The sequence below is a fragment of the Streptomyces sp. NPDC001851 genome (assembly GCF_040297165.1).
Lineage (GTDB): Bacteria > Actinomycetota > Actinomycetes > Streptomycetales > Streptomycetaceae > Streptomyces.
The window spans coordinates 57,672-113,712 of sequence record NZ_JBEOYR010000020.1; the positions used below are offsets into that span (position 1 = coordinate 57,672).

Consider the following 56,041-nt stretch of genomic DNA (forward strand, 5'->3'; position numbering starts at 1 on the left):
TACCTGCTGAGGTGGGACGGCCAGGGCATCCTGTTCGACCCCGGCGAGGGCACGCAGCGGCAGATGCTGCGCGCCGGGGTCGCCGCCCACGACCTGAACCGGATCTGCGTCACCCACTTCCACGGCGACCACTCCCTCGGCCTCGCCGGCGTCATCCAGCGGATCAACCTGGACCAGGTCCCGCACGAGGTCACCGCGCATTATCCGCGCTCCGGGCAGCGCTTCTTCGACCGCCTGCGCTACGCGACGGCCTACCGGGAGACGGTCCGCCTCACCGAGCAGCCGGTCGCCGCCGACGGCATCCTCGCGGTGACCGGGTCGTACACCCTGGAAGCCCGCAGGCTGTCGCATCCCGTCGAGTCCTACGGCTACCGGCTGATCGAACCCGACGGCCGCCGCGTGCTGCCCGACCGGCTCGCCGCGCACGGGATCAAGGGCCCGGACGTCGGGCGGCTGCAGCGCGAGGGCCGGCTCGGGGACGTGGCGCTGGAGGACGTCAGCGAGGTGCGGCGCGGGCAGCGTTTCGCGTTCGTCATGGACACCCGGCTCTGCGACGGCGTCCACGCGCTCGCGGAGGACTGCGACCTGCTCGTCATCGAGTCGACCTTCCTCGACGAGGACACCCCCCTCGCCGTCGAGCACGGTCATCTGACGGCCGGCCAGGCGGCGGCGGTCGCCCGGGACGCGGGCGTACGGCACCTCGTCCTCACCCACTTCAGCCAGCGCTACACCGAACCGGAGGAGTTCGAGCGGCAGGCGCGGGCGGCCGGTTTCGAGGGGGAGCTGACCGTGGCGCACGATCTGCAGCGGGTGCCGGTTCCGAAACGGCGATAAAACACCCGTACGATGCTTTGATGCCCCTCCCGAAAGCAGAACTGCACCTCCACATCGAAGGCACTCTGGAGCCGGAGCTGGCGTTCGAGCTGGCCGCCCGCAACGGCGTCGAGCTGCCGTACGCCGACACGGCCGCGCTGCGCGAGGCCTACCGGTTCGACGACCTCCAGTCCTTTCTGAACCTGTACTACGAGCTGATGGCCGTCCTGCGGACCGAGCAGGACTTCGCCGACCTGGCCCACGCCTACCTGGCCCGTGCCGCCGCGCAGGGCGTGCGGCACGCGGAGATCTTCTTCGACCCGCAGGCCCATCTCGCCCGGGGCGTGTCCATGGGCACGGTCGTGGAGGGGCTGTGGCGGGCGCTCGGCAGCAGCGAGCGGAACCACGGCGTCTCCACCAGGCTCATCCTGTGCTTCCTGCGCGACGAGTCCGCCGAGTCGGCGCTGGACACCCTGCGCGCCGCCGAGCCGTACCTGGACCGGATCACCGGCGTCGGCCTGGACTCCGCCGAGGTCGGGCACCCGCCGGTGAAGTTCCGCGAGGTGTACGAGACCGCCGCCGGGCTCGGGCTGCGCCGCGTCGCGCACGCCGGTGAGGAGGGGCCGCCGGAGTACATCAGTGAGGCCCTGGACGTGCTCGGCGTGGAGCGCGTCGACCACGGGCTGCGCTGCATGGAGGACCCGGAGCTGGTCGAGCGGCTGGTGCGGGAGCGGATCCCGCTCACCCTGTGCCCGCTGTCCAACGTCCGCCTGCGAACCGTCGACACCCTCGCCGACCATCCGCTCCCCGCCATGCTCGACGCCGGGCTGCTGTGCACGGTCAACTCCGACGACCCGGCGTACTTCGGCGGGTACGCGGGCGACAACTTCGCGGCCGTGCACCGCACCCTGGGCCTGTCCGAGGACCGGCTGCGCGAGCTGGCCCGCAACTCCTTCCTCGCCTCCTTCCTGGAGGACGACGAGGAGCGCCGGGCCCGCTACCTCGCCGAGGTGGAGGCGTACGAGTTCTGAGGCGGGTGGGGTTTGCCCAGTGCCGCCCGGGGTAAGAAAGCCCCACTGTGTTCTCATGTGTGGACGGCATTCACAAAGGGGGATGGCCGGATGGGCGGCGGTCGTAGGAGTCTCGCTGTGACCCGTGACCTGGCCGTCGCCGAGGTGCGGCTGACGCCGGTCCTGGTCGCCGACCCGCCGTTGCTGAACACCCAGGGCGTGCACCAGCCGTACACCCCGCGGCTGATCGTGGAGATCGTCACCGCCGACGGGATCACCGGGCTCGGCGAGACCTACGGCGACACCAGGTACCTGGAACTGGCCCGCCCGCTGGCCGAACGGCTCACCGGACGGTCGGTCATGGACGTGAACGGTCTGTTCGGGATCGACCTCGGCGTGGACGAGTCACGGACCGACGGACAGGTCGACGCCGGCGGGCTGCGCGGGGTGCAGACCGCCGACAAGCTGCGGCTGTCGGTGCTGTCCGCCTTCGAGGTCGCCTGCCTGGACGCCCAGGGCAAGGCGCTCGGGCTGCCCGTGCACGCGCTGCTCGGCGGCAAGGTGCGCGACGCCGTGGAGTACAGCGCCTATCTGTTCTACAAGTGGGCCGGCCATCCGGCGGGCGTGGCCTGCGAACCGGACGACTGGGGAGCCGCCCTCGACCCGGCCGGGGTGGTGGCGCAGGCGCGGCTGTTCAAGGAGCGGTACGGGTTCACGTCGTTCAAGCTCAAGGGCGGTGTCTTCGCGCCCGACGAGGAGATCGCGGCCGTACGGGCCCTCGCCGAGGCCTTCCCCGGGCACCCGCTGCGCCTCGACCCCAACGGCGCCTGGTCGGTGGCGACCTCGCTGAAGGTGGCGGCCGGACTCGGGGACGTCCTGGAGTACCTGGAGGACCCGACGCTCGGTACGGCCGCGATGGCCGAGGTGTCGGCGGGTACGGAGGTCCCGCTCGCCACGAACATGTGCGTGACCACCTTCGGGGAGATCAAGGAGGCCTTCACGCGCGACGCCGTGCAGGTCGTGCTCTCCGACCACCACTACTGGGGCGGGCTGCGCAACACCCGGCAACTCGCCGCGATCTGCGCCGCCTTCGGGGTCGGGGTGTCGATGCACTCCAACACCCACCTGGGGATCAGCCTCGCCGCGATGACCCAGGTCGCGGCCACGGTCCCCGGTCTCCACCACGCGTGCGACTCCCACTACCCCTGGCAGTCCGAGGACGTCCTCACCGAGCGGCTCGCGTTCCGCGGCGGGAAGGTCACGGTCTCCGACGCCCCCGGTCTTGGCGTCGAGCTGGACCGGGACGAGCTGGCCCGGCTGCACCGGCGGTGGGCCGAGGACGACGGCTCGCTGCGGGACCGCGACGACGCGGCGGCGATGCGGGCGGCCGAACCGGGCTGGCGGCAACCGGCGATGCCCCGCTGGTAACCGCCGGTGCGGCCGGGCACTGGTGCACACTGGCCAGATCCGCACCACGCCAGGGAGCGCACCGTGACCCCGTCGCACACTCTCACCGGAGAGGAACCGGAACACCTCACCCAGGCCGCGCGCTGTCGGTCCCAGATCGACCCGCTCGCCGCGCTGCGCGCGCCCGGTGACCCGCCCTGGGACGTGTACCTGACGGGCACGGTCTTCCTCGACATCATCTTCACCGGCCTGGACTCGGCGCCCGTGCGCGGCACCGAGTCCTGGGCCCGGGGCATGGGTTCCAGCCCCGGCGGGGTCGCCAACATGGCCACGGCCCTGGCCCGGCTCGGACTGCGGACCTCCCTGGCCGCGGCCTTCGGGGACGACCACTACGGCGAGTACTGCTGGGACGCGCTCGAACAGGGTGAGGGCATCGATCTGACGGCATCCCGGACCGTGCCCGGCTGGCACTCGCCGGTGACGGTGTCCATGGCGTACGAGGGTGAGCGGACGATGGTGTCCCACGGACACGAGCCGCCGCCCGAGGCCGTGTTCGGCGCGGAGGGGGCCCCGGCGCGCCCGCCCCGCGCGCGTGCGGCCGTCGCCTCGCTGACGCCCGGTACGCGGGCGCCGTGGATCGCGCAGGCCGCACGGAAGGGCACCCGGATCTTCGCCGACGTCGGCTGGGACGAGACCGGGGCGTGGGACATGGCCGGGCTCGCCGACCTGGAGCACTGCGAGGCGTTCCTGCCGAACGCGGAGGAGGCGAAGCGGTACACGGGGACCGACTGCCCGCGGCTCGCCGCGCATGCCCTGACCGCGTACGTGCCGGTGGCCGTCGTGACGCTCGGGTCGGAGGGGGCGTACGCGGTGGACCGGCGGACGGGGGAGGCGGCGGAGGTGCCGGCGATCGCCGTGGAGGCGCTGGATCCGACGGGGGCGGGGGACGTCTTCGTCGCCGGGTTCGTGACGGGGTCGCTGGCGGGGTGGCCGCTGGCGGACCGGCTGGCGTTCGCCGGGCTCACGGCGGCCTTGTCGGTGCAGGAGTTCGGCGGGTCCCTGTCCGCGCCGGGGTGGTCGGAGATCGGCGCGTGGTGGCGGCGGGTGCAGTCCCTGCCGGGTCAGGAGCCGACGGCCCTGGAGCGGTACCGGTTTCTCGACGGGCTGGTGCCGGAGGTGCTGGACCGGCCCTGGCCGCTGCGCCGTGCCGTGCCGACCATCGGGTTCCGCCGGTCCGGCTGAGCGCCCGGGGCGGCTTCCCGGCAAAAAGCCCTACGGGCTTGTCTGTGCACCGTCGTACCCTGGAAGCGCGAGGCCGCCCTCAGCGGCGCGGCCGTGACAAGGAGGAAGCGCAGGCCTTCAGCGCCGGCCCATGACACAGACACCCACAGCTCACACCACCCCCGCGCAGGAGCAGGCGAGAGCGCAGTTCACCGTCCCCGCCCAGCACCCCATGGTGACCGTGCTGGGTTCCGGCGACTCCCTCCTGCGCGTGATCGAGAGGGCCTTCCCGGCGGCCGACATACATGTCCGGGGCAATGAGATCAGCGCGGTTGGCGACCCCGTCGACGTCGCCCTCATTTCGCGCGTGTTCGACGAGATGATGCTGGTGCTCCGCACCGGGCAGCCGATGACGGAGGACGCAGTGGAACGCTCGATCGCCATGCTCAAGGCGAGCGAGAACGGGACGAGCGACGGGCCGGAGACCCCGGCGCAGGTGCTCACGCAGAACATCCTGTCCTCGCGCGGGCGCACCATCCGCCCGAAGACCCTCAACCAGAAGCGGTACGTCGACGCGATCGACAAGCACACGATCGTCTTCGGCATCGGGCCGGCCGGTACCGGCAAGACCTACCTGGCCATGGCCAAGGCCGTACAGGCCCTGCAGTCCAAGCAGGTCAACCGGATCATCCTCACCCGCCCCGCCGTGGAGGCCGGTGAGCGGCTCGGCTTCCTGCCCGGCACGCTCTACGAGAAGATCGACCCGTACCTGCGCCCGCTGTACGACGCGCTGCACGACATGCTCGACCCGGACTCCATTCCACGGCTCATGGCCGCCGGGACCATCGAGGTCGCGCCGCTCGCCTACATGCGTGGCCGCACGCTCAACGACGCCTTCATCATCCTGGACGAGGCCCAGAACACGAGCCCCGAGCAGATGAAGATGTTCCTCACCCGCCTCGGCTTCGACTCGAAGATCGTGATCACGGGTGACGTGACCCAGGTCGACCTCCCGGACGGCACCAAGAGCGGTCTGCGGCAGGTGCAGGAGATCCTGGAGGGCGTCGAGGACGTCCACTTCTCCCGGCTGTCGTCCCACGATGTCGTACGGCACAAGCTGGTGGGCCGTATCGTCGACGCGTACGAGAAGTACGACGACAAGCACGGCACCCAGAACGGCGCGCACAAGGTGCAGGGCCGGGGCAAGGCCGGACACAAGGGGAAGTAGACCAGCACGACCATGTCGATCGACGTCAACAACGAGTCCGGCACCGAGGTCGACGAGCAGGCGATCCTCGACATCGCCCGCTACGCGCTCGCGCGGATGCGCATCCACCCGCTCTCCGAGCTCTCGGTGATCGTCGTGGACGCCGACGCCATGGAGCAGCTCCACATCCAGTGGATGGATCTGCCGGGGCCGACCGATGTCATGTCGTTCCCGATGGACGAGCTGCGGCCGCCGTCCAAGGACGACGACGAGCCGCCGCAGGGGCTGCTCGGTGACATCGTGCTCTGCCCCGAGGTCGCCAAGAAGCAGGGCGAGGAAGCGCCGACCCAGCACTCCATGGACGAGGAGCTGCAGCTGCTCACCGTCCATGGCGTGCTGCACCTGCTCGGGTACGACCACGAGGAGCCCGACGAGAAGGCCGAGATGTTCGGGCTGCAGGCGGCCATCGTGGACGGCTGGCGGGCCGAGCGGGGGCTGACCGGGCCGTCCCCGGCGCCGACCGTCTCGTAAGCGGGCCGCATGTCTCCGCAGATCGTGGTCGGCGCGATCGCGCTGGTCGTCGTCGCCTGGCTCGCCGCCTGCGCGGAGGCGGGCCTCGCCCGGGTCTCCAGCTTCCGCGCCGAGGAGGCCGTCAAGTCCGGGCGGCGCGGCAGCGCCAAGCTGGCCCAGGTCGCCGCCGACCCCACCCGCTATCTGAACGTGGCCCTGCTGGTCCGCGTCGGCTGCGAGATGGCGGCCGCGGCCCTGGTGACGTACGCCTGCCTGGAGGAGTTCACCGCCACCTGGCAGGCGCTGCTGGTCGCCATCGGGGTGATGGTGCTGGTGTCGTACGTCGCCGTGGGTGTGTCGCCGCGCACCATCGGCCGCCAGCACCCGCTGAACACGGCGACGGTGTCCGCGTACGTGCTGCTGCCGCTCGCCAGGATCATGGGCCCGATCCCGTCCCTGCTGATCCTCATCGGCAACGCGCTCACACCCGGCAAGGGCTTCCGGCGCGGTCCCTTCGCCTCCGAGGCGGAGCTGCGTGCGCTGGTCGACCTCGCCGAGCAGGAGTCGCTGATCGAGGACGACGAGCGCCGGATGGTGCACTCGGTCTTCGAGCTGGGGGACACGCTCGTCCGCGAGGTCATGGTGCCGCGCACCGACCTGGTCACCATCGAGCGCTTCAAGACCATCCGGCAGGCCCTCACCCTCGCGCTGCGCTCCGGTTTCTCCCGGATCCCGGTCACCGGCGAGAGCGAGGACGACATCGTCGGGATCGTGTACCTGAAGGACCTGGTCCGCAAGACGCACATCAGCCGGGACGCGGAGAGCGACCTGGTCTCGACCGCCATGCGGCCCGCCGTGTTCGTGCCCGACACCAAGAACGCCGGTGACCTGCTGCGCGAGATGCAGAAGGAACGCAACCACGTCGCCGTCGTCATCGACGAGTACGGCGGCACCGCCGGCATCGTCACCATCGAGGACATCCTGGAGGAGATCGTCGGCGAGATCACCGACGAGTACGACCGGGAGCTCCCGCCGGTCGAGGACCTCGGCGACAACCGCTTCCGGGTCACCGCCCGCCTGGACATCACCGACCTCGGCGAGCTGTACGGTCTGGAGGAGTACGACGACGAGGACGTGGAGACCGTCGGCGGACTGCTCGCCAAGGCCCTCGGCCGGGTCCCCATCGCGGGGGCGTCCGCCGAGGTGGAACTGCCCGACGAGCGCCGGCTGAGGCTGACCGCGGAGGCCGCGGCCGGCCGCCGGAACAAGATCGTGACCGTTCTGGTCGAGCCCGCCGGGAAGGACGAGGAGGAGCCCGAGTGAGCCCCGGGGAACTGCGCGCCTTCTGCCTGTCCTTCAACGCGGCCGTGGAGGACTTCCCGTTCAACCCCGAGACGTCGGTCTTCAAGGTGCTGGGCAAGATGTTCGCCCTGGCCGAGCTGGGCGCGCGGCCCCTGACGGTCAACCTCAAGTGCGACCCGGAGGACGCGGTGCGGCTGCGCGCGGAGCACGAGGGGCTGATCGTCCCCGGCTACCACATGAACAAGCGGCACTGGAACACCGTGACGGTCGACGGCGCACTCCCCGAGCGGCTGGTGAAGGAGCTGATCGAGGACTCGTACGACCTCGTCGTCGCGGGGCTGCCGAGGGCGGAGCGGCTGCGGCTGGACCGGCCGTAATCGCGTTGCCCGCAGGCGCGGGCCTGCTGTCGAATCAGGGGCATGACCATGCGATATCCGCGCCCTCTGCGCCCCGGTGACCGAATAGGTGTGACGTCCCCGTCCAGCGGGGTGGCCGACAAGCTGCGCGCCCGCCTCGACCTGGCGGTACGGGACCTCGAGGAACGTGGCTACGAGGTGGTTGTCGGCCGGTGCATGGACGGCTCGACCCACCTCAGCGCGCCGGCCGCCGAGCGCGCGGCCGAGCTGACCGGGATGCTCACTGATCCGGAGATACGGGCCGTCGTGCCGCCGTGGGGCGGGGAGACCGCCATCGATCTGCTGCCGCTGCTCGACTTCGAGGCGATCCGGCGCGCCGAGCCGACCTGGGTCGTCGGGTACTCGGACATGTCGACGGTCATCACCCCGCTGACCCTGCTGACGGGAGTCGCCACCGTCCACGGGAACAACCTCATGGACACGCCCTACCGGACGCCGGAAGGGGTGCTGTCCTGGCTGGACATCGTGGCCGCGCCGCAGGGGCAGCCGTTCGCCCAGACGCCGCCCGGCCGGTACCGGTCCGCTCGCTACGACGACTGGGTCGGGCACCCCGGGATCCGCGACCTCACCCTCGACGCCGAGGGCACCTGGACGAGGCTCGACGGCGACGGTGACGTGGACGTCGAGGGCCGGCTGATCGGCGGCTGCGTCGAGACCGTCGCCCACCTCGCTGGCACCCCGTACCTGGACCTGACGCGGTTCGCCGGGGACGAGCCGCTGCTCGTCTACGTCGAGGCCTGCGAGGACAACGCGTTCACCATCTGCCGCCACCTGCACGGCATGCGTCTCGCTGGTTTCTTCGACCGCGCGGCCGCCGTCCTCGTCGGCCGTACCCACGCCCCCGACAGTGCCACCCTCACCCAGGACGAGGCCGTCCTCGACGCGCTGGGGCCGCTGGGCGTGCCGATCGTCGCCGACGTCGAGTGCGGGCATGTCGCGCCCTGCCTTCCCCTGGTCAACGGCGCGCGCGGCCGTGTGGTGCACACGGCCGCGCGGAGCGTGATCGTTCAGACCCTGGACTGACGCCGGCCCCGGCGCAGGCCCAGGCCGGCCAGGACGGCGGTGGCCAGGACGATCGCCGCGTCCAGGGCGAGGACCGTGTGGACGCCGCTCATCAGGTCGCCGGAGGTGGTGGCCAGCACACCCAGCAGCGGGATGCCGACCGTGATGCCGACCTGCTGCGTGGAGGTCACCAGACCGGTCGCCAGGCCCTGCTCCTCGTCCGGCACACCGGAGGTGACGGTGAGGCCGTAGGAGATGATCGCGCCCAGGTGGCACATGCTGGCCAGGGACACGGCCGCGGTGGCGAGCCAGACCGACCAGGTGTGGGCGTTCAGCAGGAGCAGGGCCGCGACCAGCGCGCCCTGGCCGGTCAGCGAGCCGACCAGGGTGCGGCGGGCGCCGAAGCGGCCGATCACCTTCGGGGCGAGCGTGCCGGCGACGGCCGACAGGACGCCCTGGACACCGAAGACCAGGCCCGTCTCGAACGCCGACAGGTGCAGGATCTCCTGCAGGTACAGGGTCAGGACGAAGATCACCGTCGACATCATCGAGAAGGTGACCAGACCGCCCACGTTGCCCCAGGCCACCGTGCGGCGGCGCAGCATGGGCAGCGAGACGAGCGGGGCGGCCGTACGGGACTCGACGACCGTGAACGCGGCCAGCAGGAGGAGGCCGGCGATCAGGGTGGTGATGACGTCCGGGCGGGCGAAGCCGTGGTCGGCGGCCGTGGAGAGGGCGTAGATCAGGGACAGCAGGCCGGTGGTGACGGTGACCGCGCCGGGTACGTCCAGACGCGGGCGGTCCGGGGTGCGCGACTCCGGCAGCAGGCTCGGCGCCAGCGGCAGCACGATCAGCGCGGACACGGTGAGCAGGGCCATCGTGGAACGCCAGCCGAGCGCGTCGGTCAGCATCCCGCCCGCGACCATGCCGACCGTGTAGCCCAGCGACATCACCGTGCCGGCGATACCGAGGGCGCGGTCGCGTGCCGGGCCCTCGGGGAAGGTGGTGGTCAGCAGGGACATGGCGGTCGGGACGATGGCCGCGGCGCCGAGGCCCTGCAGCGCGCGTCCGGCGAGGAAGGACGCCGGGTCCCAGGCCAGGGTCGCCAGCAGGGAGGCCGCGCCGAACAGGGCCAGGCCGGTCAGGAACAGCTTGCGGCGGCCGTACAGGTCGCCGATGCGGCCGAAGAGGAGCAGGAAGCCGCCGGAGGGCAGCGCGAACGCGGTGACCGCCCACTGCAGTGCCGAGCGGCTCATGTGGAGGTCGGAGCCGAGTTCCGGCAGGGCCACGTTCAGGACGGAGAAGTCCAGCGCGACCATGAACTGGGCCGCGCACAGGACGAACAGGACGAGCTTGTCACGCGTCGACAACCGGGGCGGCCGGGGAGTGTCGAGCGGTGTGCCCGTGGTGGGGGTGGGCTGGGTGGTGGTGTCGATCGCCATGGCAAAGAGCTTCGGGCGAACGGAATACGGGTGGGGAGTCGGAACTTATGGTGGTGGTGGCACCACCAGACACGACGGGCGTGGGACACGACGGGGGAGGAGCGGTACGTGCCGGCTGCGGGGGCGACGAGGAGTCATCGGCGCGACGAGCTGCGGGAGTTCCTGATGAGCCGGCGGGCCCGGGTCAGTCCCGAGGAGGCCGGACTGCCGGGCGGGGGCGGCCGGCGCCGTACGCCGGGGCTGCGTCGCGAGGAGGTCGCCGTGCTCGCCGGAGTGGGCGCCTCCTGGTACCAGTGGCTGGAGCAGGGGCGGGAGATCTCCGTCTCGCCCTCGGTGCTCGACGCGGTGGCGCGGGTGCTGCGGCTGAGCGACGCCGAGCGCCGGCACCTGTACCTGCTGGCCGGGATGAACCCGCCGGCACCCGAAGTCGCGCCCGAGCAGAAGCGGGCGCACTGCGACGGACTGCGCCGGCTGATCGACACCTGGATGCCGTATCCGGCGCACATCATGGACCTGTACTACAACTGCGTGATGTACAACGACGCGGCCGCGATCGTGCTCGGCATGCGGCCGGACATCACCCAGAACTGCCTCATCGACTTCTTCGTCGACCCGCTGTACCGGTCGCGCAGCCACAGCTGGGAGCGGAACGCCCGTACGGTCGTGGCGCAGTTCCGGGCGGCGTGTGCGGCGCGGCCGGACGACGAGGGGTTCCAGGCGGTGCTCGCCGAGGTGAGCGAGGCCAGCGCCGAGTTCCGGGCGATGTGGGCCGAGCGGGACATCGAGGACCAGGGGCAGATCCGCAAGGAGCTGGAGCATCCCCTGGTGGGCCTGCTGGTCGTGGAGTCGACGGTGATGAAGGTGCCGGTCCGGCCCGATCTGATGATCGTGCTGCACACTCCGCTGGACGAGGCGAACACCGCGGCGAAGCTGGAGTGGCTGGCCTCTCCGGAGGGCCGGCGGGGCGCGATGTACCCCGTGGCCGGGTGAGCGGGTCCGGGCTTCGTATGCTCTGGGCATGACCGAGAGCAACGCGCTGGACCCCGAGGACCGCAAGATCGTCACCCTGGCCCGTTCCGTGCGGGCGCGCAACGGTGTGCCGGAGGGGGCGGCCGTACGGGACGAGACCGGGCGCACGTACGTCGCCGGGGCGGTTTCGCTGCCCTCGCTGACGCTGAGCGCGCTGCGGACCGCTGTCGCCATGGCGGTGGCTTCCGGGGCCACGTCGTTGGAGGCGGCGGCGGTCGTGAGTGAGGCGGAGTCGGTGCCGGGCGAGGACCTGGCCGCGGTCGCCGATCTCGGGGGTGCGGGGACGCCGGTGCTGCTGGCCGGGCCCGACGGGGTGGTGCGGGTTACCGTTTCCGCCGGCTGACGTACCGGAGTACCGGCCGAACGAAAGGTCGGCTGGAATTCAACCTTGTTGGGTTCCGGCCCTCGCGCATCAATGAAGCCGTACACCCGACGGGTCGTCAGATCCGCACCCGCCCGTCGGCGCCCCCCACATGGCACCCCCCACAGGGAAGGGAAGCGGATCCCCATGAGACGCAAGCGCACGGCAACGGGTGCGGCGCTGGCCGCCGGGGCCCTCGCGGTCACCGGGCTGGCCTTCGCGCCCACCGCGGCCGCCGTCAGCCCGCAGTCGGCGACCATCAACGCGAACTGCGGCATCTACGGCGGCGGTGCGGCCACGCTCACGGCCACCCAGAGCGGCACCTCGGCCACCATCACGATCACCTCCTCCGCGATCACCGTGCCCGTCGCGGTGTCCCAGGACTCGGTCTCGTCCACCCTCACGCTCGTGAAGGGCAGCGGCGGCACCAGCGTCTTCAGCGGTAGGAAGAACCCGGCCATGGCGGCCGGTTCCACCGTCACCGTCGGCCCCCTCAGCGGCACCGTGGCCTCCGGTGACAGCCTGGAAGCCTACGGCGGCTCCCTGAAGATGACGGTCTTCGGGATCACCATCACCTGTACGGCGACCGCCAAGCAGTCGCCCGGCCCGTTCGTCTTCGACTGATCCCCTGAGCCGACCGAACCGAGCGATCTGTTCCGGATGCCGCAGAAACCGACGAGAACTGATGATCCGTCAGCTTTCTGCGGCATCTCCATTGACTTCTCACCCCCGCTCCACATCAATGCCCCCTGTCGGCGCAGACGAGCCGCTGCGCCCGCAACCCTCAGGAGGGGGCCCCATGGGTTCGACACCCCCAAGACCACGAAGATCCCGACGGTGGCGCTGGGCGTCCCTGTTCGGGGCGACCGCGCTCGCGGTCACCGCGGGCGGCGCGCTGGCCTGTCCGGCCGGCGCCGCCGGCACGAACGTGGACTTCGCCACGCACTGCATCCCGCCCGCCGTCGCGGGCCTGCCGCCGATCGACGGCACCACGACCGCCAACGTGTCGGTGGACAACGCCACCCCCAAGGTCGGCGACACCGTCACCGTCACGTACACGGTGGTCACCGCCGCCGCCAGCAACCCCACCGACCTCGCTCTGCCCGCCGACATCATGACCCCGACCGGGAAGGTCACCCTCGGCGGCGCCCAGACGGGGGACGTGACCGTCGCCGGGCCGAAGAAGAACCCGCCGGTGCCGGGGAAGGCCGCCTTCCCGTCCTTCTCCATGACCGGCACGTTCACCGTCACCAAGGCCGGGCAGATCACCCTCTCGCCCGGCGACTACAACATCCACACCAGCTACATCCTGGAGCTGGACACCCCGTGCACGGTCACCAAGCCGCCCGCACCGGTCTCCCAGACCGTGACGGCGACCGACGGGACCCCGGCCAACACCCGGTCCATCTCGCTGAGTTCCGCATCCGGTGACCCGGGCGCCGGCGTCACCGTCACCGGCGGCAACTTCACGCCGGGCGCCACCGTCACCCTGGCCGGGCGGTCCGGGAGCACCCAGACCGCGGACACCGCGACCGTGACCGCGAACGCCCAGGGTTCCTTCAGCGGTTCCCTCGTCGTCAACGACAGGACGACGACCGGGATCGTGGCCTACGAGGGCGGCTCCTGGAGCGCGGACAAGGGGGCCGGACCCGCGGCCTACGTCGTCAACGACAACACCCCCGTCCCGCCCGGCAGTCAGAAGCTGACCACCACCGTCAAGGCGGGCACGCTGTCCATGTCCCAGGCCGGGGACTCCGTCGCACTGTCGGCGGTCGACTTCGGCAAGGGCGGGGCCTCGACCGGCAAGCTGCAGACCGTGACCGTCCAGGACTTCCGCGGCGGGCCCGCGGGCTGGTCCCTGACCGGCAAGGTCACCGGCTTCACCGGTCCCGGCGGCAAGATCGACGCCGGGAAGCTGAGCTGGACGCCCGCGTGCACGACCAAGCCCGGCAGCCCCAGCACCTGCAAGGCCGGCTCGGCGGGCACCGTGGGCGCCTCGGGAGCGACCCTGGCACAGGCCTCCGACGGCACGCTCACCGGCGGCGAGTTCACCGTCGACGCCGGGCTCTCCCTGGACGTACCGGCGTTCACGGCTCCGGGCGCGTACTCCGGCGTACTCACCCTGACGCTCACCTGAGCGTGCGGGCGTCCGCACCCGCCCGTTCCCCCTGCTCCTCGTGTCTCTCGTCCGTGGGGGTCCGCACCCATGCGCAAGCTGTACGTCCTCCTCCTGGGCCTGATGCTGGCATGGCAGGCCACACCCGCCCACGCGGCCGACAACGGCAGCTGGTCCGTCTACCCGGTCGCCTCGAAGATCGCCGCGCGGCCCTACTTCTACCTCTCCGCCGACCCCGGTCAGACCGTCACCGACAAGGTCGCCGTCCAGAACAAGACCGGCGGGCCGCTCACCTTCCGCCTCTACGCGGCCGACGCCTACAACACCGCCCGGGACGGCGGTTTCGCCGTGCGTACGCTGCGGGAACGCATGCTCGGGGTGGGCGTCTGGGCGCGGGTCGCGAAGTCCCGGGTCACCGTGCCCGGGCACAGGACCGTCACCGTGCCCTTCACGCTGCGTGTACCGGAGGGGGCCGAGCCCGGTGACCACCCGGGTGCCATCGTGGCCCTGGACGAGCGGGTCGACCGCGGCAGCGGCTCACTGGCCCTCGGTGTGCAGCGGGCCGTCGGAGCGCGGGTCTACCTGCGGGTCAGCGGTCCCACGCTGCCCGCGCTCTCCGTCGGGCACCTGCACATCGGCCACCACCAGCCCCTCGTTCCCGGCCTGGGCGCGAGCACGGCGACCGTCTCCTACACCCTGCGCAACACCGGGAACGTCACCCTCGACCCGAAGGTGGAGCTGAGGGCACGCGGACTGTTCGGGCGTACGCTGCTCGACCGCGAGCTGAGCCGGGTGCCGTCCCAGCTGCTGCCGGGCCAGCGGGTCCGGCTCACCGAGACCTGGTCCGGCGCACCCCAGCTCGACCGGGCGGACGTGACGCTGACCGCGAGCGCGCCCGGTACCCGGCAGTCGGCGAGCGCCTCCTTCCTCGCGCTGCCGTGGCTGGTCGCCGCGCTGGTGTTCGTCGCGGGTGCGGCGACCGGGGTACTGCTGGTCAGAGCGCGTCGGGGCCGCGTTCGCCGGTCCGCACGCGTACGACCGTCTCCACGGGTACGGACCACACCTTCCCGTCCCCGATCTTCCCCGTCTGCGCGGCCCTGACGATCGCGTCGATCACGGCGTCGGCCTCCGCGTCCTCCACCACGACCTCGATGCGCGCCTTCGGCACCAGGTCCACCCGGTACTCCGCGCCCCGGTACACCTCGGTGTGGCCGCGCTGCCGGCCGTAGCCGCTCGCCTCGGTCACGGTCAGACCGTGCACGCCGAGCTCCTGCAGGGCGGTCTTGACCTCGTCCAGCCGGTACGGCTTGACGATGGCGGTGATGAGCTTCATGCCTGGGTGTCGACCTTCTGCGTGCTGGTGCCGGTGAGGACGGAGTGGGTGACCGGGGCGCCGTGGCCCAGGACGCCGTGATCGTATGCCGTCTCGGCGTGCACCGTAAGGTCCAGGCCGGTGTACTCCTGCTCCTCGCTCGCGCGCAGGCCCATCGCCTTGTCGAGCAGTCTGCCGAGGCCGTACGTCACCGCGAAGGCGTACCCGGCCACGACGACGACGGCGACCGCCTGCCTGCCGAGCGGGGCGAGCCCTCCGCCGTAGAGCAGACCCTCGACCCCGCCGGTCATCGCCTTCTCGGCGAACAGGCCGATCAGCAGGGTGCCGATGACACCGCCGACCAAGTGGACGCCGACGACGTCCAGGGAGTCGTCGTAGTCCAGCTTGAACTTCCAGCTCACCGCGTAGGAGCAGACGACACCGGCGGCGAGGCCGACGACGAGGGCGCCGAGCAGCGAGACCGTGCCGCAGGAGGGGGTGATCGCGACGAGACCGGCGACCGCGCCGGAGGCGGCGCCGAGCGTGGTCGGCTGGCCGTCCCGCTTCTGCTCGACGAAGAGCCAGCCGAGCAGGCCGGTGCAGCCGGCGGCGAGGGTGTTGAGGAAGGCGGCGGCGGCGAGGCCGTTGGCGCCCAGGGCGGAGCCCGCGTTGAAGCCGAACCAGCCGAACCAGAGCAGGCCGGCGCCGAGGATCACCATGGGCAGGTTGTGCGGACGCATGGCGTCCTTCTTGAAGCCGAGCCGGGGGCCGAGGACCAGGCACAGGGCGAGGCCGGAGGCGCCGGAGGCGATCTCGACGGGCAGGCCGCCCGCGAAGTCGAGCGCACCGAGCCCGTGCGCGATCCAGCCGCCCGGGCCCCACACCCAGTGGGTGACGGGAACGTATACGAGCAGCGTCCAGAGGGGGACGAAGACCAGCCACGCCGAGAACCTGGTCCGGTCGGCGACGGCACCGCTGATCAGGGCGGCCGTGATGATCGCGAAGGTGAGCTGGAAGGTGGCGAAGAGGAGCGTGGGGACGGTGCCGTGCACGCTGCCGGGGCCGAGGTGCGCCATCCCGGCGTGCTGGAACCCGCCGATGAGCCCGCCGAACGCGTCGTCGCCGAAGGCGAGGGAGTAGCCGGCCGCCAGCCAGACCACCGTGACCAGGGCGATCGACACGAAGCTCATCATCAGCATGTTGAGGACGCTCTTCGTGCGGACCATGCCGCCGTAGAACAGGGCCAGGCCCGGGGTCATCAGCAGGACGAGGGCGGTCGCGGCGAGCAGCCAGGCGGTGTCGCCGGTGTTCACGTGCGCGGCGGCGAGGGTCACGGGCGTCTCCAACGGGGCGGGGGCTCGTCAGAGGGTCACCGGTGTGCGTTTCCGGTCGCGTACGGGTGTGTTTCCGTGACGTTTCGTTGCGTGAGGGTTACCGGAACCTCACGGTACGGCGGGGCGCGTGGATCAGGGACAATGAACGGCATGAGCGTTCGTACCCAGTCATCCGAGCAGTCGGCCGAGGCCGTCCACCGCGCCGGTTTCGCCTGCTTCGTGGGCCGTCCCAACGCGGGCAAGTCCACCCTCACGAACGCTCTGGTCGGGCAGAAGGTGGCGATCACCGCCAACCAGCCGCAGACGACGCGGCACACGGTGCGCGGGATCGTGCACCGTCCGGACGCCCAGCTGATCCTGGTGGACACGCCGGGGCTCCACAAGCCGCGCACACTGCTCGGCGAGCGGCTCAACGACGTCGTACGGACGACGTGGGCCGAGGTCGACGTGATCGGCTTCTGCCTGCCGGCGAACGAGAAGATCGGTCCCGGTGACCGCTTCATCGCCAAGGAACTGGCCGGGATCCGGAAGACCCCGAAGGTCGCCATCGTCACCAAGACCGACCTGGTCGACTCCAAGACCCTCGCCGAGCAGCTGATCGCCATCGACCAGCTCGGCAGGGAGCTGGGTATCGAGTGGGCGGAGATCGTGCCGGTGTCGGCGGTGGGCGCCAAGCAGGTGGACCTCCTGGCCGACCTGCTGGTCCCGCTGCTGCCCGAGGGCCCGGCGCTCTACCCCGAGGGCGACCTCACGGACGAGCCCGAGCAGGTCATGATCGCGGAACTGATCCGCGAGGCCGCGCTGGAGGGTGTCCGCGACGAGCTGCCGCACTCCATCGCCGTGGTCGTGGAGGAGATGCTCCCGCGCGAGGACCGCCCCGCGGACCGGCCGCTCCTGGACATCCACGCCAACGTCTACATCGAGCGCCCCAGCCAGAAGGGCATCATCATCGGCCCCAAGGGCAAGCGCCTGAAGGAGGTCGGGATCAAGTCCCGCAAGCACATCGAGGCCCTGCTGGGGACGCCGGTCTTCCTGGACCTGCACGTGAAGGTGGCGAAGGACTGGCAGCGGGATCCCAAGCAGCTGAGGAAGCTCGGCTTCTAGCCGTCGGCGTTCTGCGGGGTCATGTCCTGCAGCCCCACCACCCTCAGCAGCTGAAGGCGTTCGTGGGACGCCGTTCCCGGGCGGGCTGTGTGGAGGACCAGGTGGTGGCGGGGGGTGTCGCTCAGGAGGACCTCGCAGTCCAGTTCCAGCAGGCCCACCACCGGGTGCCGGAAGCGCTTGGTGCCGCCGCGGCGGACGGCCACCTCGTGCTGGTCCCAGAGGCGGGCGAACTCCTTGCTGGAGGCGCGGAGTCCGGCCACCAGGGCCGCCGGTTCCGGGTCGTCGGGGCGGGCGGCGGCGACGGCGCGCAGGTTCGCCACGTGGATGCGCGCGTGCTCGGGCAGATCCTCCGGCGGGAACAGCTCGCGTGCCTCCGGGTGGAGGAAGAAGCGGCGGATCAGGTTGCGGTCGTGCGCCGGGCGGGCCAGCGCGTCCCCGGACAGCGCCCTCGACAGGGTGTTCTGCGCCAGGATCTCGCCGCAGTCCGTCACCACCATCGCCGGCGCGTCGTGCAGCCGGTCCAGCACCAGCAGCAGACCGGGACGCACATGCGCCGCGGACCCGTCCCGCCGCGGCGGCTCCTCGCCCGCCAGGTGGAAGAGGTGGTCGCGCTCGTCGTCGGTCAGCCGCAGCGCCCGCGCCAGCGCCGTGAGCATCTGGCGGGACGGGCGCGGGCCGCGCGACTGCTCCAGGCGCGTGTAGTAGTCGACCGACATGCCGGCCAGCGACGCCACCTCCTCCCGCCGCAGCCCCGGGGTACGGCGGCGGGCGCCGGGTGTGAGGCCCACGTCGGACGGGTCCAGCCGGGCGCGGCCACGGCGCAGGAAGTCGGCGAGTTCGGTTCGGTTCACCTCTTCAGGGTGGAGGAGAGGGCGGGGGATATCCAGGGAGTGCCAGTCCCCTGATCGGGAGGTCTCTCCCGCCCGTCGCGGCGCCGTTCGACAGTGGTGGCAGCGGACCGAGAGGAGCGGACCATGACGGTGACACTGGTGACGGGCACGACGGGACAGGTCGGGCGGCGTTTCGTGCCGAGGCTGCTGGCGCGGCGGCAGCCCGGGGAGCAGATACGGGTCCTGGTGCGGGACGCGGCGCGCGCCGAGCCCTTCGCGGAGCTGGGCGCCCAGGTCGCCGTCGGCGATCTCCGGGACGAGGAGGCGCTCGGCAAGGCGCTCGCCGGGGCGGACGCGGTCGTGAACATCGCGGCGTCCTTCCGCGGGGTGCCGGACGAGGAGGCGTGGGCCGTCAACCGGGACGCGGCCGTGGCCCTGGGCCGCGCCGCGCTGACCTCGGGCGTGCGGCGCTTCGTGCAGGTCAGCACCGGCCTGGTATACGGCGTCGGGCGCGGTCGCCCGCTGACCGAGGACGACGAGACCCGGCCCGGCGGTGACATGTGGGGCGCCTACGCCGAGTCCAAGGCCGTGGCCGAACGGGAGCTGCTCGCGCTGGACGGCATGGAGGTGAGGGTGGCCCGGCTCCCCTTCGTCTACGGCGAGGGCGACCCGCACCTCGACCAGTCCCTGCGCTGGGCCGCGCACTGGGCGTCCACCCAGCGGCTGCACATGGGCCACCACGCCGACGTCGCCCAGGGGCTGCTGCGGCTGCTGTACGCCCCGGCCGTGAGCGGGCCCGTCTACAACATCGCCGACGACGCCCCCGTCACGGCGGTCGAGCTCCACCTGCTCAACGGCGTTGAGCCGCCCGCCGGCATGCACACCCGGACCGACCCCGACCCGTGGTTCGGGATCATGTCCACCGAGCGGATCCGCCGGGACCTCGGCTTCCGGCCCCACTACCCGACCGTCTGGGCCGCCCGCGACGCCGGAGCCCTCTGAGGGGCCGTCGACCGGGCCGCCCCGTGACGCCCTGGCACAGGCGGGCATGAGCACCCCGTCGATCACGTGAACCTCGGCAACCCACATGATCAAGGCATCCATGCCCGCCCGCCCACCGCGGGGGAACGTCCTGTGCTACGACTTCGCCGAGGCGTCGGGCAGCACGCCGGAGAGCCGCAACAGCTTGCCCTGGCGGTTGGTGACGTAGCTCCAGCCGTTGTCGCGGTCGAGTCCGACGCCGCAGACCGTGCCGAGGCCGTCGGCCACCACGCGCCGAAGGCCCTTGGCCTCGGTACCGGCCACGGCGACCTCATGCAGCCTGCCGCCGGCCGAGTCGGAGACGTAGGCGTGGACCGCGTCGTCCAGCGCCACCCGGACGCTGTTCCCGAGGTTGGTGGCCACGGTCCGCGGGGCGCCGCCATCCGCGTTCAGGTCGACCTCGTACAGGCCGCCGAGGTCGTACTGCCCGATGTACGCCTTGCCCCCGCTCAGCGTTACTCCGGCGGCCCTCGGCACGTCCCAGGTACGCCGTTTCGCCGCCGGGGCGCCGCTCAGGTCGAACTCGATCAGCTTGCCGTTCTCGACGTCGGTGACATAGGCCTTGTTGCCCGGCAGGTCCAGCGCGACACCGTACGCGAACATACCCTCGGCGACCGTGACCGGGGAGGCGGAGCGGTCGGACAGGTCCACCGTGAACAGGCGCTTGCCGCTGTAGTCGGTGACGTAGGCCTTGTTGCCCGGCAGGTCCAGTGCCACATCGTTGACCTGCCCCAGCTTCTCCAGGACCCAGTCCGTGCCACCGCCGGCGAGATCGATCTTGTACAGCTTGCCGCCGTTGTACCGGTCGGTGACGTACGCCTTGTGGTTCACCGGATCCAGGGCCAGGCCATCGGCCGTCCCCAACCCGGTGGCGAGCTCGACCGGGGCCTCTCTCGGGCTCTCCTGCCTCACGCTGCCGCTCTTGTGCAGAGGGTGGTCCTTCTTGTCGAAATTGATCGTTTCGAGCTCGAAGACCTCGTGCACCCCGGCCAAGGTGGATACCACCTCGGCTTCCCCTTTCTGCAGGAACGGCTTGCCCTCATCGGTCAGGTCGAAAGCCTCCGTGGCCGTGCCGGTCTCGCCGAGCTTCCAGGCGATCACCCTGGAGTACTTCGGTTCCTGGGGCTGCGGGCCGTCCGGACGCGTTTCCTTGACCTCTACCGGCTCGGGGTAGTACAGAGCGACCCACCCACCGAAGGAGACGGGGTATTCGTAGTCGAACCTCCGCACCTGACGCCGCTGCGTGGCCAGGACGTCTACCCGGCTGGCAACTTCCCCGCTCAGCGTGGAAGACGTCTTGAACGACGTGGTCAGCGAACCACTGACAGAACCAGTGATCCCGAGCATCAGCTGTGCCGACAGTTCCCCGGTGCCCGTGGCGGTACTCGTGGCGGTTGTCGTGCTGGTCATCTGCGACTGGGACTCTGCGTCGACACCCTGATTGTCCTTGCTGTTCTTCAGGGTGCTCTTCTCGGACTGGTTCATCGCCATGCTCTTCTGCAACTGCTGCTGCAGTGATGCGGTGGCTTTTGCGCCAAAAGTGAGCTGTACCTGACCCTGGAGCGACCAGCTGATTGTGTTCGAGATCGAGAATTCGACGGTGTGTGACCATTTGGTCGGGACGGGGTCGGTCCGATTGACGTACGTCTGCTTGGAGATCACGTCAGGAGGAGGCTGTACGATGTCGCCCCGCTCGTCGACAAGTGGTACCCCCACCGTCATATAGGCGCGCCACCCGCGTTCGTGTGCCGCAGCCTCCCCGGCGGGAAAGGCGCCGAATCGCCCCTTGTTCAGAGAAAAGCCGGTGGGGGAGACGTACCGGTCCGTTCCGTCCGCCGATTTCCTCTCGGCCTTCCTCTTCAGTTTGTCCCGGTCCCGCTTCAGGATGGCATCGGCCTTCTCGGCGATGCTCAGCTCCTTGAGGTTGCGTCCCGTCAACGGGTGCCGGATGAATCGTTCGCCAAGATAGGCTGTACTCACGTTGTTCTTGGTGGCGCCGCCCATGCCTTCGGTCTCCTCGCGCAGTAGAACTCAACCCCGCACTACTTGGCCGACCCGCCGTCGGTCCTCTTCACGTTCCTGACCGATGCCTGGTTGTCCTTTCTGACTTCGTCCAGCCGTTCGTCGCTCGCCTTAGGCTGGTCTTCGTCCCTGATCTCCACCTTCACCTTCGTGAATGCCTCATCCTTGGCCGAAGAGGCCATGCCGGCCGTCGATTCGGGGTTTTCGCTGGCTTCCCGCTGCTTGTCCGCCACCGTCTGGGTGTTCTTGAACAGAGGGGTGAGGAAGTTATTCATGATACTGAGCGCCTCTGGCGAGGTCTCACGCATGATCTTCGGGTCACGCGCCGTCTCGGGAATACCGTCGTAGAGCTCCGGATCGACCCCTTCCCTTTCGGGCCGGGCGCCAGGAATGTTTTCGGAGACCTTTTGGGCGGACTCTTCGGCGGACTTGGCCTCACTTCCGCCGTTTTCGAAGACGTTCTTGAAAGACATTGGGCTTTCTCCGGGTCGTCTCGGTGGGCGCGAAATCACCTCTTGTGGATCACCGTGGGCCTTCCTACCCCTCCGGTGATCGATCTACCCAGCCCGACCCTGCGGCTTTTCGCCATTCCTCTGGCCGTGCGCCGGAGAGGCCGCTTCAGGACTTATCGAACTGCAGACTGAATTGAGTCCCGGTCGCCTCGGTGTTCTGTTTACTGGTCAATTGACGCCGCGGATCCGCCCCACCAGCACCGCCCCCGCCAGCCCGATCACGGCCGCCACCAGGTACAGCACCCGGTATCCGCCGAGGTAGGTCACGATCGGCGCGGCCAGTGCGGGGGCGGCCACCTGGGGCAGGGCGTTGGCCACGTTGATGACGCCGAGGTCCTTGCCCCGGTCCAGCGCCTTCGGCAGGACGTCCGTCATCAGCGCGAAGTCGACCGAGGTGAACACGCCGAAGCCGACGCCGAGGACGGCCGCCGCCACGATCGCGCCGGGCCAGGTCTGCCGGCCGGCCAGGGCCGCCGTCGCCACCGCCATCAGCACGCCCGACCACACGACGAACGGCTTGCGCCGGCCCACCCGGTCCGACCAGACCCCGCCCGTCACCACCGTCGCCATCAGCGTCAGGCTGTTGACCGCCGTCAGGACCAGCACGCCCTGCTCGGGATCGGGGCGGTGCAGGCGGTCACGGAGGTAGTAGAGGAGGTACAGCAGGACGAGGGAGTTGCTGAGGTTGATCAGGAAGCGGGTCAGCCAGGCCCAGCCGAGGTCGGGGTGACGGCGCGGGCTCAGCCAGAAGCCCGCCAGGAAGCCGCGCCAGGACCAGGGCGGGCGGTCCTCCGGCGGCAGCCGCAGGTCGTCGTAGCGCAGGACGTACGGCAGCACGCCCGCCACCGTGAAGGCCGCGCACGCCGTGTACCCGGCGCCGATCCCGCCGGCCGCGGTCGCGAGGCCGGTGCCGCCGACCACGCCGAGGATCTGCGCCGCCCCCAGCCAGCCGCCCACCGCGCCCCGCTGGAGCCGGGGCACCCGGTCCGGCACGGCCGCCGTCACCGCCGCGAACGCCGCGTTCAGCGTGAGCTGCACCAGACACCAGGCCACCGCCATCGACCACACCCCGCCCGCCCGCGCGAGCAGCAGCAGGGACACCGCGCCGCCCGCCGCTCCGGCCACGATCCACGGCGTACGGCGGCCCCGGCGGGCCGTCGTACGGTCGGACAGCGCGCCGAAGAGCGGGTTGGCGAGCAGCGAGACCACGGCGCCGGCGCCGGTCACCCAGGCCAGCAGCGTCTCCTTGGACATCCCGGTGCCGGGGGCGAAGTCCTTCGCCTGCGAGGCGAGCAGGATCTGCAGCGGGCCGAACCAGCCGACCCAGATCGCCCCGTTGGCCAGTGCGAGGGCCGCCGTCCAGCCCCGGCCGACGGGTTCGACGGGCTCGGCCAGGGCGGCGGCCGTGGTCATCTCCGGTCCCGCAGCAGGTCCCGGAACCAGTGGTAGGAGGCCTTCGGGGTGCGCTTCAGCGTCTCGTAGTCCACGTGCACCAGGCCGAAGCGGCGCGCGTACCCCTCGGCCCACTCGAAGTTGTCCATCAGCGACCACACGAAGTAGCCGCGCACGTCCACGCCGGCCTCCAGCGCGGTGTACAGGGCGCGGATGTGGGCGTCCAGGTAGGCGATGCGGTCCTGGTCGTCGAGGCCGTCGCAGGAGCAGCCGTTCTCGGTGATGACGATCGGCGGGAGCTTGTCGCCGTAGCGGTCCCGGAAGCCCGTCAGCAGTTCCGTCAGCCCCTCCGGGACGATCGGCCAGCCGAAGTCGGTCACCGGGCGGCCCTCGATCTCGCGGACCGAGAAGGGCAGTTCGGCGGGGAGTGCCAGACCGCCGTACTCGCTTGCGGTGCCGCCGGGTGCCCCCACCCGGGTGGGCGCGTAGTAGTTGATCCCGTACCAGTCGACCGGTTCGGCGATGACCTTCAGGTCCGCCGCGACGTCCCCCGGCATCAGGTCGCCCGTTCCCTCCGGGTACGCACCGAGGAGGACCGGCTCGGCGAACAGGCGGTTGAGCAGGACGTCGTAGAAGCCGGCCGCCTCCACGTCCGCCGGCTCCGCGGAGGCGGGCCAGGTGGGGCCGTGGGAGTTGGCGATGCCGACGTCCGTGGCCCCGGCCGCGCGCAGGGCCCGTACCGCGAGGCCGTGGGCGAGGAGCTGGTGGTGGGCGGCCGGGAGCGCGTCGAACAGGAGCCGCCTGCCGGGGGCGTGGGCGCCGAGGGCGTGGCCCAGGAGGGTGTGCTCGGCGGGCTCGTTCAGGGTGATCCACTTGGTCACGCGGTCGCCGAGGCGCTCGGCCACCGCCGTCACATGGTCGGCGAACCGGGCCGCCGTGTCCCGCTGGAGCCAGTCCAGGGAAGCGGGCAGGTCCCAGTGGAACAGGGTGGGCACGGGCCGTACGCCCGCCGCGCACAGCTCGTCCACCAGGCGGTCGTAGAAGTCCAGGCCACCGGGGGAGTTCACCCGGGGCCAGGAGACCGAGAAGCGGTACGCGTCCACGCCGAGGCCGGCGAGGAGGGCCACGTCCTCGCGGTAGCGGTGGTAGTGGTCGCAGGCCACCGCCGCCGTCGAACCGTCCTTCACCCGCCCCGGTTCGGCCGTGAACACGTCCCACACGGACGGCTCGCGTTCCTCGGCGGCCCCCTCGATCTGATGGGCCGAGGTCGAGACACCCCACAGGAAGCCCTCGGGGAAACGGGGTATCGGGAGTGCCGGCTCACCTGCGTCAGTCGCCATGACCGGATCATCCTTACCCCCGGTAACGGAAGTCAACGCCCCGACGGGAACCGGTGGTTACGCGCCTTCCTTCAGCACCCGGGACACCAACTCCCGCTCCTCCTCGCTGAGTCGGGGGTCGGCCGCGTACACCGTGCGGCCGTCCACGGTGATCTCGTACCGGAAGCCGTCCGGGACGCCGGCGGGCGGGGTGCCCCGGCCGGACGCGAGGACGCGTTCGGCCAGGGCCTGCCACGCGGGGGCGTCGGGCCGGCCCGAGGTGTCCACCTCGGCCCGGCGCTCGATGCCCGCGAAACCGCCCGTGCGCCTCACTCGAATCCGCATGGGCCCAGTGTCCAGCACTCCGGCGTGGCGGTACTACAGCGTCCGCACGCCGACCTGTTCCCACGCCTTCTGCACGGCCTGGAGCTCGTCCCCCGCGCCGTACCGCTCCCGGGCCGCCTTCACGGTCAGCGTGGCGAAGTCGGCGAACAGCGCGTCCTGCTTGAGGTCGCCGCCGGTCAGCACGTCGTACCAGATCTGCCCGGCCTTCTCCCAGGAGTGCCCGCCGATGGCCGTGGCGACCAGGTAGAAGGCGTGGTTCGGGATGCCCGAGTTGATGTGCACGCCGCCGTTGTCACGGCCGGTGCGGACATAGTGCTCCATGGTCGCCGGCTGCGGGTCCTTGCCGAGGTTCGGGTCGTCGTACGCCGTGCCCGGGGCCTTCATCGAGCGCAGCGCGGTGCCGTGGACGTGCGGGGCGAGCAGGCCCGCGCCGATCAGCCAGTCGGCCTCGGCGGCGGTCTGGCCGAGCGTGTACTGCTTGATCAGCGAGCCGAAGACATCCGAGACGGACTCGTTGAGCGCACCGGACTGGCCGAAGTACTCCAGGTTCGCGGTGTGCTGGGTGACGCCGTGGGTCAGCTCGTGGCCGATGACGTCGACCGGGAGGGTGAAGTCGAGGAAGACCTGGCCGTCGCCGTCGCCGAACACCATCTGCTCGCCGTTCCAGAAGGCGTTGTCGTAGCCCTCGCCGAAGTGCACGGTGGCGTCCAGCGGCAGCCCGTTGCCGTCGATCGAGTGGCGGCCGTACGCCTTCAGGTACAGCTCGAAGGTGGCGCCGAGGCCCGCGTAGGCGCGGTTGACGGTGGCGTCCGAGCCCGGCTCCGAGCCCTCCTCGCGGACCTTGGTGCCGGGCAGGTCCTGGGTGTGGCGGGCGTCGTAGATCGTGCGGTGCGGCTGGTCGGCGGCGGCGCCCGCGGGAGCGGCGACGGAGGGCGCGCCGACGACCGTGGTCAGGCGGCGCTTGGTGCGCTGGAAGGCGTCGTGCTCCAGGGACCGGCGGGCCGGGCCGGAGAGCGCGGAGTCCTCGGCCTGCGCGAGCTTGTCGAGGACGTGGGGCGGCACGATCGTGCAGAAGACGGGCTCGAAGCCCCCGTTGGTCGTCATGTCCCGCACCATCGCACTCAGTGATGGAGATGTCACTAGCTGCCACCATGATTGGTGAAATACCGGGACACTGAGCGCCACACTCCGTGACGATGTGATAGGGCGATGTGGTGCTGCGCACTTTATGTCCCTTTTGTGGTCGCGGTCCCGCATACTGAAACGCGTCCCCCGGGTCCGGGGCGGCTCGGCTACGCTGCGAGGCATCATGCGTTTCGGGCTGCTTCTCCTTAGCTGCCGCGGCGAGGGCCTGTAGAGGCCGACTCCCTCCCCGCGGAGCTCTGGCGTTGCGTCGTCGGCCGTCCACCCGGACATCCGGATCTCCGGACACCCTGAGGAGCCCACGCACCATGGCCAACCGCCAGCAGCCCAGTTCCATGCCGATCCACAAGTACGGCCGCTACGAGCAGGTCGACATCCCGGACCGCACCTGGCCGGAGCAGCGCATCACCGTCGCCCCCCGCTGGCTCTCCACCGACCTGCGCGACGGCAACCAGGCCCTGATCGACCCCATGTCGCCCGAGCGCAAGCGCCGGATGTTCGACCAGCTGGTGAAGATGGGCTACAAGGAGATCGAGGTCGGCTTCCCCGCCTCCGGCCAGACCGACTTCGACTTCGTGCGCTCGATCATCGAGGAAGAGGGCGCGATCCCGGACGACGTCACGATCTCCGTGCTGACCCAGGCCCGGGAGGACCTGATCGAGCGGACCGTGGAGTCCCTGAAGGGCGCCAAGCGGGCGACCGTCCACCTGTACAACGCGACGGCTCCCGTGTTCCGCCGGGTGGTCTTCCGCGGCTCCAAGGACGACATCAAGCAGATCGCGGTCGACGGCACCCGCCTGGTGGTGGAGTACGCCGAGAAACTGCTGGGCCCGGAGACCGAGTTCGGCTACCAGTACTCGCCGGAGATCTTCACGGACACCGAGCTGGACTTCGCGCTGGAGGTCTGCGAGGCGGTCATGGACGTCTGGCAGCCCGGCCCGGACCGCGAGATCATCCTCAACCTGCCCGCCACCGTGGAGCGTTCGACCCCGTCCACGCACGCGGACCGCTTCGAGTGGATGCACCGGAACCTGTCCCGCCGCGCGTACGTCTGCCTGTCCGTCCACCCGCACAACGACCGCGGTACGGCCGTGGCGGCGGCCGAGCTGGCCCTGATGGCCGGCGCCGACCGTGTCGAGGGCTGCCTGTTCGGGCAGGGCGAGCGCACCGGCAACGTCGACCTGGTCACCCTGGGCATGAACCTGTTCTCGCAGGGCGTCGACCCGCAGATCGACTTCTCCGACATCGACGAGATCCGTCGTACGTGGGAGTACTGCAACCAGATGGAGGTCCACCCGCGCCACCCGTACGTGGGCGACCTGGTCTACACGTCCTTCTCCGGCTCCCACCAGGACGCCATCAAGAAGGGCTTCGACGCGATGGAGGCGGACGCGGCGGCTCGCGGGGTCACCGTCGACGACATCGAGTGGGCGGTGCCGTACCTGCCGATCGACCCGAAGGACGTCGGCCGCTCCTACGAGGCCGTCATCCGGGTCAACTCGCAGTCCGGCAAGGGCGGTATCTCCTACGTCCTGAAGAACGACCACAAGCTGGACCTGCCGCGCCGGATGCAGATCGAGTTCTCCAAGCTCATCCAGGCGAAGACCGACGCCGAGGGCGGCGAGATCACGCCGAAGGAGATCTGGGCGGTCTTCCAGGACGAGTACCTGCCGAACCCGGACAACCCGTGGGGCCGCATCCAGGTGAAGACCGGCCAGTCGACCACGGACACCGACGGCGTCGACACCCTCACGGTCGAGGCGACGGTGGACGGCGAGGACACGGTCCTGACCGGTTCCGGCAACGGTCCGATCTCGGCCTTCTTCGACGCCCTGCACTCCATCGGCGTCGACGTACGCCTGCTGGACTACCAGGAGCACACGATGAGCGAGGGCGCCTCCGCGCAGGCCGCCTCCTACATCGAATGCGCGATCGACGGCAAGGTCCTGTGGGGGATCGGCATCGATGCGAACACGACGCGTGCGTCGCTGAAGGCCGTTGTCTCGGCGGTGAACCGCGCGGCCCGCTGACCGCTCTGACCGGGCCTTTCGCGCCCTGACCGCTGTATACGGCGGTCAGGGCGCCGTCGATTGTCAGCCATCGTCGCGTTCGGATCACGGACAGGTCTCTTCCGGGGTACTGACTCAACCTCCGTGATGTGGCTAACATCACGCCAGCGCGGCGATGTTGCCGTGCGGTTACGGAGGTGCGACGTGCTGCCAGTACGGGGACGAGACGGCCAGGCCCTGCGCTTCCTGGGCACACGCACCGCATGGACACCGATCGGGGACGGCGAGTTCTTCTGCCCCGGCTGCGGCGGCGACCGCAACTACCAGCGGCTCACCGGCCGCCGCAGGCTCACCCTGCTCGGCGTCCCCCTGCTGCCGCGCGGCACCGCGGGCCCGGTCGTGGAGTGCGCCGCCTGCCGCCACCACTACGGCACCGACGTCCTCGACCACCCGACCACGCGCCGCTTCTCCGCGATGCTCCGCGACGCCGTGCACACCGTCGCCCTCGCCGTGCTCGCCGCGGGCGGCACTTCCTCCCGTACGGCGCTGGAGACGGCCGCCGCGGCCGTGCGCGCGGCCGGCTTCGACGGCTGCACCGAGGACCAGCTGGCGGCCCTGGTCGAGGCCCTCGCCGCCGACACCGGCCGGGTCCTCGGCGGGGAGTGCGGCACGAGCCTGACCATAGAGCTGCACGAGGCCCTGGACCCGCTCGCCCCGCACCTCGCCCCGGCGGGCCGCGAGTCACTGCTCCTCCAGGCCGCCCGCATCGCCCTCGCCGACGGCCCCTACACCCCCGCCGAACGCGACGCCCTCACCACGGTCGGCGCCGCGCTGACCATCTGCGCCGACGACGTCGCCCGTCTCCTGGCCGCCGCCCGCACCCCGTCCTGACCGTCCGGCTCCGGTCGGTTGGTGGCCTGATCGGGCGGTTGGTGCCGATGTCGCCCGTATGAGTGGTCCTCGGGGCGAATCGGGAGCGGTGGTTTTGGGGACCATGGAGGGGTGACACCGAAGAGCCGCACCCTGCTCACCGCCCTCGCGCTCCTCACCTCGCTCGCCGCCCGTCCGCCCGCCCACGCCGCCGCCTCCGCCTGTGTCTCCTCGGAGCCGTATGCGGCGGGGAGGGGCGGGTATCACACGTACCGCATCCCGGCCGCGGTCAGGACGTGGGGCGGCACCATCCTGGCCTTCGCCGAGGGACGGCGCGACAGCGCGGGCGACTCCGGGGACATCGACGTCGTGCTGCGCCGCTCCACCGACGGCGGCTGCACCTGGGGCCCACTGACGGTGGTGACCGCGGGCCACGGGGACACCCGGGGCAACCCGGCGCCGGTCCTGGACCCCCGTACCGGCGCCGTCATCCTCGTGACCTGCGGCAACAGCGGCTCGGTGACGGAGGAACAGATCATGCGCGGCGAGGTCCCGGACGAGCGGGGCCGCAGGGTGTTCGTCCAGCGCAGCCGGGACGAGGGCCGCCACTTCACGCCCCCGGTGGACATCACCGCGCAGGTGAAGCGGCCCGGCTGGCGCTGGTACGCCACCGGCCCCGGCCACGCGCTGTTCCTCGCCCGGGGCCCGCATGCCGGACGCCTGCTCGTACCCGCCAACCACTCCGCCGCCCCGCCCGCCGGCTCCCCCGACACCGGCCGGGAGCCCAAGTACTACGGCGGTCACGTCCTCTACAGCGACGACGGCGGCCACACGTGGCACCTCGGTGCCGTGGACGCCACCTACGACGGCGTGGCCAACACCAACGAGACCAGCGCCGCCCAACTCCCGGACGGCCGCGTCTACTTCAGCGCCCGCGACCAGAACGGCAGCGCGCCCGGCAACCGCCTCGACACCTACTCCTCCGACGGCGGCACCACCCTCGACCGCCCCTACGCCGCCCAGCCCACGCTGGGCGACGTCCCCGTGGTCCAGGGCAGCGTCCTCCAACTCCGCGGCCCCGGAGCCCCGTTGCTGTTCGCCGCCCCCTCCGTGCCGACCGCCCGCCGCGCCCTGGCCCTCTGGACGAGCACGGACGCCGGGCGCACCTTCACCCGGCTCCTCACCCTCTCGGACCGCCCGGCCGCCTACTCCGACCTGGTCCAGCTCGGCCACGCCACGGCCGGCGTCCTGTACGAGACGGGTACTGCCCGCGCCTACGACACCCTGGAGTTCCGCAGAGTGACGATCCGCTAGAGGAGGCCGGCGGCCGCCAGGAACTTGCCCACCTTCTCGGTCTCCTCCCCGGACAACGGCACCTGCGGCTCCGCCGTGACCGGGCAGTCGATGACCCCCCGCAGATGCAGCGCGGCCTTGAACGCGCCCAGTGCCGACGAGCTGCCGCCCATCCGTGCCGGATCCCCGGCCGCGACCATCCCGAACAGTGCGCACAGCCGCTCCTGCTCGGCCCGCGCCCCGTCCCAGTCGCCGGCCCGGCACATCCGGTACAGCCGGACGTACCCGTGCGGGTCGACGTTGGCCAGCCCCGGCACGGCCCCGTCGGCGCCCAGCGCCAGCGCGGAGTCCACGAGCAGCTCCGAGCCGGTCAGCACGCTGAACCCGGGGTCCGTACGGGCGCCGGTGACGATCTCGCGGAAGGCGGCCAGGTCCCCGCTGGAGTCCTTGATCCCGGCCAGTACCCGGTCGGCGGCCAGCCCCAGCACCACGTCGGCGGGGAGCTTGGTGTGCACGGCGACGGGGATGTCGTAGGCGATGACCGGCACCGGGGACGCGGCGGCGATCCGGCGGTAGTGGTGGACGATCTCGGAGCGGTGGGTGCGGGCGTAGAACGGGGCGGTGACGACGACGGCCTGCGCGCCGGCCGCCGTCACCGCCCTGACGTGGTCCAGGACGCGCGGGGTGGTCATGTCGATCGCGCCGGCGAGCACGGGCAGCCCGCCGCCCACATGGCCGACGACCGCCTCCACGACCTGCCGCCGCTGCCGGTCCGTCAGGAACGCGGCCTCGGACGTGGAGCCGAGCAGGAACAGCCCGTGCACCCCGCCGTCCACCAGGTGGTCGACCAGCCTGAGCAGCGAGGGCACGTCCACCTCGCGCTCCGGTGTCAGGGGCGTGCAGACGGGCGGGACGACACCGGTGAGCGGGGCGGGGAAGGTCATTCAGGGCTCCTGGCGTGCTGCGGGGTCGCGGGTCGACTGGTCCTCCTCGACAGGATGGTGACAGCGGTAGCGGTGTCCGGGCCGTGACGCGGCCGAGAAGTCCGGCATCACCCGCGCACACAACCCGTCCGCCTTCCAGCAGCGGGTGCGGAACGGACAGCCGCTCGGCGGCCGGGTCGCCGACGGCACCGGCCCGGTCAGCGGGATCGGGTCGAGCGGGTCCAGCAGGCCGGGCGTGGCGGAGAACAGGGCACGCGTGTACGGGTGCCGGGCGGCGCCCGTGACCCGGTCGGCCGGGGTCTCCTCGACGATCCGGCCCAGGTACATGGTGATCACCCGGTCGCTCATCCGCCGTACCGTCTGGATGTCGTGCGAGACGAACACCAGGGCGAGGCCGAGGCGCTCCTTCAGGTCCAGCAGGAGGTTGAGGATCTGCGCGCGCACCGACACGTCCAGGGCGCTGGTCGGCTCGTCGGCGACGACCAGGGCCGGCTCCAGGGCGAGCGCACGGGCGATGGCGACGCGCTGCCGCTGCCCGCCGGAGAGCTGTCCGGGAAGCGCGTCCGCCAGGGCCCCGGGCAGGCCGACCAGGGCCATCAACTCCCGGACTCTCTCCTCCCGTTCGGGCCTGGTGCCGCGGTCGTGGACGTCCAGCGGGTCGCGCAGGATCCGCCGTACCGTCAGCCGCCGGTTCAGCGCGGTCGACGGGTCCTGGAAGACCATCCCGACGCCCGCGCCGACGGTGGCCCGGCGCTCCGCGGGCGGCATCGACCACAGGTCGCGGCCCTGGAACGCCACCGTCCCCGAGGCCGGCCGCTGGATGCCCACCAGCACCCTGGCCAGCGTGGACTTCCCGCACCCCGACTCGCCGACCACGCCCACCGTCTCCCCGGCGGCCACCGCGAGGCCGGCGCCGGTCAGGGCGTACACCCGGTCGCGGCGGAACAGTCCGCCGGTGCGGGCCCTGTGCACCACGTGGGCGTCCCGCACCTCCACGACAGCGCTCACCGCACCACCTCGTCCTCCACGGGTACCGCCGGGTGATGGCAGGCGGCCGCGTGGGTGGCCGTACCGGTGAGGACCGGGGCGCTCGCATGGCACACCCCGGTCGCCAGCGGGCAGCGGTCGGCGAAGCGGCAGCCCGCCGGGAAGTCGGCCGGGGCCGGTACGACCCCCTTGATCTGCGTCAGCCGTTCCGCGGCCGACTCCAGCGACAGCACGCTGCCGAGCAGGCCGCGCGTGTAGTGGTGGGCCGGTGCCGCCACCAGGCCGGCGGTCACCCCGCTCTCCACGATCTGCCCGCCGTACATCACCACCACCCGGTCGGTGACGTCGGCGACCAGCGCCAGATCGTGCGAGACCAGGACCAGCGCGAAGCCCAGCTCCTCGCGCAGCCGCAGCAGCAGCTCCATCACCTGGGCCTGCACGGTGACGTCCAGGGCGGTCGTCGGCTCGTCGGCGACGATCAGGCTCGGGTCGCGGGAGAGGGCCATGGCGATCAGGACGCGCTGGCGCTGGCCGCCGGAGAGTTCGTGCGGGTAGCTGCGCAGGGTGCGGTCGGGGTCCAGACCGACCAGCTCCAGGAGCTCGCGCGGACTGCGGCGCCCACCGCGCCGGACGAGCTGCCTGAGCTGGGCACGGATGGTCATCGCCGGGTTCAGCGAGGACAGGGCGTCCTGGTGGACCATCGCCATCTCGTGTCCGAGCAGCCGCCGCCGTACCCGCGTCGGCTCGGCGAGCAGGTTCCGCTGCCGGAACCGCACCTGGCCGCCGACGCGCGCGCCCCTCGGCTGCAGCCCCATGACCGTGAGCGCGGTCAGCGACTTCCCGCAGCCCGACTCGCCCACCAGCCCGAGCACTTCACCCGGGTACACCTCGAAGCCGATCCCGGCCACGATGTCCACGCCCCGGTGCCGGTCCGGGAAGCCGATGGTGAGGTTCTCCACGGCGAGCACCGGCTGACCGGAGGAGCCGGGGCGGGGCCGCGCCCGGGACCGCAGCCGCCGGGCCGCTTCGGCGAGGCCGGGCAGCGGGAGCACCTCGCCGCCGCCGGGCTCCGGCGGCCGAAGCCGGCCCTGGGGCTCCGCCACCTCACGGGGCGTCGGGGCCGCCCACGCGTCGGAGACGCCCTCGGAGAGGATGTTCAGGGACAGCACGGTCAGCAGGATCAGCAGCCCCGGGAAGACGGTCGCCCACCAGCCGCCGGTCAGCACCATGGACTTGCCGTCGGCGATGACACTGCCCCAGGACGGGTCCGGTGGCCGCACCCCGGCGCCGATGAAGGACAGCGACGCCTCGAACACGATCGCCTCGGCGACCTGGACCGTGCAGAAGACCAGCACGGGGGCGGCGCAGTTGACGGCCACGTGCCGCAGCACGATGTGCGCGGTACCGGCGCCGATCACCCGCTCCGCCGTGACGTAGTCCTCGCCGTACTGATCGAGGACGTTCGCCCGGACGACCCGGGCGACGGGCGGCGTGAACAGGAAGGCGAGGGCGCAGATCAGCACGCCGATCCCGCCGCCGAAGACCGCGACGAGGACAGCGGCGAGGGCGATCCCGGGGAACGCCATCACCACGTCCAGGCAGCGCATCAGCGTCTCGTCGACCGCTTTGCGGGAGGTGGCGGCCACCGCTCCGACGACGGCACCCACGACCAGGGCGAGCCCGGTGGCGCCCAGCCCGATCGCCAGCGACCAGCGGGCGCCGTACATCAGCCGGCTCAGGATGTCCCGGCCGAGGCTGTCCTGCCCGAGCCAGTGCGCGGCGGACGGATGCCCGCTGCCGCCGACCGGGTCCTGCTGGTCGAGCGGGTCGTCCGGGGCGAGGAGCGGAGCGAGTACGGCGACGAGGACGACGAGGGCCAGAAAGCAGACGGCGGTCTTCGACAGCAGCGGCAGCCGGTGCAGCCGGCGCGCACGCGTGATCATCAGGCCGCCCTCAGACGTGGGTTGACCAGCAGGTAGAGGATGTCGATGACGAGGTTCACGACGACGAACCCGGTGGCCGTGGTGAGGACAACCCCCTGCACGACGGCCGGATCACCGTTCTGCACGGCGTCGATCATCAGCTTGCCCATGCCGGGCAACGAGAAGATCGTCTCGATGACGACGGCGCCGCCGAGGAGATAGCCGACGCGGAGGCCCAGTACGGTCAGGGGATTGACCAGGGCGTTGCGGAGGACGTTCCGGCCGATCACGACCCACGGCGGCAACCCGCTCCCGATCGCGGTCCGCACATAGTCCTTGTCCAGCTCCTCCACCACCGAGGTCCGTACGATCCTGGTCAGCTGCGCGGCCACCGGCAGGGAGAGCGCGAAGGCGGGCAGCGCCATGGTCCGCAGCCAGCCGGTGACGGAGTCGGCCGGGTTGATGTACCCGCCGGTCGGGAACCAGCCCCGGTCCACCGCCAGGTACTGGATCATCAGCAGCGCCAGCCAGAACCCGGGCGCGGCCACCCCGACCAGCGAGACCACCCGGATGACCTGGTCCGGGAACCGGTCCCGGTACACGGCCGCGGTGACCCCGCCCGCCAGCGCCAGCACCACCGCGAGGGCGAGGCCCAGGAAGGTCAGCTGGAGGGTGAGCGGCAGCGCGGTGGTGACCTGGTCGGCCACCGGGGCCCGGGTCAGGGAGCTGGTGCCGAGGTCGCCGTGGAGCAGGGCGCCGACGACATGCGCGTACCGCACCGGCAGCGGGTCGAGCAGTCCGTTCCGCTCCCGGAAGTCGTGCAGCTGCTGCGGCGTCGGATTCGTCCCCTGGAAGAACGCGGACGCCGGGTCGACGTCCGAGAACCGCATCACCAGGAACACGAACAGCACGATCCCGAGCAGCAGCGGCACGAGCAGGGCGACGCGCCGGAGCAGGATCCGTACGACGGCTGTCATGCCGCTAGGCCCAGCCGGCCTGGAGGAGGTTGATGCCGGGGTACGGCTGCGCTCTTATCCCGCTGAGCTCGCGCGGGTCCCAGGCCGTCATCAGCTCGTTGTGGACGACCGGGTAGAGCACGGCCTGCTCGGCGACGACGTCGATGTAGTCCTGGATCATCGCCTTCTTCCTCGCCGGGTCCGGCTCCCGGGTCGCCCGGTCCATGTCCCTGAAGAGCCGCTGGGCGACGGGATCGCCGGCCCACCGGGTGTACCCCATCCACAGGTTCTGCGGGCCGTAGTTGTAATGCATGATCAGGTCGGGGTCGAGGCCGAACTGGTTGGGGTTGGAGGCGGCGGCGACGACCTGGTAGTCCTGCCTCTGGTCCATCTTGGTGAAGACGGCGGTGGTCTCCTGCGGCGCGAGCGTCGTCTCCACGCCGACCGCGTCCCAGGAGGACTTGATGGTCGGCAGGCAGTCCACGACCCAACTGACGTTCACGGCAAGGAGGCTGACCTTGAGGTTGCCGACCCCGGCGGCCTTGAGCAGGGCCTTCGCCTTCCCGGGGTCGTGGTCGTAGACGGTCCTGGCCCGCCGGTGGGCGGGGTTGCCCTCGTCGAGGAACGAGGAGGCGGGCCTCCCGTGCCCCTTCAGGGCCACCCGCACCATCTTCTCGCTGTCGATGGCGTAGTGCAGGGCCTGCCGCACCCGTACGTCGTCGAAGGGCTTGTGCCGGGTGTTGAACATCAGGAAGAGGTTGTTCATCCCGGCGCCGCCCGCGACCTTCAGCCCGCCCTGCTCCAGGCGAGCGACGGTGGCGTACGGGATGTTGTCCGCGATCTGCGCACCTGCGCCGGCCCCGGAGATCTTCGCGACGCGGGCGGCGGCGTCCACGATGGTCAGCCAGTTCATCCGCCGGAAGGACGGCCTGCGGGGCCCGTTGTAGCCGGCGAACGCCTCGAAGGTGGTGTTGGACTTCGGGTGGTGCGCGGTCTGCCGGTACGGTCCCGAGCCCACGGCCAGCCCCTTGACGGCCTCGTCCCAGGCGCCGGGCCTGGCGAAGACGTGCTGCGGCATGATCTTGGCCAGGGTGAGCCGGGAGAGCCCGTCCGGGAAGGGGAACTTGAGGAGGAGCTCGACGGTGCGGGAGTCTGCCTTCCTGACGCCGCCGAGCCAGCCGGCGAAGAAACCCCTGGCGAGCGTCTGGGTCTTGGGGTCCAGGATCCGGTCGAAGACGAACACGACGTCGTCGGCGGTGACGGGCTTGCCGTCGTGGAAGGCCGCGCCGGGCCGGAGCGTGAACCGCCAGGTGGTGGCGCCGGCGTCCGCGGGCATCCCGGTGGCGAGCGCCGGATACGGCACCCGGGTGATCGGGTCGGTGTCCAGCAGCCCCTCGTAGACGTGGTTGTTGGCGGCCATCGCGAACGCCGATGCCGTCTGCGTGGGATCCCAGCTGCCGTCGTTGCCGTAGCCGATCACGGCGGTCAGCGTCCGGTCCCTGCCGCTGCCGCCCCCTCCGGTGTCGTTCGTGGACTGCGGCCCGCCGGAGCAGCCGGCCAGCACGGGCGGCACGACGGCGGCCGCGCCCAGCGCACCCGTGTACCTCAGGAACGTCCGGCGGCGCGGAACCGCCGGCGGGTCGGGGGTCACGTCGTCGCGCACGGGTCCTCCAGCAGTGTGGGGGGAAGGTGGAGATACGACGTCCGACGTCCTACGTCTGGGTTCAGCGCGACCATAGGAGGGGGCGTGGGGGTGGTCAAGACGGCGCACAGGAATGGCCGGTGGATGCAGGCCGCTGAGGAGTGTAGTGGCAGAGAGTCACCTTCGATATGCGAAGAGTGAAACTGGCGGGGGGAGGGGAGCGGTGTAGGAGCGGCGTAACACCCCGCGCGTCGCTGTGGGCCGAGGAGGCGGAGGAAGCGTTGGAGGACGTGTGGTCGAAGAAGCCCGCTGTTGGCAGCCATGTCGTGGACACCCGGACCGGCAGGCTCGGCATCGTCATGGGGGCCGAGGGGCCGTATGTGCAGCTGAGACCGTACGGCGGGGGACGGGAGTGGGACGCCGAGCCCGGTGCCCTGCGCGCCGCGACCGCCGCCGAGCGGCTCAGGGCGGCGACCGCGTACGCCAACGCCCGCAGCCGTGGGGAGACGCTCTAGCCGTTCCCCGGCATGGGCGAGAATGGTGCCATGACTCTGTTCCGCGACCACGGCACCGTGCTGCGCACCCGGGAGCCGGGTGAGGCGGACCGGACCATGCGGTGCTGCTCCGGGGGGCGACCCCCGGACCCGCGGCCGGCGGGAAGCGGGGGGTGGCTGTGAGTCTGTTCCGGGATGACGGCATCGTGCTGCGCACCCAGAAGCTGGGTGAGGCGGACCGGATCATCACGCTGCTCACGCGGGGGCACGGGCGGGTGCGGGCCGTGGCCCGCGGGGTGCGGCGGACGAAGTCGAAGTTCGGGGCCCGGCTGGAACCCTTCTCCCACGTCGACGTGCAGTTCTTCGCGCGGGGGAGTGAGCTGGTCGGGCGCGGACTGCCGCTGTGCACGCAGAGCGAGACCATCGCTCCCTACGGCGGCGGGATCGTCACCGACTACGCCCGGTACACCGCCGGGACGGCCATGCTGGAGACCGCCGAGCGGTTCACCGATCACGAGGGGGAGCCGGCCGTGCAGCAGTATCTGCTGCTGGTGGGCGCCCTGCGGACGCTCGCCCGGCGAGAGCACGCTCCCCATCTCGTGCTCGACGCCTTTCTGCTGCGCTCCCTCGCCGTCAACGGGTACGCCCCGAGTTTCACCGACTGCGCGAAGTGCGGTATGCCCGGCCCGAACCGGTTCTTCTCGGTGGCCTCCGGCGGCTCCGTCTGCGTCGACTGCCGGGTGCCCGGCAGTGTCGTACCGTCGCCGCAGACCCTGGTACTCCTCGGGGCGCTGCTTACGGGAGACTGGGAGACGGCGGACGCGTGCGAGGCGCGGTACGTCCGGGAGGGCAGCGGGCTGGTGTCCGCCTATCTGCACTGGCATCTGGAGCGCGGGCTGCGTTCGCTCAGGTACGTCGAGAAGTAAGAGGGAGACGAGAAGCACATGGTCGTACGCGGGATCCTGGGGCGCCAGCGGCGCGAGTACAGGGCGCCGGAGCCGCACCCGTCCGGTGCGCGTGCGCCCAAGCTCCCCGGCGAGCTGGTGCCGAACCACGTGGCCATCGTCATGGACGGCAACGGGCGGTGGGCGAAGGACCGGGGGCTGCCGCGCACCGAGGGGCACAAGGTGGGGGCCGAGCGGGTGCTCGACGTGCTCCAGGGGTCCATCGAGATCGGTGTGCGCAACATCTCCCTGTACGCCTTCTCCACCGAGAACTGGAAGCGGTCGCCCGACGAGGTGCGCTTCCTGATGAACTTCAACCGCGACTTCATCCGCAGGACCCGCGACCAGCTCGACGAACTCGGGATCCGGGTGCGCTGGGTGGGGCGTATGCCCAAGCTGTGGAAGTCGGTCGCCAAGGAGCTGCAGATCGCCCAGGAGCAGACCAAGGGCAACGATCTGCTCACGCTGTACTTCTGCATGAACTACGGCGGCCGGGCCGAGCTCGCCGACGCGGCGAAGGCACTGGCCGAGGACGTGAAGGCGGGACGGCTGGACCCGGCGAAGGTCAGCGAGAAGACCATCCAGAAGTACCTGTACTACCCGGACATGCCGGACGTGGACCTGTTCCTGCGTCCGAGCGGCGAGCAGCGCACCTCCAACTACCTGCTGTGGCAGAGCGCGTACGCGGAGATGGTCTTCCAGGACGTGCTGTGGCCCGACTTCGACCGCCGTGACCTGTGGCGGGCCTGTATGGAATTCGCCTCCCGCGACCGGCGGTTCGGCGGCGCCGTACCGAACGAGGAACTCCTCGCCATGGAGGCCGCCATGAAGGGCGACTCCGCCTCGTAGCCACCGGCGGTTCCACCGGGGCGCCGCGGATGCGGGACTCGTGCCGCACCCTCGGCGCCCTGCTGCTCACCGCGCGGTGCGGCGCCCCGGAGTCAGCCCCCGGCGCAGTCGGCGCACGTGCCGAAGATCTCCACCGTGTGCGCCACGTTGACGTAACCGTGTTCCGCCGCGATGGCCTCGGCCCATTTCTCCACCGCCGGGCCCTCCACCTCGACCGCCTTGCCGCAGGCACGGCACACGAGGTGGTGATGGTGCTCGCCGGTGCTGCAGCGGCGGTAGACGGACTCGCCGTCGGACGTGCGCAGGACGTCGACCTCGCCGGCCTCGGCGAGGGACTGGAGCGTGCGGTAGACGGTGGTGAGCCCGACCGAGTCACCCTTGTGCTTGAGCATGTCGTGCAGTTCCTGCGCGCTGCGGAACTCCTCGACCTCGTTCAGGGCCGCCGCCACGGCTGCACGCTGGCGGGTCGCGCGGCCCCTCACGGGCGGTCCAGCGGTCGTCACCGTTGTCTCCTCACGTCTCGCTTGTGCCCGGGCGGCCATTGTGCCAGCCCGGACTGTCAGCGGTCAGACGCCTATCTGGTCCGCGGCCCCTCTCGTGGCCGGAATCGTGCACTCCGCCGGGTCCCCGGCAGGGTGTGCCGCGGCGGCCGCACGGGCGCGTCGACGGGCCAGCGGGGCGGCCAGGGCCGTGAGCGCGACGAACGCGCCGATGGTCAGCAGGACGATGGTCGCGCCGGGCGGGACGTCCTGGTAGTACGAGGTGATCGTGCCGCTGATCGTCACGCCGACGCCGAGGGCGACGGCGAGCGCGAACGTCACCGCGAAGCTGCGGCTGAGCTGCTGCGCGGCGGCGACCGGCACCACCATGAGCGCGGACACCAGGATCAGACCGACCACCCGCATGGCGACGGTGACCGTGACGGCCGCGGTGATCGCGACGAGCAGGTTCAGGGCACGCACCGGCAGCCCGGTGACCCGCGCGAACTCCTCGTCCTGGCTGACCGCGAACAGCTGGCGGCGCAGCCCGAGGGTGACCGCGACGACGAACGCGGCGAGCACGGTGATCGCCGTGACGTCCGACGGGGAGACCGTGGACAGCGAGCCGAACAGGTACGAGGTCAGGTTGGCGTTGGAACCGCCCGGCGCGAGGTTGACGAACATCACGCCGCCCGCCATGCCGCCGTAGAAGAGCATCGCGAGGGCGATGTCGCCGCGTGTCCTGCCGTACCAGCGGATCAGTTCCATCAGGACCGAGCCGAGCGCGGAGACGGCCGTGGCCATCCACACCGGCGAGGCGTGCAGCAGGAAGCCGAGGCCGACGCCGGTCATCGCCACGTGCCCGATGCCGTCGCCCATCAGGGGCTGGCGGCGCTGGACGAGGTAGATGCCGATCGCGGGCGCGGTGATGCCGACCAGGACGGCGGCGATGAGCGCCCGTTGCATGAAGGCGTAGTTCAGGAAGTCCATCAGCTCAGCGGCCCATCAGCTCAGCAGTCCCGTGCGGATCGGTTCGGCGTCCGCGGGTGCGTGCGGGTGTACGTGGTCGTGGCCGGGCAGGGCGTGCTGGCCGACCGCGCGGGGCGGCGGGCCGTCGTGCAGCACGCAGCCGTCGCGCAGGACGACCGCCCGGTCGATCAGGGGCTCCAGCGGCCCGAGTTCGTGCAGGACCAGCAGGACCGTCGTACCGGTGCCCACCTGCTCCCGGAGCGTGCGCGCCAGCACCTCCTGGCTGGCCAGGTCCACGCCCGCCATCGGCTCGTCCATGATCAGCAGTTCCGGCTCGGCGACGAGCGCGCGGGCGATCAGCACCCGCTGGTGCTGGCCGCCGGACAGGGCGGTCACCGAGTCCTTGGCGCGGTCCGCCATGCCGACCAGTTCCAGGGCCCGCTGCACGGCCGCCCGGTCGGCCTTGCGGAAGACGCCGAAGCGGGTGCGCGAGAGACGGCCGGAGGAGACGATCTCGGTGACCGTCGCGGGGACGCCGCCGGCGGCTGACGTGCGCTGCGGTACGTAGCCCACGCGCGCCCAGTCGCGGAAGGAGCGGCGCGGGGTGCCGAACAGCTCGACCGTGCCGCCGCTGACCGGTACCTGGCCGATGATCGTGCGGACGGCCGTGGACTTGCCGGAGCCGTTGGCGCCGAGCAGCGCGACGACCTCGCCGCGGCCGACGGTGAGGTCGATGCCGCGCAGCACGGGACGCGCGCCGAGTTCGGCGGTGACCCCGCGCAGGGCTATGACGGGTTCTCCCATGATCCTTCCCTCCCTGTCGGTCACTTGGCGCCCAGCGCCTGCCGGAGCGCCTTGAGGTTGGCCTCCTGGACGGAGAAGTAGTCCTTGCCGCGGGACTTGGCCGTGATGCCCTCGATGGGGTCCAGGACGTCCGTCTTCAGGGCGGCGTCGTTCGCGATGGTCTTCGCGGTCTTGTCGCTGACGAGCGTCTCGTAGAAGACGGTGGAGACGCCGTCGGCCTTGGCCATCGCCTCCAGGTCCTTCACGCGTGCGGCGCTGGGCTCCGACTCGGGGTCGAGGCCGTTGATGGCCTCCTCGGTCAGGCCGTAGCGCTCGGCGAGATAGCCGAAGGCGGCGTGGGTGGTGACGAAGACCTTCGTCCTCGTGTGCGCGAGACCGTCCCTGAACTGCTTGTCCAGGCCGTTCAGCTGCCGGACCAGGGCCGCGGTGTTCTTCCTGTAGTCGGCGGCGTGCTTGGGGTCGGCCTGCTCGAAGGCCTTGCCGACACCCTCGGCGACCTGGGCGTAGCGCACCGGGTCGAGCCAGATGTGCGGGTCCTTGCCCTTCGACTCCCCGTTCGTGTGGGTGTCGTGCGCGGCCGCGTGGCCGCCGACCTCGTTGCCGTGGTCCTCCAGCGTGGTCAGGGAAGCCGCGTCGATCTTCGTCTTGACCGGGGACTGGGCCACCGCGTCGTCGACGGAGGGCTGGAGGTTCTTCAGGTACAGGACCGCGTCGGAGTCCTGGAGGCCCCCGATCTGCTTCGGGCTGAGCTCCAGGTCGTGCGGTTCCTGGCCGGGGGAGGTCAGACTGGTGACGTGGACGTGGTCACCGCCGATGCGCTCGGCGAGGAAGGCCATGGGATAGAAGGACGCTACGACGTCGAACTTGCCGGTGTTCGCCGCCTGCGCCGTGTCCCCGGAGCAGGCGGTGAGGGTGCCGAGGCCGAGGGCGGTCACGGCGGTGACCGCGGCGGCGGGTATGAGGCGTCGTCGTACGTTCATGACAGTCATTTTCAACAAATATGGAAACCGTTGTCAACAAGCCCGGTCAGGCCTGCTTAGCAGGGGCCGATTTGGTCGTGGGGGAGCCTGCGCCGGTAACCTGAATCATTCGCAAGCAAGCTGGAAGCATCTCGCTTCAACGCCAGTCGTCGTCATCGTAATGAAGAGAGCACCGTGGCCGCCGACAAGATCGACACGATCGTCAGCCTGAGCAAGCGCCGTGGCTTTGTTTTCCCCTGCAGTGAGATCTACGGCGGACAGCGTGCCGCCTGGGACTACGGACCGCTGGGTGTCGAGCTCAAGGAGAACATCAAGCGCCAGTGGTGGCGCTACATGGTGACGTCGCGCGAGGACGTGGTCGGTATCGACTCGTCCGTCATCCTGGCCTCCGAGGTCTGGGTCGCATCCGGCCACGTCGCCACCTTCACGGACCCGCTGACCGAGTGCACCGCGTGTCACAAGCGGTTCCGCGCCGACCATCTGGAAGAGGCGTACGAGGAGAAGAAGGGCCACGCCCCGGCGAACGGCCTGGCGGACATCAACTGCCCGAACTGCGGCAACAAGGGCCAGTTCACCGAGCCCAAGCAGTTCTCCGGTCTGCTGTCGACGCACCTCGGCCCGACCCAGGACTCCGGCTCGGTCGCGTACCTGCGCCCCGAGACCGCCCAGGGCATCTTCACCAACTTCGCCCAGGTGCAGACGACCTCGCGCCGCAAGCCGCCGTTCGGCATCGCCCAGATGGGCAAGTCCTTCCGCAACGAGATCACGCCCGGCAACTTCATCTTCCGCACCCGCGAGTTCGAGCAGATGGAGATGGAGTTCTTCGTCAAGCCGGGCGAGGACGAGAAGTGGCAGGAGTACTGGATGGAGCAGCGCTGGAACTGGTACACCGGCCTGGGCCTGCGCGAGGAGAACATGCGGTGGTACGAGCACCCGCAGGAGAAGCTCTCCCACTACTCCAAGCGCACCGCTGACATCGAGTACCGCTTCCAGTTCGGCGGCAGCGAGTGGGGCGAGCTGGAGGGTGTCGCCAACCGCACCGACTACGACCTCGGCGCCCACTCCAAGGCCTCCGGCCAGGACCTCTCCTACTTCGACCAGGAGGCCGGCGAGCGCTGGACGCCGTACGTCATCGAGCCCGCGGCGGGTGTCGGCCGGACCATGCTGGCCTTCCTGCTCGACGCCTACGTCGAGGACGAGGCGCCGAACGCCAAGGGCAAGATGGAGAAGCGCACGGTGCTGCGCCTCGACCACCGCCTGGCCCCGGTGAAGGTCGCGGTGCTGCCGCTGTCCCGCAACCCGGAGCTGTCCCCGAAGGCCAAGGGCCTCGCCCAGGCGCTGCGCCAGAACTGGAACATCGAGTTCGACGACGCCGGTGCGATCGGCCGCCGTTACCGCCGCCAGGACGAGATCGGTACGCCGTACTGCGTGACCGTCGACTTCGACACGCTTGAGGACAACGCCGTCACGGTGCGCGAGCGGGACTCGATGAAGCAGGAGCGGGTCTCCCTCGACCAGATCGAGGGCTACCTGGCCGGCCGTCTGCTGGGCTGCTGACGCCCACGCCCACTGCCCCGTAACGCCCACCCTCCCCCGACCCGGTCGGGGGAGGGTGGGCGTTTCTGCTCGCGGAAGGCCGCCGGGCTCGCCGCCGCGGTGCGCCGCGCGCCGTTTGGTCCCGTGAACCGCTCGGTGTTTGGCCCTGTTCCCCGGGCCACGTCGCCGCGAGGGTGGCCCCATGAGCCTCGCCTTCCTCCTCACCACCCTCGTCGTCGTCGCCACCCCCGGCACCGGTGTCGTCTACACCCTCGCCGCCGCCCTCGCGCACGGCCGTCGCGCGAGCGTCGTCGCGGCGTTCGCCTGCGCGCTGGGGATCGTGCCGCACGCGCTGGCCACGGTCACCGGGCTCGCCGCACTGCTGAACGCGAGCGCGACCGCCTTCCAGTTCCTCCGGTACGCAGGCGTGGCCTACCTGCTGTACATGGCGTGGACGACGCTGCGGGACAAGGAGGCGATCACCGTCGAGCAGGACACCCCGCCCCGCTCCTCGGCGCAGGTGATCGTCCGGGGCGTGCTGGTCAATCTGCTCAACCCGAAGCTGACGATCTTCTTCTTCGCCTTCCTGCCCCAGTTCGTGAACCCGGACGAGCCGCACGCGCTCCCGCGCATGCTCGGCCTGAGCGGTGTCTTCATGCTGCTGACGTTCGTCGTCTTCGCCCTGTACGGCGTCCTCGCCGCCTCCCTGCGCAGCCGTATCACCGCACGGCCGAGGGTCATGGCCTGGCTGCGGCGGAGCTTCGCCGGATCCTTCCTCGCCCTCGGCGCCAAGCTGGCCTTCACCGCCCGGTGAGCCCGGGGCCGGGCCAGAGGCGCACGGCATGACAGCTGACAGATATTGAAATCTGTCAGCTGTCATGGCAGGGTGAAGGCATGACGATGCGAACCCGACCCCTCGGAACCACCGGACCCCAGGTCTCCGCCCTCGGCCTGGGCTGCATGGGCATGTCCGCGCTCTACGGCGACGCCGACCGCGCGGAGTCCGTCGCCACCGTCCACGCCGCCCTGGAAGCGGGCGTCACCCTGCTGGACACCGGCGACTTCTACGCCATGGGACACAACGAGATGCTGATCGGCGAGGCCCTGCGCACCGCCCCGGCCGCCCGCCGCGAACAGGCGCTGCTCAGCGTGAAGTTCGGCGCCCTGCGCGACCCGCAGGGCAACTGGAGCGGGTACGACGGCCGCCCGGCCGCCGTGAAGAACTTCGCCGCCTACTCCCTGCAGCGCCTCGGCGTCGACCACATCGACGTCTACCGGATCGCCCGCCTCGACCCGGACGTGCCGATCGAGGAGACCGTCGGCGCGATCGCCGAACTGATCGAGCAGGGGTACGTCCGGCACGTGGGCCTGAGCGAGGTCGGCGCCGACACCGTCCGGCGGGCCGCCGCCACCGTCCCGGTCTCCGATCTCCAGATCGAGTACTCGCTGATCAGCCGGGGTATCGAGCAGGAGATCCTGCCGACCGCCCGCGAGCTGGGCATCGGGATCACGGCCTACGGCGTGCTCTCGCGCGGGCTGATCTCCGGGCACTTCACCCGCGACCGGCAACTGGCCGCGAACGACTTCCGGGCCCACTCGCCCCGCTTCCAGGGCGAGAACCTCCAGCACAACCTGAACCTGGTCGAGGCCCTGCGCAAGATCGCCGAGCAGAAGGGTGTGACGGTCGCGCAGATCGCCGTCGCCTGGGTGCTCTCCCGCGGCGAGGACATCGTGCCCCTCGTCGGGGCCCGCACCCGCGAGCGGCTCACCGAGTCGCTGGGCGCGCTGGACGTGACGCTGGACGCGGCCGACCTGACGGCGATCGAGGAGGCCGTACCGGCGGACGCGGCGGCCGGCGACCGCTATCCGACCGCGCAGATGGCACACCTCGACAGCGAGCGCTGACCGGGGCGCCGGGTACGGTCTAGAGCATGGCACCGACCACCGAGACCCTGACCGCCGAGCGCATCCTCGAAGCGACCGAGGAGGTGCTGCGCCGCCATGGCCCGGCCAAGGCCACCGTGGTCGACGTGGCCCGCGCGCTCGGCGTCAGCCACGGCAGCGTATACCGGCACTTCCGCACCAAGGCGGCCCTGCGCGAGGCGGTCACCAAGCGCTGGCTGGACCGGACGTCGGAGAAACTCGCCGTCATCGTCGCCGGGGGCGGCACTCCCGAGGAGCGGCTGCGGGCCTGGCTCGGCGCCCTGTTCGAGGCCAAGCGGCACAAGGCGGGGGACGACCCCGAACTCTTCGCCACCTACACGGTGCTGACCGACGAGAACGGCACGGCGGTCGGCGAGCACATCGCCGACCTGACCGGCCAGCTGACCCGGATCATCGCGGACGGGGCCGGGTCGGGCGCCTTCACGGTGCCCGACCCGGCCGCCGCGGCCCGGGCCGTCTTCCAGGCCACCGGCCGTTTCCACGACCCCTGTCACGCCCGGGAGTGGACCGCTCCCGGCGTCGACGAGGAGTTCACGGCCGTCGTGGACCTGCTGATACGGGGGCTCAGCTCACCTTCACGGTGACGGTGGGCGAGTGTGCCCTTCCGGCCATGTTCGCGCTGGCGACGCGCAGTGTCTCCGTGCCCGGGGTGTTGAACGTGGCGGTCAGGGAGTAGGAACTGCCGTTCTTCACCTTGGAGGTCGCCTTCATCGGGACCCACTTGCCGGACTTCTGGTGCTGGAGCAGCAGCGGGGAACCGACCTTCAGGCCGGTGGTGCGTCCGGAGAACGTCACCGTCTGCCCGGCCTTCACCGAGGTCTTGTCGGCGTGGATGGTGATGGTGGCCATACCGGTGGCCGGGCTGGGCGGGGCGCTGCCGGCGCCCGGGGCGGTGCTGTCGGCGGCGAAGGCTCCGGCCGTCCCACCGGAGAGCAGCGCCACGGAGAGGAGACCGGCGCCGAGCGCGCGGCCGCAGCGGTGGCGGAGTACCCAGGTCATGGTCGTCTCCTGTTCGCTCGATGAACCTTTCCCAGGCTGAACCGGACTCGCGAAAGCGGCCACTCGAACGGGTGGAAGTGCAGCTCAGGCGGGGTGTCCCGGGGCCGGGCCGCTCGCCTTCACGGCTGTCGGGCCGCCGCCGGATCCACCGTCGCCTGATGGGCCTCGGCCAGATGCTCCGCCGCCTTCAGCCACGGCAGGAACTGGGCGCCCCTGCGCCAGCCGCATGTGTCGCATCTGATCGTGCGCTGCAGCCCCGTACGCCGCACCCGGACGACATGCTCCCGGCCGTGCCCGTCCCATCTGCTGACCTTGCTCGTGCTGTTGCCCTGCGGCATGACGCCTCACGCCTCCTGGAGTCCGGCACCCCCGACCGGAACAGGAGTGTGCAGCAAGACGAACATCAACAGGGGGAGTTTCCCACGCAGTTGCCGAAGCCGTGGCCTCGGCTCGGCAGAACTCGTTTCGCTCATCCAGCCACCGGAGCTCGATCGAGCGCGTCAGGGCGTTCCGACCGGCTGGCGGATGTCCGGCGACTCCAGCTGTTCGGCCGTGCGCTGTGCGGTGCGGTGGGCCCAGCGGCCGCTGGTGAGGAGGCCGAGGAGAAGGACGGCCAGGCCGCAGGCGGTGAGGATCCACCAGCCGGGGCCGGCCGCCGAGACGAAGGCCTGCTTCATGGGCGACGAGCCGGCGCCGGAGGCCAGGACCGCGCCGATCACCGCGACGCCGAGCGTCTGGCCCAGCTGCCGGCTCGTGGAGGCGACCGCGGCGGCGACCCCGGCCTGGGCGCGCGGCATGCCGGAGACGGCCGTGTTGGTGATCGGCGCGTTCACGAATCCGAAGCCGATGCCGAACAGGACGTAGCCGGCGATCAGGGTGGCGTTGGACGTCTCCGCCTCGAAGGCGGCGAAGAGGGCACCGCTCGCCGTCATCGCCGTACCGGCCACCAGGAGGGGCAGGCGCGGGCCGCGGCTGCCCACCAGGCGGCCGGACAGGGGCGCGCACAGGAACGTCGGGGCGGCCATCGGCAGCATCCACAGGCCCGCGTGCAGGGCGTCCAGGCCGCGCACGTTCTGCAGGTAGAGCGTGGACAGGAACAGGAAGCCGCCCAGTGCCGCGAACGCGCTGATCGCTATCACCGTGGCGCCGCTGAACGGAGCCGAGCGGAAGAAGCGCAGGTCGATGAGGGGTTCGGCGCGCCGGGGCTCGTACCGGAGCAGGCCGGCGAAGGCCGCGAAGGCGATCGCCGCGAACGGGGCCACCGCGGTCGGGCCGGAGTCCGGGGCCTCGATGATCGCGTACGTCAGCGAGCCGAACAGGGCGATGACCAGGAGCTGGCCGATCGGGCCGGGGCGGCGGGCCTTCGGTGCGCGGGACTCCGGGACGAAGCGGAGGGTGAGGAGGAGGGCGGCGAGGCCGACCGGGAGGTTGACCCAGAAGATCGCCCGCCAGCTCACCGACTGCACGAGGAGGCCGCCCACCAGCGGGCCCGCCGCCATCGAGATGCCGACCACCGCGCCCCACACGCCGATCGCGCGGGCGCGTTCACGGGCGTCGGTGAAGGTGTTGGTGATGATCGACATGGCGACCGGGTTGAGCATCGAGCCGCCGATCGCCTGCACCATCCGGAACACCACCAGCAGGGTCAGGTTCGGCGCGAGCGAGCACAGCAGTGAGCCGACGGAGAAGACCACCAGACCGGCCATGAAGACCCGCTTGCGGCCGATGCGGTCGGCCGTCGAGCCCGCGAGCATCAGCAGCGAGGCGAGCACCAGCGTGTAGGCGTCGATCGTCCACTGCAGGCCGGAGGTGGTGGCGTGCAGATCGCGCTGCAGGGACGGCAGCGCCACGTTGAGCACGGTGTTGTCCAGGCTCACGATCAGCAGGCTCATGCAGCAGATCGCGAGCACGAGCAGACGGCGACGGTGGGTCAACTCGGGCATGGATGGCATCGTACGCCTATTTCGATAGTGCGTCTAACTAATAGTGTGCCTAATTGATGTGCCGTACACGATCCTCGCGGTGGGCCCCCGGCAGCGGCTATCCCAGTACCCGGGGCAACCGCAGGCCAAGCCACCCCAGCCCCAGCAATCCCGCCGCCTGCACCGCCAGCACCACCGCCAGCGCCCGGCGCATACCGAGACCGGGGACGAGGGACAGGAACAGCGAACCGAGCGTCGCCACCCCGACCGCCAGGCACGACTGCTGCAGCGTGGCCGCGAGCCCGCTGCCCGCACCGGCCAGCCGGGCCGGGATCGCCGCCAGCAGGATCCGGTAGTACAGCGGCAGCTGCAGGCCCTGGCCGAGCCCGCACAGCACCAGACCGGGCGCGAGAGCCAGCGGGCTCAGCCGCGGCCAGGGACCCAGCAGCACGGTCGCCGTCACCGTCGCCAGCCCCGCGACGTGCACCGCCGCCGCCAGCGTCACCGACCGCCCGCCCCACCACCGTGCGGCACGCGGCGCCAGCATCGACGCCGCGAACTGCGCCACCCCCATCGGCACCAGCGTCAGCCCCGCCCGCAGGGCGCCGTACCCGAGACCCTGCTGCAGGGTCACCGCGCTCACGAACATCCAGCCGGCGAAGCCGACGAACACCGGCAGCCCCAGCAGCAGGCCCCGGCGGACCTCCGGGGCGGTCAGCAGGGACGGCGGCAGCAACGGGCTTCCACCGGCCCGCTCGCCGCGCCGCTCCACGCCGTAGAACCCCGCCGCGAGCAGCGGCGCCGCGCACAGCAGCAGCACCGACCACAGCGGCCAGCCCGCCGCCCGGCCCTCGGTCAGCGGCAGCAGCACTGCGATCAGCGCGGCCCCCAGCAGCGCCGTACCCGCGAGATCACCGCGCGCGGGCCGCTCGGACCGGCTGTCCGGCACCGACCGCAGGGCACACACCAGGGCGGCGACGGCCACCGGCACGTTCACCAGGAACACCGCACGCCAGCCGGTGCCCGCCGGATCCGCGGCGACCAGCACCCCGCCCAGCACCTGCCCGAGCACGACGGACACCCCGCCGACCGAGCCGTACAGGGCGACCGCCCGGGCCCGCCGCTCGCCGGACGTCGTCGCGTGGATGGTGGCCAGCACCTGCGGCAGCAGCGCCGCCGACGCGGCCCCCTGCGCGGCCCGAGCCGCCACCAGCCACCAGGCGTCCGGCGCGAGTCCGCAGGCCAGCGAGGTCAGCCCGAAGGCGGCCACCCCCCACAGGAACAGCCGCCGCCGGCCGTAGGTGTCGCCGAGCCGGCCGCCGAGCACGAGCAGCACGGCGTACGCCACCGCGTACCCGGCCACCACCATCTCCAGCGTGGCCGGCGGAGCGTGCAGATCGTGCTCGATCGTCGGCAGGGCGACGTTCACGATGAAGAAGTCGATCATCGGCAGCGCGGTCCCGAGAAGGAGCGTGAGCAGGCCGAGGGCCGTCAGCCCGCGGGCCCGCGCTGCGGTGCGCAAAGGGGTGGTCGTCATGGTCACGCCCCGACTCTCCGGCAGCTCCCAGCCGGGTACCAGGCGGTGGTCATCCGGGTACCGGCACCACCTGGAATCCGCCTGCGCCGGGACGGCACCCTTGGTCCATGACCATCGCAGTGCCGGAACACCGCACCGAGCAGCCCAGGGCGCAGCACATCCGGCGCCGGGAACTGGCCGCTTTCCTGCGCAGCCGCCGCGAGCGCGTCACCCCGGAACAGGTGGGCCTGCCGCGCGGCCCGCGCCGGCGCACCCCGGGCCTGCGCCGCGAGGAGGTCGCCCAGCTCTCCGCCGTCGGCGTCACCTGGTACACGTGGATCGAGCAGGCCCGCGCCCCCCATGTCTCCGCGCAGGTACTCGACGCCGTCGCCCGCGCCCTGCTCATGGATCCCACCGAGCGCGCCCACCTCTTCGCCCTCGCCGGGACCGCGGACCCGCGCATCGACCCCGAGTGCCCGGTCGTCTCGAAGTCCGCGCGGAAGCTCGTCGAACGGCTCGCCCCCTACCCCGCCTCCCTGCAGAACGCCCGCTACGACGTCCTCGCCGCCAACCGCCCCTTCGCCCAGCTCTTCGGCGACCTCACCGAGCTGCCCGTGGCCGAGCGGAACTGTCTGTGGCTGCTGGCCACCAGCGAGCGCTGGAAGCGGGACTTCCTCGACCGGGACGAGATGCTGCGCGACCTGATCGCCAAGTACCGGGTGGCCATGGCCGAGCATGTGGCCGAGCCCGTGTGGAAGGAGCACCGGGACCGGCTGCTGGCGGCCTCCGCGGAGTTCCGCGAGCTGTGGGAACGGCACGAGGTCGCGCCGCTGTCCCCGCACGTCAAGCGGTACCGGCACCCGGTGGTCGGCCTGGTCCGCCTGGAGCACCGCACCATGTGGCTGGCCCCGCAGTCACCGGCCCACCGGGTGGTCGCGTACATCCCCGCCGACGAGGAGACCGAGGAGCGGCTGGAGCGGCTGGCGGAGCTGGCGGACGGGTGAGGGACAATGGGGGCTCGCCCCTGTGCCGTACATCCGTCCCGGAGCCCTGACGATGACCCACCCGCTCTCCATCGGCCCGCACGCCGTCGCACCGCCCGTCGTGCTCGCACCCATGGCGGGGATCACCAACGCGCCCTTCCGTACCCTGTGCAGGGAGTTCTCCGGCGGCAAGGGCCTGTTCGTGAGCGAGATGATCACGACCCGGGCGCTGGTCGAGCGCAACGAGAAGACCATGCAGCTGATCAGGTTCGACGCGAGCGAGCAGCCGCGCTCGATCCAGCTGTACGGCGTCGACCCGGCGACCGTCGGCAAGGCCGTCCGCATGATCGCGGAGGAGGACCTGGCCGACCACATCGACCTGAACTTCGGCTGCCCGGTCCCCAAGGTCACCAGGAAGGGCGGCGGCTCGGCCCTCCCGTACAAGCGCAACCTGCTGCGGGCGATCCTCAGGGAGGCCGTGAGCGGTGCCGGTGACCTCCCCGTCACCATGAAGATGCGCAAGGGCATCGACGACGACCACATCACCTACCTCGACGCCGGCCGCATCGCCGTCGAGGAGGGCGTCACGGCGATCGCGCTGCACGGCCGTACGGCCGCCCAGCACTACGGCGGCACCGCCGACTGGGAGGCCATCGCCCGGCTGAAGGAGCACGTGCCGGAGATCCCGGTGCTCGGCAACGGCGACGTCTGGTCGGCTGGGGACGCGCTGCGGATGGTGCGGGAGACCGGCTGCGACGGGGTGGTCGTCGGGCGCGGATGCCTGGGGCGGCCATGGCTGTTCGCGGATCTCGTGGCGGCCTTCGAGGGGCGTACGTCCTTCGCCCGCCCGACGCTGCGCGAGGTGGCCGACGTCATGGTCCGGCACGCGACCCTGCTCGGCGAGTGGATCGGCGACGAGTCCAAGGGCGTCGTCGACTTCCGCAAGCACGTCGCCTGGTACCTGAAGGGCTTCGCGGTCGGCTCGGAGATGCGCAAGCGGCTCGCGATCACGTCTTCTCTGCAGGAACTGCGGGCGGGTCTCGACGAGTTGGACCTCGACCAGCCGTGGCCGGCCGGCGCGGACGGCCCCCGCGGCCGTACGTCCGGCAACAACCGGGTGGTGCTGCCGGACGGCTGGCTGAAGGACCCGTACGACTGCGCGGGCGTGAGCGAGGACGCGGAGCTGGACACCTCCGGCGGCTGATCAGCCCTTCTTCGGGTGCGGTGTCGAGCCGTACGCCGTCAGGAAGCGGTCGCGGAAGGCGCTCATCTTCCACACCGGGGCGTTGTGGGCCGGACGCAGGCCGTCCGTCCACCCCCACCCGGCGATCCGGTCCAGCACCTTCGGGTCCTTGGCGACGATCGAGACCGGCACGTCACGGCTGGCGTGGTTGCCGCTGACCCGGGCGATGGGCTGGTGGTCGCCGAGGAAGACCAGCACCGTGTCCTTGCTGCCGTAGCGCTCCAGCCACTGGGTCAGCGCGGTCACCGAGTACTGGATCGTCTTGCCGTACTCCTGGCGGGACTTGGTGGTGTCCGCGATGACGTCGGCCGGATTGTTGCCCGCCGCCTGGATGCCCTTGAAGACCGAGCCGTCGCCCAGCTGGTCCCAGCCGACCATCTTCGGGATCGGCGCCCAGGGCTGATGGCTGGAGGTGAGGATGAGCAGGGACATCCGCGCCTTGCCGTCGGCGGGCTTCCTGCTGTGCACCCGCTCCTGGTACTGCTGCAGCGCGTACTGGTCGGGCATGGTCGACCAGCTGAACTTCGGTCCCTTGTAGCCGAGTTCGAAGGCGTTGTAGACCTTGTCGAGGCCGTACCACTTCTGCTCCGGCCACGCCTTCTGCACACCCGGCATGACCCCGACCGTGTCGAACGCGCCGGTCTTCTTGAACGCCTCGGTGAGACTGAGGTGGTCGCTGGCCATGACCGTGCGGTAGCGCTGCTGGTTGCTGATCCACAGGCCGGACATGGTGGTGGAGTGGCCGAGCCAGCTGCTGCCGCCGTAGGTCGCCGAGGTCAGCCAGCCGCTCTTGGCGTGGAATCCGGCCTGGGCCAGCGCCTTGGTGCGGGCGTCGAGCGTACTGTCCACACCGGGCGCCATGATCGGGTCCTCGATCGCGCTGCGGCCGTAGCTCTCGATGAAGGTGAAGATCATGTCCTTGCCGCGCAGAGCCGGGACCAGCTGGCTGCCCGGGGTGTTGCCGAAGGCGTCGACCCTGGCCACCTTCCGGAACTCCGCCTCGTCCCTGAGCGTGGCCGAGACCATGTGGACCTGGTTCTTCAGCGCGGTGGCGGTGTTGTCGGCGGCGAGCGGCACGCCGGCCATCTGCAGGCCCAGGGAGGAGCAGGTGATCCAGACGACCCCGGCGACCAGCGTGCCCCGGGTCGCGGTGCCGGGGTGCCGGGCGAGCAGATTGCTCAGCCGGACCATGGCCAGCGCCAGCAGCACGCACAGCAGCAGGACCGCCGCGATCACACCGGCCACGGCCGCGAGGGTCTCCGTACGGCCGAGGGAGTCCTCCAGATACGACTCCGCGTCACCGAACAGGCTCCAGTCGAGGACCACGTTGAACGGGCGGCCGAGGTACTGGTTGAAGCCCATGTCGAGCGCGTTCAGCACGGTCATCGCGGCCAGCGCCACCCCGGACACGGCAGCCAGCACCACCCGCGGCCGGCGCGGCAGCGCCAGCATCACCGCCGCGCCGATGACGGCTTCCGCCGGTATCCGGAAGAACTTCCCGGGCCCCAGCCGCACCACCGAGTCCGGCATCACGAGCGCGGCGACGACGAGCGCCGCGGCGAGCACGGTCACGGTGACGGACACGGCCTGGGCGGCCGTGGGATGCTCCTCGCGCCAGCGCCGGGTGTACGCCGACAGGGCGGTCCAGGGGCGCCGGGAGGCGCGGGGGGCGGGCGCGGCGGTTTCGGCGGGGGCGTCGTCCTCCGGCTCTTCGGTTTGCAGTTGGCGCGTGCTCGTGTCCTGAGACACCCGAGGGTCCTTCCGTACGACACCCGTGACGCTGATCCGTACGGCCACCCCGCAACCCGTGTTCATGGCACTGAGCAAACACCGGGCAAATACCCGTCCCTACACCCCGCCCACCGCCGTCAGAAGCGCAAGCGGCGCCACGGCCGACCGGGACTCCCGCACGCACGCGTGCGGATACGGCACCGGCTCCGGATGCGTGTCCCTGCCGTACCCGGCCAGCACCTCCGGCAGCCGGTACCCCGCCACCACCGCCGCGTCCACCAGCGCGTGCGCCACCGCCCGGGCCTCGTCGTGCAACCCGTACCGCGCGAGCCCCAACGTGATCAGCGCGTTGTCATGGGGCCACACGGAGCCCCGGTGATAGGACAGCGGATGGTACGCCGCCTGCCCCGCGGCCAGCGTCCGCACCCCCCACCCGGAGAAGAAGTCCGGCTCCAGCAGCCGCCGGCCCACCACCTCGCCGTACTCCTTGTCCAGCAGCCCGGACCACAGCAGATGCCCGGCGTCGGAGGCCAGCGCGTCGATCCGGTGGCCCTCCCCGTCCAGTGCGAGCGCCGGGAAGGAGTGCTCCTCCATCCAGAAGTCCCGCTGGAACCGGTCCCGGAGATCGGCCGCCGCCTGCTCCAGCAGGGCCGCGTACGTCTCGTCGCCCCACACCGTGCGCGCCAGCCACGCCGTGCGGCGCAGCGCGTCGTACGCGTAGCCCTGCGCGCCCGCCGCCATCACCGCGCCGGTGGGACGGGTGCCGTCGGCGCAGCAGATCGCGCCGGGGGAGTCCTTCCAGTTCTGGTTGGCGAGGCCGCCCTCGTCGGCGCGGTAGACCAGGTAGCCGCGCGAGGTCAGGCCGCCGTGGTCGAGCATCCAGGCGACGGCGGCACGCGCGTGCCGTTCCAGACGGCGGGCCAGAACCGCGTCCCCCGTCCGCTCGGTGTACGCGCCGAGCAGGACCAGGAACAGCGGAGTGGCGTCGACCGAGCCGTAGTACCGCCCGAACGGCACCTGCCCGAAGTGGGCCAGCTCGCCGTGCCGTACCTCGTGCACGATCTTGCCGGGCTGGGCGACCGGGGACAGGCCGGTGCCGGTCGCCTGGGTGGCGGCGAGCGCGGGCAGCGTGGCGGCGGCCAGTTCCGGGCGGTACGGCAGCGCGAACAGGGAGGTGAGCAGGGCGTCCCGGCCGAGGAGGGCGAGGAACCAGGGGGCGCCGCCGGACGGCACGCGCAGTTCCTCGCCGTCCGGTCCGGTGGCCGGCACCTGGAGCGCGGCCAGGTCGGCGAGGCCCCGCGCGCAGGCCTCCGCCAGTTCCGGCCAGCCGGTCGGGAAGGCCACACCCTCCACGAACTCCGCCTCCGCGACGGCGAGTTGGTCCAGGACGGACGCCGGGTCGCGGGGCACGCGCAGAGCGCGCTTCTCGCCGTGCGGGCGGGCGATGACGCGCAGCAGCAGCTCCGTCGTGCCGTGCGGCGCGAGGTCCAGGGTCCACACCAGGCGGCGGGCGCCGGTGCCGGTCTCCTCGACGGCGTCGGGGGCGGGGTCGGCCGTGATGGTCGTACAGGACCGCCATTCGGCGCGGCGGTAGGTGAACTCGATGCCGTCGTCGAGGACTTCCCGGGAGCGTACGGCGCCGGCCTTGGCGTAGGTGCGGTGGTCGGAGCGGAGTTCGAACTGGTCGGTGAAGTCGGCGTCGGCGGTGATGGCGAGGCGGACCGTGGTCGGCACCGGGCGGTTGCTGGTGACCCGGAGCGATTCGACGAACGAGCTGTCGCCCACGGCCTGGTGGCGGAAGAGGGTGTGCGCGGGAGGCTCCTGCCGGCCGCCGC

General features: G+C 71.3%; 53 protein-coding genes (2 of these 53 only partly in view). 28 read left to right on the forward strand and 25 right to left on the reverse strand.

Translation table 11 applies throughout. From position 1 onward, the window contains the following. The 9 genes from ABT171_RS27410 to ABT171_RS27450 all read left to right on the forward strand — a co-directional run. Positions 1–834, forward strand: partial view of a ribonuclease Z gene (locus ABT171_RS27410; protein WP_351248281.1) — the 3' portion only. 72 nt of this gene lie to the left of the window's left edge; the window shows 834 of its 906 coding nt (coding positions 73–906); the start codon falls outside the window, past its left edge; its stop codon occupies positions 832–834. A gap of 20 nt (positions 835–854) precedes the next feature. Next, on the forward strand, positions 855–1,844 hold the full coding sequence (locus tag ABT171_RS27415) for an adenosine deaminase (RefSeq protein WP_351248283.1): 990 nt from the start codon (positions 855–857) through the stop codon (positions 1,842–1,844). Positions 1,845–1,961: 117 nt separating this feature from the next. After that, positions 1,962–3,251, forward strand: a complete 1,290-nt coding sequence (locus tag ABT171_RS27420; RefSeq protein WP_351248285.1) for a glucarate dehydratase family protein — start codon at positions 1,962–1,964, stop codon at positions 3,249–3,251. 63 nt (positions 3,252–3,314) lie between these two features. After that, positions 3,315–4,472 (forward strand): carbohydrate kinase family protein, encoded by a 1,158-nt coding sequence (locus tag ABT171_RS27425; protein ID WP_503076814.1) that lies wholly within the window; start codon positions 3,315–3,317, stop codon positions 4,470–4,472. Positions 4,473–4,602: 130 nt separating this feature from the next. Continuing rightward, the gene (locus ABT171_RS27430) at positions 4,603–5,679 is read left to right on the forward strand and encodes a PhoH family protein (RefSeq protein WP_351248287.1); all 1,077 of its coding nucleotides are present in this window, start codon (positions 4,603–4,605) and stop codon (positions 5,677–5,679) included. A gap of 12 nt (positions 5,680–5,691) precedes the next feature. Further along, positions 5,692–6,189 carry an rRNA maturation RNase YbeY gene (gene ybeY / locus ABT171_RS27435; protein ID WP_351248289.1) on the forward strand — a complete coding sequence of 166 codons (498 nt, stop codon included), beginning with the start codon at positions 5,692–5,694 and terminating at the stop codon, positions 6,187–6,189. A 9-nt stretch (positions 6,190–6,198) separates the two neighbouring features. Next, positions 6,199–7,491 (forward strand): hemolysin family protein, encoded by a 1,293-nt coding sequence (locus ABT171_RS27440; protein ID WP_351248291.1) that lies wholly within the window; start codon positions 6,199–6,201, stop codon positions 7,489–7,491. After that, positions 7,488–7,847: an MmcQ/YjbR family DNA-binding protein gene (locus tag ABT171_RS27445; RefSeq protein WP_351248293.1), complete on the forward strand. Its 360-nt coding sequence runs from the start codon at positions 7,488–7,490 to the stop codon at positions 7,845–7,847. The genes ABT171_RS27440 and ABT171_RS27445 overlap by 4 nt, the downstream gene beginning before the upstream one ends. A 42-nt stretch (positions 7,848–7,889) precedes the next feature. After that, positions 7,890–8,909: a S66 family peptidase gene (locus tag ABT171_RS27450; protein WP_351248295.1), complete on the forward strand. Its 1,020-nt coding sequence runs from the start codon at positions 7,890–7,892 to the stop codon at positions 8,907–8,909. Here the strand turns inward: ABT171_RS27450 and ABT171_RS27455 are convergent. Then, complete coding sequence (locus ABT171_RS27455; protein ID WP_351248297.1) at positions 8,894–10,330, reverse strand: MFS transporter; 1,437 nt, start codon at positions 10,328–10,330, stop codon at positions 8,894–8,896. The two genes, ABT171_RS27450 and ABT171_RS27455, sit on opposite strands and share 16 nt — an antisense overlap. 165 nt (positions 10,331–10,495) lie before the next feature. Here ABT171_RS27455 and ABT171_RS27460 point away from each other — a divergent pair, with 165 nt between their 5' ends. The 5 genes from ABT171_RS27460 (at position 10,496) to ABT171_RS27480 (ending at position 14,937) form a co-directional block, all read left to right on the forward strand. Further along, complete coding sequence (locus ABT171_RS27460; RefSeq protein WP_351248467.1) at positions 10,496–11,320, forward strand: helix-turn-helix transcriptional regulator; 825 nt, start codon at positions 10,496–10,498, stop codon at positions 11,318–11,320. Between the two features lie 28 nt (positions 11,321–11,348). Continuing rightward, positions 11,349–11,702, forward strand: a complete 354-nt coding sequence (locus tag ABT171_RS27465) for a cytidine deaminase-like protein (RefSeq protein ID WP_351248298.1) — start codon at positions 11,349–11,351, stop codon at positions 11,700–11,702. 165 nt (positions 11,703–11,867) lie between these two features. After that, entirely contained in the window at positions 11,868–12,344 is a 477-nt protein-coding gene (locus ABT171_RS27470) for a hypothetical protein (RefSeq protein WP_351248300.1), read from the forward strand. A 175-nt stretch (positions 12,345–12,519) separates the two neighbouring features. Continuing rightward, the gene (locus tag ABT171_RS27475; RefSeq protein WP_351248302.1) at positions 12,520–13,857 is read left to right on the forward strand and encodes a WxL domain-containing protein; all 1,338 of its coding nucleotides are present in this window, start codon (positions 12,520–12,522) and stop codon (positions 13,855–13,857) included. A gap of 69 nt (positions 13,858–13,926) precedes the next feature. Continuing rightward, positions 13,927–14,937 (forward strand): WxL protein peptidoglycan domain-containing protein, encoded by a 1,011-nt coding sequence (locus tag ABT171_RS27480; protein ID WP_351248304.1) that lies wholly within the window; start codon positions 13,927–13,929, stop codon positions 14,935–14,937. On the opposite strand, the gene ABT171_RS27485 is transcribed toward ABT171_RS27480, so the two are convergent. Further along, the gene (locus ABT171_RS27485; RefSeq protein WP_351248306.1) at positions 14,831–15,169 is read right to left on the reverse strand and encodes a P-II family nitrogen regulator; all 339 of its coding nucleotides are present in this window, start codon (positions 15,167–15,169) and stop codon (positions 14,831–14,833) included. The genes ABT171_RS27480 and ABT171_RS27485 overlap by 107 nt on opposite strands. After that, complete coding sequence (locus tag ABT171_RS27490; RefSeq protein WP_351248308.1) at positions 15,166–16,482, reverse strand: ammonium transporter; 1,317 nt, start codon at positions 16,480–16,482, stop codon at positions 15,166–15,168. Before ABT171_RS27490 ends, ABT171_RS27485 begins: the two co-directional genes overlap by 4 nt. A gap of 150 nt (positions 16,483–16,632) precedes the next feature. Here ABT171_RS27490 and era point away from each other — a divergent pair, with 150 nt between their 5' ends. Further along, a complete protein-coding gene (era, locus tag ABT171_RS27495) occupies positions 16,633–17,586 on the forward strand; it encodes a GTPase Era (RefSeq protein ID WP_351248310.1) in 954 nt (317 codons plus the stop codon). On the opposite strand, the gene ABT171_RS27500 is transcribed toward era, so the two are convergent. Beyond that, positions 17,583–18,437: a helix-turn-helix transcriptional regulator gene (locus tag ABT171_RS27500; RefSeq protein WP_351248312.1), complete on the reverse strand. Its 855-nt coding sequence runs from the start codon at positions 18,435–18,437 to the stop codon at positions 17,583–17,585. The genes era and ABT171_RS27500 overlap by 4 nt on opposite strands. Before the next feature lie 123 nt (positions 18,438–18,560). Between ABT171_RS27500 and ABT171_RS27505 the strand changes: the two genes are divergently transcribed. Next, a complete protein-coding gene (locus tag ABT171_RS27505) occupies positions 18,561–19,418 on the forward strand; it encodes an NAD-dependent epimerase/dehydratase family protein (protein WP_351248314.1) in 858 nt (285 codons plus the stop codon). Positions 19,419–19,553: 135 nt separating this feature from the next. On the opposite strand, the gene ABT171_RS27510 is transcribed toward ABT171_RS27505, so the two are convergent. The 6 genes from ABT171_RS27510 to ABT171_RS27535 form a co-directional block, all read right to left on the reverse strand. Further along, positions 19,554–21,461, reverse strand: a complete 1,908-nt coding sequence (locus tag ABT171_RS27510; protein WP_351248316.1) for a YncE family protein — start codon at positions 21,459–21,461, stop codon at positions 19,554–19,556. A gap of 38 nt (positions 21,462–21,499) precedes the next feature. After that, the gene (locus ABT171_RS27515; RefSeq protein ID WP_351248318.1) at positions 21,500–21,952 is read right to left on the reverse strand and encodes a hypothetical protein; all 453 of its coding nucleotides are present in this window, start codon (positions 21,950–21,952) and stop codon (positions 21,500–21,502) included. Positions 21,953–22,159: 207 nt separating this feature from the next. Next, positions 22,160–23,404, reverse strand: a complete 1,245-nt coding sequence (locus ABT171_RS27520) for an MFS transporter (protein WP_351248320.1) — start codon at positions 23,402–23,404, stop codon at positions 22,160–22,162. Continuing rightward, entirely contained in the window at positions 23,401–24,723 is a 1,323-nt protein-coding gene (locus ABT171_RS27525; RefSeq protein WP_351248322.1) for a GH1 family beta-glucosidase, read from the reverse strand. Before ABT171_RS27525 ends, ABT171_RS27520 begins: the two co-directional genes overlap by 4 nt. Before the next feature lie 57 nt (positions 24,724–24,780). Then, entirely contained in the window at positions 24,781–25,047 is a 267-nt protein-coding gene (locus ABT171_RS27530; protein ID WP_351248324.1) for a protealysin inhibitor emfourin, read from the reverse strand. Positions 25,048–25,080: 33 nt separating this feature from the next. After that, positions 25,081–26,151 (reverse strand): M4 family metallopeptidase, encoded by a 1,071-nt coding sequence (locus ABT171_RS27535; RefSeq protein ID WP_351248326.1) that lies wholly within the window; start codon positions 26,149–26,151, stop codon positions 25,081–25,083. Positions 26,152–26,498: 347 nt separating this feature from the next. Here ABT171_RS27535 and leuA point away from each other — a divergent pair, with 347 nt between their 5' ends. The 3 genes from leuA to ABT171_RS27550 all read left to right on the forward strand — a co-directional run bounded on the left by leuA (position 26,499) and on the right by ABT171_RS27550 (position 30,383). Continuing rightward, positions 26,499–28,220 carry a 2-isopropylmalate synthase gene (gene leuA / locus ABT171_RS27540; RefSeq protein ID WP_351248327.1) on the forward strand — a complete coding sequence of 574 codons (1,722 nt, stop codon included), beginning with the start codon at positions 26,499–26,501 and terminating at the stop codon, positions 28,218–28,220. Between the two features lie 183 nt (positions 28,221–28,403). Next, entirely contained in the window at positions 28,404–29,090 is a 687-nt protein-coding gene (locus ABT171_RS27545; RefSeq protein WP_351248329.1) for a TerB family tellurite resistance protein, read from the forward strand. 111 nt (positions 29,091–29,201) lie between these two features. Continuing rightward, complete coding sequence (locus ABT171_RS27550) at positions 29,202–30,383, forward strand: sialidase family protein (protein WP_351248331.1); 1,182 nt, start codon at positions 29,202–29,204, stop codon at positions 30,381–30,383. Here the strand turns inward: ABT171_RS27550 and ABT171_RS27555 are convergent. Genes ABT171_RS27555 through ABT171_RS27575 form a run of 5 tightly spaced genes read right to left on the reverse strand, consistent with a single transcriptional unit; the run spans position 30,380 to position 36,834 of the window. Next, positions 30,380–31,306 carry a dihydrodipicolinate synthase family protein gene (locus ABT171_RS27555; protein WP_351248333.1) on the reverse strand — a complete coding sequence of 309 codons (927 nt, stop codon included), beginning with the start codon at positions 31,304–31,306 and terminating at the stop codon, positions 30,380–30,382. The genes ABT171_RS27550 and ABT171_RS27555 overlap by 4 nt on opposite strands. Then, positions 31,307–32,314 (reverse strand): oligopeptide/dipeptide ABC transporter ATP-binding protein, encoded by a 1,008-nt coding sequence (locus tag ABT171_RS27560; RefSeq protein WP_351248335.1) that lies wholly within the window; start codon positions 32,312–32,314, stop codon positions 31,307–31,309. It lies immediately after the preceding gene. Then, complete coding sequence (locus ABT171_RS27565; RefSeq protein WP_351248337.1) at positions 32,311–34,236, reverse strand: dipeptide/oligopeptide/nickel ABC transporter permease/ATP-binding protein; 1,926 nt, start codon at positions 34,234–34,236, stop codon at positions 32,311–32,313. Before ABT171_RS27565 ends, ABT171_RS27560 begins: the two co-directional genes overlap by 4 nt. Next, positions 34,236–35,192 (reverse strand): ABC transporter permease, encoded by a 957-nt coding sequence (locus ABT171_RS27570; RefSeq protein ID WP_351248338.1) that lies wholly within the window; start codon positions 35,190–35,192, stop codon positions 34,236–34,238. The genes ABT171_RS27565 and ABT171_RS27570 overlap by 1 nt, the downstream gene beginning before the upstream one ends. A 4-nt stretch (positions 35,193–35,196) precedes the next feature. Then, positions 35,197–36,834 carry an ABC transporter substrate-binding protein gene (locus tag ABT171_RS27575; RefSeq protein WP_351248340.1) on the reverse strand — a complete coding sequence of 546 codons (1,638 nt, stop codon included), beginning with the start codon at positions 36,832–36,834 and terminating at the stop codon, positions 35,197–35,199. Between the two features lie 269 nt (positions 36,835–37,103). On the opposite strand from ABT171_RS27575, the gene ABT171_RS27580 reads away from it, so the two are divergent. From ABT171_RS27580 to ABT171_RS27590, 3 genes are all read left to right on the forward strand, one after another. Next, positions 37,104–37,328 carry a hypothetical protein gene (locus ABT171_RS27580; RefSeq protein ID WP_450795029.1) on the forward strand — a complete coding sequence of 75 codons (225 nt, stop codon included), beginning with the start codon at positions 37,104–37,106 and terminating at the stop codon, positions 37,326–37,328. 158 nt (positions 37,329–37,486) lie between these two features. Next, positions 37,487–38,233: a DNA repair protein RecO gene (gene recO, locus ABT171_RS27585; protein WP_351248469.1), complete on the forward strand. Its 747-nt coding sequence runs from the start codon at positions 37,487–37,489 to the stop codon at positions 38,231–38,233. Positions 38,234–38,251: 18 nt separating this feature from the next. Then, positions 38,252–39,100: an isoprenyl transferase gene (locus tag ABT171_RS27590; RefSeq protein WP_351248344.1), complete on the forward strand. Its 849-nt coding sequence runs from the start codon at positions 38,252–38,254 to the stop codon at positions 39,098–39,100. A 92-nt stretch (positions 39,101–39,192) separates the two neighbouring features. On the opposite strand, the gene ABT171_RS27595 is transcribed toward ABT171_RS27590, so the two are convergent. From ABT171_RS27595 to ABT171_RS27610, 4 genes are all read right to left on the reverse strand, one after another. Further along, the gene (locus ABT171_RS27595; protein ID WP_351248346.1) at positions 39,193–39,603 is read right to left on the reverse strand and encodes a Fur family transcriptional regulator; all 411 of its coding nucleotides are present in this window, start codon (positions 39,601–39,603) and stop codon (positions 39,193–39,195) included. 63 nt (positions 39,604–39,666) lie between these two features. Beyond that, complete coding sequence (locus ABT171_RS27600; RefSeq protein ID WP_351248348.1) at positions 39,667–40,569, reverse strand: metal ABC transporter permease; 903 nt, start codon at positions 40,567–40,569, stop codon at positions 39,667–39,669. 15 nt (positions 40,570–40,584) lie between these two features. Further along, a complete protein-coding gene (locus tag ABT171_RS27605) occupies positions 40,585–41,355 on the reverse strand; it encodes a metal ABC transporter ATP-binding protein (protein WP_351248471.1) in 771 nt (256 codons plus the stop codon). A 17-nt stretch (positions 41,356–41,372) separates the two neighbouring features. Further along, positions 41,373–42,332: a metal ABC transporter substrate-binding protein gene (locus ABT171_RS27610; RefSeq protein ID WP_351248350.1), complete on the reverse strand. Its 960-nt coding sequence runs from the start codon at positions 42,330–42,332 to the stop codon at positions 41,373–41,375. A 174-nt stretch (positions 42,333–42,506) separates the two neighbouring features. On the opposite strand from ABT171_RS27610, the gene ABT171_RS27615 reads away from it, so the two are divergent. From ABT171_RS27615 to ABT171_RS27630, 4 genes are all read left to right on the forward strand, one after another. Next, entirely contained in the window at positions 42,507–43,889 is a 1,383-nt protein-coding gene (locus ABT171_RS27615; protein WP_351248352.1) for a glycine--tRNA ligase, read from the forward strand. A 181-nt stretch (positions 43,890–44,070) separates the two neighbouring features. Continuing rightward, positions 44,071–44,682 (forward strand): LysE family translocator, encoded by a 612-nt coding sequence (locus ABT171_RS27620; protein WP_351248354.1) that lies wholly within the window; start codon positions 44,071–44,073, stop codon positions 44,680–44,682. An 80-nt stretch (positions 44,683–44,762) separates the two neighbouring features. After that, positions 44,763–45,773: an aldo/keto reductase gene (locus ABT171_RS27625; RefSeq protein WP_351248356.1), complete on the forward strand. Its 1,011-nt coding sequence runs from the start codon at positions 44,763–44,765 to the stop codon at positions 45,771–45,773. A gap of 26 nt (positions 45,774–45,799) precedes the next feature. After that, positions 45,800–46,396 (forward strand): TetR/AcrR family transcriptional regulator, encoded by a 597-nt coding sequence (locus tag ABT171_RS27630; protein ID WP_351248358.1) that lies wholly within the window; start codon positions 45,800–45,802, stop codon positions 46,394–46,396. Here ABT171_RS27630 and ABT171_RS27635 read toward each other — a convergent pair. From ABT171_RS27635 to ABT171_RS27650, 4 genes are all read right to left on the reverse strand, one after another. Further along, entirely contained in the window at positions 46,377–46,811 is a 435-nt protein-coding gene (locus tag ABT171_RS27635; protein ID WP_351248360.1) for a hypothetical protein, read from the reverse strand. The genes ABT171_RS27630 and ABT171_RS27635 overlap by 20 nt on opposite strands. 119 nt (positions 46,812–46,930) lie before the next feature. After that, positions 46,931–47,149, reverse strand: a complete 219-nt coding sequence (locus tag ABT171_RS27640; RefSeq protein ID WP_351248362.1) for a hypothetical protein — start codon at positions 47,147–47,149, stop codon at positions 46,931–46,933. A gap of 162 nt (positions 47,150–47,311) precedes the next feature. Further along, positions 47,312–48,754: an MFS transporter gene (locus tag ABT171_RS27645; protein WP_351248364.1), complete on the reverse strand. Its 1,443-nt coding sequence runs from the start codon at positions 48,752–48,754 to the stop codon at positions 47,312–47,314. A 97-nt stretch (positions 48,755–48,851) separates the two neighbouring features. Beyond that, positions 48,852–50,270, reverse strand: coding sequence for an MFS transporter (locus ABT171_RS27650; RefSeq protein ID WP_351248473.1), 1,419 nt, complete (start codon positions 50,268–50,270; stop codon positions 48,852–48,854). 107 nt (positions 50,271–50,377) lie between these two features. On the opposite strand from ABT171_RS27650, the gene ABT171_RS27655 reads away from it, so the two are divergent. After that, a complete protein-coding gene (locus ABT171_RS27655; RefSeq protein ID WP_351248366.1) occupies positions 50,378–51,253 on the forward strand; it encodes a helix-turn-helix transcriptional regulator in 876 nt (291 codons plus the stop codon). Positions 51,254–51,305: 52 nt separating this feature from the next. Further along, complete coding sequence (dusB, locus tag ABT171_RS27660) at positions 51,306–52,436, forward strand: tRNA dihydrouridine synthase DusB (protein ID WP_351248368.1); 1,131 nt, start codon at positions 51,306–51,308, stop codon at positions 52,434–52,436. Here dusB and ABT171_RS27665 read toward each other — a convergent pair whose 3' ends face one another. Together ABT171_RS27665 and ABT171_RS27670 are read right to left on the reverse strand one after the other, a co-directional pair. Then, positions 52,437–54,005, reverse strand: a complete 1,569-nt coding sequence (locus ABT171_RS27665; protein WP_351248475.1) for an alkaline phosphatase family protein — start codon at positions 54,003–54,005, stop codon at positions 52,437–52,439. Between the two features lie 318 nt (positions 54,006–54,323). Continuing rightward, positions 54,324–56,041 carry the 3' portion of an amylo-alpha-1,6-glucosidase gene (locus ABT171_RS27670; protein ID WP_351248370.1) on the reverse strand. 220 nt of this gene lie beyond the right edge of the window, so only the last 1,718 of its 1,938 coding nucleotides appear in the window; the start codon falls outside the window, past its right edge; it ends in the stop codon at positions 54,324–54,326.

What these genes read in the sequence shown, in the direction of transcription:
- ABT171_RS27530 (WP_351248324.1), bottom strand. Translation starts at nt 25,047, where the DNA reads ATGCGGATTCGAGTGAGGCGCACGGGCGGTTTCGCGGGCATCGAGCGC.
- ABT171_RS27610 (WP_351248350.1), bottom strand. Translation starts at nt 42,332, where the DNA reads ATGAACGTACGACGACGCCTCATACCCGCCGCCGCGGTCACCGCCGTG.
- ABT171_RS27510 (WP_351248316.1), bottom strand. Translation starts at nt 21,461, where the DNA reads ATGGGCGGCGCCACCAAGAACAACGTGAGTACAGCCTATCTTGGCGAA.
- ABT171_RS27520 (WP_351248320.1), bottom strand. Translation starts at nt 23,404, where the DNA reads ATGACCACGGCCGCCGCCCTGGCCGAGCCCGTCGAACCCGTCGGCCGG.
- ABT171_RS27665 (WP_351248475.1), bottom strand. Translation starts at nt 54,005, where the DNA reads ATGCCGGACTCGGTGGTGCGGCTGGGGCCCGGGAAGTTCTTCCGGATA.
- ABT171_RS27460 (WP_351248467.1), top strand. Translation starts at nt 10,496, where the DNA reads ATGAGCCGGCGGGCCCGGGTCAGTCCCGAGGAGGCCGGACTGCCGGGC.
- ABT171_RS27565 (WP_351248337.1), bottom strand. Translation starts at nt 34,236, where the DNA reads ATGATCACGCGTGCGCGCCGGCTGCACCGGCTGCCGCTGCTGTCGAAG.
- dusB (WP_351248368.1), top strand. Translation starts at nt 51,306, where the DNA reads ATGACCCACCCGCTCTCCATCGGCCCGCACGCCGTCGCACCGCCCGTC.
- ABT171_RS27535 (WP_351248326.1), bottom strand. Translation starts at nt 26,151, where the DNA reads ATGACGACCAACGGGGGCTTCGAGCCCGTCTTCTGCACGATCGTGCCG.
- ABT171_RS27465 (WP_351248298.1), top strand. Translation starts at nt 11,349, where the DNA reads ATGACCGAGAGCAACGCGCTGGACCCCGAGGACCGCAAGATCGTCACC.
- ABT171_RS27515 (WP_351248318.1), bottom strand. Translation starts at nt 21,952, where the DNA reads ATGTCTTTCAAGAACGTCTTCGAAAACGGCGGAAGTGAGGCCAAGTCC.
- leuA (WP_351248327.1), top strand. Translation starts at nt 26,499, where the DNA reads ATGGCCAACCGCCAGCAGCCCAGTTCCATGCCGATCCACAAGTACGGC.
- ABT171_RS27455 (WP_351248297.1), bottom strand. Translation starts at nt 10,330, where the DNA reads ATGGCGATCGACACCACCACCCAGCCCACCCCCACCACGGGCACACCG.
- ABT171_RS27505 (WP_351248314.1), top strand. Translation starts at nt 18,561, where the DNA reads ATGACGGTGACACTGGTGACGGGCACGACGGGACAGGTCGGGCGGCGT.
- ABT171_RS27555 (WP_351248333.1), bottom strand. Translation starts at nt 31,306, where the DNA reads ATGACCTTCCCCGCCCCGCTCACCGGTGTCGTCCCGCCCGTCTGCACG.
- ABT171_RS27640 (WP_351248362.1), bottom strand. Translation starts at nt 47,149, where the DNA reads ATGCCGCAGGGCAACAGCACGAGCAAGGTCAGCAGATGGGACGGGCAC.
- ABT171_RS27450 (WP_351248295.1), top strand. Translation starts at nt 7,890, where the DNA reads ATGACCATGCGATATCCGCGCCCTCTGCGCCCCGGTGACCGAATAGGT.
- ABT171_RS27635 (WP_351248360.1), bottom strand. Translation starts at nt 46,811, where the DNA reads ATGACCTGGGTACTCCGCCACCGCTGCGGCCGCGCGCTCGGCGCCGGT.
- era (WP_351248310.1), top strand. Translation starts at nt 16,633, where the DNA reads ATGAGCGTTCGTACCCAGTCATCCGAGCAGTCGGCCGAGGCCGTCCAC.
- ABT171_RS27590 (WP_351248344.1), top strand. Translation starts at nt 38,252, where the DNA reads ATGGTCGTACGCGGGATCCTGGGGCGCCAGCGGCGCGAGTACAGGGCG.
- ABT171_RS27630 (WP_351248358.1), top strand. Translation starts at nt 45,800, where the DNA reads ATGGCACCGACCACCGAGACCCTGACCGCCGAGCGCATCCTCGAAGCG.
- ABT171_RS27655 (WP_351248366.1), top strand. Translation starts at nt 50,378, where the DNA reads ATGACCATCGCAGTGCCGGAACACCGCACCGAGCAGCCCAGGGCGCAG.
- ABT171_RS27570 (WP_351248338.1), bottom strand. Translation starts at nt 35,192, where the DNA reads ATGACAGCCGTCGTACGGATCCTGCTCCGGCGCGTCGCCCTGCTCGTG.
- ABT171_RS27525 (WP_351248322.1), bottom strand. Translation starts at nt 24,723, where the DNA reads ATGGCGACTGACGCAGGTGAGCCGGCACTCCCGATACCCCGTTTCCCC.
- ABT171_RS27415 (WP_351248283.1), top strand. Translation starts at nt 855, where the DNA reads ATGCCCCTCCCGAAAGCAGAACTGCACCTCCACATCGAAGGCACTCTG.
- ABT171_RS27475 (WP_351248302.1), top strand. Translation starts at nt 12,520, where the DNA reads ATGGGTTCGACACCCCCAAGACCACGAAGATCCCGACGGTGGCGCTGG.
- ybeY (WP_351248289.1), top strand. Translation starts at nt 5,692, where the DNA reads ATGTCGATCGACGTCAACAACGAGTCCGGCACCGAGGTCGACGAGCAG.
- ABT171_RS27650 (WP_351248473.1), bottom strand. Translation starts at nt 50,270, where the DNA reads ATGACGACCACCCCTTTGCGCACCGCAGCGCGGGCCCGCGGGCTGACG.
- ABT171_RS27600 (WP_351248348.1), bottom strand. Translation starts at nt 40,569, where the DNA reads ATGGACTTCCTGAACTACGCCTTCATGCAACGGGCGCTCATCGCCGCC.
- ABT171_RS27440 (WP_351248291.1), top strand. Translation starts at nt 6,199, where the DNA reads ATGTCTCCGCAGATCGTGGTCGGCGCGATCGCGCTGGTCGTCGTCGCC.
- ABT171_RS27620 (WP_351248354.1), top strand. Translation starts at nt 44,071, where the DNA reads ATGAGCCTCGCCTTCCTCCTCACCACCCTCGTCGTCGTCGCCACCCCC.
- ABT171_RS27645 (WP_351248364.1), bottom strand. Translation starts at nt 48,754, where the DNA reads ATGCCCGAGTTGACCCACCGTCGCCGTCTGCTCGTGCTCGCGATCTGC.
- ABT171_RS27625 (WP_351248356.1), top strand. Translation starts at nt 44,763, where the DNA reads ATGACGATGCGAACCCGACCCCTCGGAACCACCGGACCCCAGGTCTCC.
- ABT171_RS27480 (WP_351248304.1), top strand. Translation starts at nt 13,927, where the DNA reads ATGCGCAAGCTGTACGTCCTCCTCCTGGGCCTGATGCTGGCATGGCAG.
- ABT171_RS27485 (WP_351248306.1), bottom strand. Translation starts at nt 15,169, where the DNA reads ATGAAGCTCATCACCGCCATCGTCAAGCCGTACCGGCTGGACGAGGTC.
- ABT171_RS27470 (WP_351248300.1), top strand. Translation starts at nt 11,868, where the DNA reads ATGAGACGCAAGCGCACGGCAACGGGTGCGGCGCTGGCCGCCGGGGCC.
- ABT171_RS27430 (WP_351248287.1), top strand. Translation starts at nt 4,603, where the DNA reads ATGACACAGACACCCACAGCTCACACCACCCCCGCGCAGGAGCAGGCG.